Source organism: Winogradskyella psychrotolerans (assembly GCF_018860545.1).
Lineage (GTDB): Bacteria > Bacteroidota > Bacteroidia > Flavobacteriales > Flavobacteriaceae > Winogradskyella > Winogradskyella psychrotolerans_A.
In genome coordinates, this window is the sequence record NZ_JAHKPN010000052.1 from 230,686 (window position 1) to 288,356 (window position 57,671).

Below are 57,671 nucleotides of genomic sequence, written 5' to 3' on the forward strand. Positions count from 1 at the left end.
AAAAGCCATACGAAACGTATACGCAACATCAGATATACAATTTGAAACTTATGTTTCTAAAATTAATGTTGAAGGGATTCGGGTTTTGTAATAAAAAATGACAGAAGACTTAAGCATAAAATTATAACACAAAGCTTCACAGAGAAGGCACGAAGATTCACAAAGAATTTTCGCTAAACAGTCAACTTAATAGAAGCGTACAATAATTTAGAATAAAAATATCATGAACTACTATTCTCTAAATAGAAAAGCACCAAACACAACCTTCGCTGACGCGGTAGTCAGAGGACTCGCGCCTGATAAAGGTTTATATTTTCCAGAATCTATAACACCATTAGATCCTTCATTTTTTGAAATCATTGAAGATAAATCAAATGCTGAAATTGCGTTTGAAGCTATTAAACAATTCATCCTTCCTGAAATTCCAGAAGACGTTTTAAAAACGATTGTTGAAGATACACTAAACTTCGATTTTCCCGTAGTTGAAATCAATGAAAATATTTCTACCTTAGAGTTATTTCATGGTCCAACCATGGCATTTAAAGATGTTGGTGCGCGCTTTATGGCAAGATGTTTAGGCTATTTCAACAAAACAAATACCAACGACGTTACTGTTTTAGTAGCTACATCAGGAGATACCGGTGGAGCCGTTGCGAACGGTTTCTTAGGTGTTAAAGGTGTTAATGTCGTCATCCTTTATCCTAGTGGAAAAGTGAGCGATATTCAAGAAAAGCAGCTAACCACGCTTGGTCAAAACATTACAGCATTAGAAGTCGATGGTGTATTTGACGATTGTCAAGATATGGTAAAACAAGCCTTTATGGATAGAGAATTGACAGATCACATGCAACTCACTTCTGCCAATTCTATAAACATAGCACGTTGGTTGCCACAACTCTTCTACTTTATGTTTACGTATAAGCAATTAAAATCTAAACATAAAGATATAGCATTCTCAGTACCAAGTGGAAATTTTGGTAATATCTGTGCAGGTATGGTTGCTCAAAAATTAGGCTTACCTATTAAGCATTTTATTGCAGCAAACAATGCGAATGATACGGTTGTGAATTATATGATGTCTCAAACATATAATCCGAAACCATCTGTTCAGACGATTAGTAATGCCATGGATGTTGGTAATCCGAGTAATTTTATAAGAATTCAAGAATTACACAATAATGATTTTGATACTTTAAAAGCTAATTTATCGTCTTACAGTTATGCTGATGACGCTACTAAAACTGCACTTTTAGAATTATATAATGACTTTAATTACATTGCAGATCCTCATGGAGCAGTTGGGTATTTAGGTGCTAAAGATTATCTAAAAAACAACGATGCACACGTGGTGTTTTTAGAAACTGCGCATCCTACAAAGTTTTTAGATGTAGTTGAGGAGGTTATTAAACAAAATGTAGACTTACCTCCTCAAATTGAATCTGTAATGGATAAGGAAAAAGTGTCTATTAAAGTTAGTTCTTATGAGGATTTAAAATCGTTTTTGTTGAAGTAACAGTAGAAAAATGTAAACCATGACAGAAGAACAACTTGAAGATTGTGAAAAATGCCTTAATAGAAAAAGAGGTCGCATTGACCTTGAAGCTATTTGTAACATTAAAGGAAAAACTTTAGACTTCGAAGGCAACTGTCGCGATTTTCAACATGATAATTCTGTCGTTTCAGGAAAAGAGAATAAAATTAATGCCATAAAACCCAACTTAAAAAGAGCAAAGCTTGCCAAAATATTTATTTGGGCCGTAATGGCATTAGATATACTTTCTATTGTCTCGTCTTATTTACAGTACAATTTACTATTAGACTTTCAAAATAACGAATTTATATCAGACGAAATGCTCGAATCAAATGACTTGAGAGAACAGTTAGTCGCTTATTTATATCTCGTTGTTTTTATTATATCTGCAGTCACTTTTATACAATGGTTTAGAAGAGCTTATTATAATTTAAACATAAGAGCCAACTGTGACCACTCAGAAGGATGGGCCGCTGGTAGTTGGTTTGTTCCTATAATTTCATTGTACCGTCCATATCAAATCATGAAAGAAATGGCGACCAAATCAACACAGCTAATTAATTTAAAAACCTCTCAGCAAAACATCGTTAAAACTTCTACAATTGGAATATGGTGGACACTATGGATTATATCAAACTATATTGGGAGCTTTCTTTTTAAAAGTGCCTTTAAACAAGAGACCATTGAAAACTATATTAACGCTACTCTAGGTGATATTGTTTTATCTCTAATAGGTATACCTTTAGCAATTGTTACCGTTTCAATGATAACATCTTATTCTAAAAAAGAAGAAGAACTTACGAAATTAGAAAAACTAAAAAATTAGTCATATTGAATAGAGATTCTTTAATTTTCGAACTGTACTTTTTTAGAAATTAGTTCAGTATTTTTATGGAAATTAGAATAAAACAATGCCTAAAACCTTATACACCATATACGTTATAGAACTATCTAAACGCGTCTATACCGAAAACGCTAAGTTTAGAAATGCCAATCCGCAATTTAATGGTGTTTTAGAATGCTTATATGTCGGCATGACGACCAAAACTCCCAAAGAACGTTTTCTTCAGCATAAAACAGGACATCAGAACAAAAGAGGTCATAAAATCTCATCCAATATCGTTGAGAAATATGGTACCTACTTACGCCCTAGCCTATTCAATCATATTGATCCATTTTTCACTAGAGCTGAAGCTTTAAAGGCGGAAGAACAGATTGCTTTAGAATTACGCCGTGAAGGGTATGCCGTTTGGTTTAATTAGAAAAAAATTAAAGTCTAATTAAACCTTTAGTGCAGCCTTAAGTCTAACCATAACTAACACAACCCATTATTTTGAACACTAACACACTAAATCACCTAAAATCAACAGTGTACATCATTCTTGCGCTCATAACTTTTACCAGCTGCAATGATACAAACACAGAGAAAACCACTACCTCAGAGGTAAAGGAGAATGTGAATCAAGACATTCCTGTGTACGATTTTAATGAATTTGAACCTCTTATTTATACGGACTCAGATACAACCTATCTCATTAATTTTTGGGCAATGTGGTGCGCACCTTGCGTAAAAGAGTTGCCATACATTGAAGCATTCGCAGAAAAACACCCAAATGTTGAAGTTATTTTGGTGAGCTTAGATTTCCCAAAAGATATGGAGACAAAACTTAAACCTTTCTTAAAGAAAAAAAACATCAACCAAAAAGTTGTATTATTGGATGATCCAGATTCTAATTCATGGATAGATAAAATAGATCCTAATTGGTCTGGTGCAATTCCATTTACCATTATGTTCAACAAAAATGAGCGTTTATTTTACGAGCGATCTTTTGAAAGCTTAGAAGACTTAGAAAACCAAATAAAAAAACTTAATTAAAAAACCATGAAAAAAATCAGTATCCTAATAGCCATTATTGGCTTATCGGCAAGTGTACTTGTATCTTGTAAAAACGAATCTAAAACTTCAGAAGAACCTACTGCGGAAAACCAAAAGCATAAAGGAGAACGTCCTCCTCATGAAGGAGATAGAAAAGGACCACCACATGGAGGTGAACGCAAAGGGCCACCAAGAGGAGGTCTACCTGAACAAACCAAAACATTGGAAGAAATTGGTGGTTACGCGATTGGTGATGTTGCAACTGATTTTAATTTAAAAAATGTTGATGGTTCTATGGTGTCTCTAGACAGTTTTGAAAATGCAAAGGGTTATATCGTAACGTTCACGTGTAATGAGTGTCCATTTTCAGTATTGTATGAAGACCGTTTAATTGCATTAAATAATGAATATGCACCTAAAGGTTATCCTGTCATCGCTATTAATCCTAACAGTCCTGCGAATGAAAAAGAAGGTTATGCAGCAATGCAAAAACGTTCAGAAGAGAAAGGATTTACATTTCCGTATTTAGTTGATGAAGGACAAAAAATATATCCACAATATGGTGCAGTAAGAACACCACATGTCTTTTTATTGGATGCTGAGCGTAAAGTACAGTACATTGGTACTATTGATGACAATTCGAAATCTCCAGAAGATGTTAAAGTAAACTACGTTAAAGACGCTATTGAGGCTTTAGAAAAAGGTGAAAAACCAAGCCCTAATTTCACAAAAGCGATAGGCTGCCCTGTAAAAGCAGATAAGGCTTAAAATTCCTTATATAACATTTATAAAAAACAGCATCTTTTCGATGCTGTTTTTGTTTTTCAAATAGTTTTAAATGTATCCTTATATTAAGACTAAAAAGAAAATTAACTCATTTCAATTCTCAATGCTTTCAATAGTAATTGTTATTTTTATTCAAAACCTAAAATTAATTCATCATTGAATCATATCCCGAACATATCTTTTAAAAGTAGCGATGGATTTAATGACATTGAATGCATTCAATTATCAGAATTATTCTCTCGCATTGAAAACGATCTGAATCACAACCCACATTTGCCTCACCGCATTTCATTTTTTGCCTTATTAATTGTAACTGAAGGACACGGTGAACATCAAGTTGATTTAAAGACTTATAAAATTCAGAAAGATTCTATACTTAAAATTGCGAAAGGTCAGGTTCACGCCTTTCAAAATGATCCGCAATATAAGGGGTACCTCGTGTTATTTACAGAAGATTTTGTTTTAAAATATTTCTCAAAATCTTCTATTGAGTATATATCGCATTTGTACAACTATCATATTTCAGATCCTTTAGTTAAAAACAGCGCATTAAATGCCTTTTTTTTAGAACGAATAACAGAAGAGATTCAAAGTACAAACACCTATGTACAGAATGAAATTATAGCAAAAATATTAGAACTATTTTTATTAAAATTGGAACGTGAAGCTTATAAAACACCACTTGAAACGTTCAATAAAAAACACCAAAGTCTTTTTATTAATTTTAAAAATTTAGTAGAGAAAAATTATACAAACACGCGAAATGTCAAAGATTACGCGGAGCTATTAAACATTTCTACGAAGCATCTTAACACCATAGTTAGAGCAACCACATTAAATACAGCGAAGCATTTTATTGATAACTACGTCATCTTAGAAATTAAGCGTGACATCTTTAGTAGCACTTTAAGTCTTAAAGAAGTCGCTTATGAAAATGGATTCGATGAAGTTACTAATTTTACCAAGTTTTTTAAAAAACATACAGGTCTCTCTCCCAAGGCATTTAAATCTACACTTTAAATTTAGGTCTCATATTTACCATTTTTAACAGATTATTTACCTTTTGCAACTTTAGTCCTATTCAGAACTTTGTAATAAATAAATATTATGAGCGACATTGCAAAATGCCCTACCTGTGGCAGTTATTCTAAAATAAAAGAAAAAGAAGGAGAAACCATCTATCAAGCAGTACAAGATGAAGAGGCTTTAAAAAAAGTTAGCCAAATGAAGAAAGCGCTTGAAAAGTTTAAAACAAAAGCAGAACAACTTGAAAAAGAGTTAGAGGCTTTAAAATCTAAACATTCATAAACCATTATATATTATGAAAATTGCAGTAACATCAGCAAGCGGACATTTAGGAAGCGCCATTGTAAAAGCACTTTTAAAAGATACTGAACAAGGAAATGTCATTGCCATTGCAAGAACTCCTGAAAACGCGACACATTTAGGTGTTGAAGTCAGAAAGGGAGATTACAATAATCGTAAAGATTTCAATGCCGCTTTAAAAGGAGTAGACACTGTATTGTTAGTTTCTGGTATGGATCATCCACAGAAAAGAATACAACAACACCGAAATGTCATTGAGGCAGCCAAACAAAACGGTGTTCAAAAAATAGTCTATACGAGTATTGTTGGCGCTGAAGAAAACAATGCTTTTAGTCCAGTTGTGCAAAGCAATCGCCAGACGGAAGAAGACATTCGTAATTCCGGTTTAAATTGGGTTATTGGTAGAAACGGTATTTATATTGAACCCGATTTAGACTATTTAGATACCTATATAAAAGATGGTGAGATAAGAAATTCCGCAGACCGAGGAAAGTGCACGTATACAAGTCGTGAAGAATTGAGTTATGCCTACGTTAAAATGTTATTAGAAGTCAAACACAATAGTAACACCTATAATTTAGTAGGTGAAGCGATCTCGCAAAAGGAACTCGCCGATTTTATTAATCAGGTTTTCGGCACAAAATTAGTTTACAATACGCTTTCTGTAGAAGCTTATAAAAAAGACAGAATTGCTGAACTTGGTGAGTTTCTAGGTACTATCATCGCTGGAATTTACGAAGGCATAAAAAATGGGGCCAATGATGTGCCTTCTGATTATGAAAAAGCAGCGGGTAGAGCACATAAATCGACCTTGCAAATGATAGAACAATACCATCAAAATCACCTTCAAAACTAATCTCAATTCCCGTAAAATAACTATTAGCTAAAAAAAAACAGCAGCTTTTTCAAGCTGCTGTTTTTTAATTTTATATTGATTCCTGCTTTCGTAGGAATTTAGTTATCTCGAATAATTAGGAGATTCATTAGTAATGGTCACATCATGCGGATGACTTTCATTAATCCCTGAACTTGTGATTTTTACAAAACGTCCGGTTTCTTTTAAAGTCTCGATGTCTTTAGCTCCACAATAGCCCATTCCTGCTCTAAGGCCACCAACAAATTGATGAATACTTTCAACCAATTCACCTTTATATGGCACACGCCCAACAATACCTTCTGGTACTAATTTTTTAATATCGTCTTCCACATCTTGAAAATAACGATCCTTACTACCTTGCTTCATGGCTTCAACAGACCCCATACCTCTGTAAGATTTGAATTTTCGTCCTTCGTAAATTATCGTTTCTCCTGGACTCTCTTTTGTACCAGCCAAAAGTGACCCTAACATTACGGTATCTGCACCTGCCGCTATCGCTTTAGGAATATCTCCTGTATAACGAATACCTCCATCAGCAATTACCGGAACTCCTGTACCTTTAATCGCTGCTGCAACTTCTAGCACTGCAGAAAACTGCGGAAAACCTACACCTGCTACAACTCTCGTTGTACAAATTGAACCTGGTCCAATACCTACTTTTACAGCATCTGCACCAGCTTCGACTAAATACTTTGCGGCTGCTCCTGTTGCTATATTCCCAACAATCACCTCTAGTTTTGGGAATTTCTTTTTAATCTCTTTTAATACCGATACCACACCTTTCGTATGTCCATGAGCTGTATCTATAATTACAGCATCTACACTTGCAGCTACCAAAGCTGAAGCACGGTCTACAGCATCTGCTGTAACACCAATAGCTGCAGCAACTCTTAATCTACCAAAGGAATCTTTATTCGCATTTGGTTTTTGAGTGACTTTAGTAATATCTCTAAAAGTAATCAATCCTTTTAGATTAAAATTATCATCAACAATCAATAATTTTTCAATCTTGTTTTGTTGTAGAATTTGTTCTGCGTCTTTTAAAGACGTACCAACTGCAGCAGTCACCAGATTCTCTTTGGTCATTACTTCAATAATTGGCTTTGTCCCTTCGTGTTCAAAACGTAAATCTCTATTAGTAACAATGCCTTTTAATTTTCCATCATCATCTACAATAGGAATCCCTCCAATACTGTGTTCCGCCATATTTGACTTGGCATCAAAAACCGTAGCCGTTAAGGGTAAAGTAACCGGATCGATAATCATGCCGCTTTCAGCACGTTTTACACGACGTACCTTATCGGCTTGCTGCGCAATCGTCATATTTTTGTGTAACACTCCTATTCCACCTTCTTGGGCCATGGCAATTGCCATTTTACTTTCGGTAACCGTATCCATTGCTGCGGAAATCACAGGAATGTTAATGGTGATGTTTCTTGTAAATTTTGTTTGAATATTGACTTCCCGAGGAAGAATTTCAGAGAATGCTGGAACTAAGAGTACGTCATCGTAAGTAAGACCTTCTCCAACAATTTTATTTTCGTGTGCTGTCATGGCAATTAAGATATAATTGCGCACAAAGGTACGGATTTAATATCAACCAAGTATGCATATATAAGGTTTTAAGATTATTTTATTGTTAAGTACAAATTCTCTTGTGGTTAACCCTAAAAATGACACCTTATTAGTTCAAAATAAACGTATAATCAATATCAATTAAAGTTATTTCGTGTTCATAAACACTACCTCTATGACAAAAGAGGGCTTTAAGTTCAAGTATTTCTTGTTTATTAAACATTAAAACTAAATTCTCTTGAATAGAGGGAATAGGAATTTTTCGTTTCACTTTGGCATCAGCATACATCTCTTCCCAATACTCTTCTTCTATCGCTATTAAATAAGTTTTAAATCGATGGTATTGGTCTTGTGTGAATTCGAAGTAGATATTATTAAATTCTAAATGATAGACCTTACACCCTTTACATATAGATAATTCGCCATGACTAGTTTTTGATAAGACTTTTATATTATGACACATAAGTTCTCTTTTTTTTAATAACAGTCCATTTTAATTTGCCCATTACTTTCAAACGTGCTTAATGGTTTGTTGAGTTGTTCTGTGGTAATATTATTTAAGACTTCTAGCACTCTATTTTGCATGGCAATAGAACCACAAATCATTATAATTCCGTTGTTAAGCAACACGTTACTTAATAATTCTTGATGGTCTAAAATTATATCTTGAACATAAATTTTGTCTTTCTGTTCTTGTGAATAAGCAATATGAAAACTAGATAATGTGTTTTTTGAGAAAGCAGTCTCAATAATATTTTCATAAATATTTAAAGAATCTTGTGTGCGTCCTCCCCAAAACAAATGTGTTTCAATTTGCTTTTGGTTATCATTAATCATACCTAAAAAAGGTGCTATTCCTGTGCCGTTAGCAATCATTACAACATCCTTTACAGCCGTTGGAAAGTGAAAATCAGCATTACGTTTTACTTGGGCTTTAACGATATCGTTTACTTTTAAATTATTAAAATAATTAGAGCACACACCAAATTCGTGCTTTTTAATACTTAAAATAATATCGTTTTCAATCTTTCCTATAGAATATTGTCGTTCTATAAAATCTACTTCGGGATATAATGATAACAAATCCCCTGAGTCGTATTTCAATTTTTGATTTGGTCGCAATTGGACTAAAAACGAATCATCCGAATTAGGTTCCGTTTTATTAATGACTTTAAATTCCTTTAAAGTTTTTAATTTGATATGAGGTTTTTGAAATTTAATTTTTAAATCTTGATTCGTGCTTTCATTCCATTGGTTTATCCACGTTTTAAACGTTTCAAACGATTGATTATTAATTTTGAAAAGTGGAAGGTGTGCTTCAAATCCTTCTTTCTTTTGTAGCATGTCATTGACTTCAATGGCATATTTACAATAATCAGGGTAACTTAATGAACCAAAACCAATTACAGAATACTGAATGGTTTGATGCTGTTTCACATTTTTAAATAATTTTTCAAAATTTGAAGCACTTATAGGCGCCTCACCTTCTCCATAAGTGGAAGCAAAAATTATGAGATGTTTCGCGCTGTCATAGGTTGAATACTGGTTTAAAGCTGCAATAAAAACCGAATGTCCTGCTCCCAACAACGCTTCAAAATATTGCTTAGCTGAATTGAATGTTTGTCCTGTTTCTGAACCTACCAAAATGATGTACTCAGCATCTTCTTTATTAAATTTATTCTTAATTTTTGAAGTCTCTTTTCGACGCTTTAAGGTCATTGCAAAACCCGAATACATAAAAAACAGAATAGCCAAACTCGCCAATAATAAAACAATAGACCAAACTATAGTGCCTTGACCTGTGTGTAAAATTAAACTCCAATTAGAAAGTAAGGCCGTCCAAGTTGTGTTTTGACGACTGACAATGGCTCCTGAAAATTGATTGACTAGTAACTCTTTATCATGCAACTTTACGATAAAGTAATCTTCAATATCATCTGAGAATGGGAACTCAACACTTTTTACATCACTTAGTTTTATATTTTGAAAGGTTTCAAAATTATTTAATGCCAACTTTTCATCAACTTCAATGGGCTCCGGATAGTTATGTGAGATTTTAGTATCTGGAAGTACATCGAATTTTTCGAGAGAAAGATAAACACCGGTCAGCGTAATGATAACAATAGGAATTAAGGTATATCGACCAATAATTACATGGTAATACTGATTAAAGTTTTCCTTGACTACTTTTGAAAAAAAACGTTTAAATCCTCCTTGACGTTTCAAGATGAGTTTAACTCCTGTAATAGATATTAGAAATAATAGGAAAGAAACGATTCCAATTAAAACTCGTCCTGTCGTTTTTAAAAATAGAGAACGATGTAAGTTAGTTGCAAATTCAAAAACTGGTGCCTTCTTTATTATGTCCCCTAATTTCTCACCTGTAATTGGGTTGATATAGAATGTTTCACTGTTTCCGTCTTTAGTTATAACCGATGCACTGACGAAATCGTTTTTATCAACTTCAAGTGTAAAAACTTCGTCATACTGATTTTTTAAAACACTGAAAGTTTCAGCAAGTGAAATCTCATTAGTACCAGAAACAGCATACCGTTGTAATTGATTTGAAATCGGTTCAAACGCCAAAATAGCACCTGTTACCGATGCTATTAAAATGAATAAAGAAGAAACAACAGCCAAAATTAAATGACTGTATCTCCATATGGAAATGGTCATATATTCAGTTTTATTGCGGCATCATGCGGATATAACGAATAAACCCTTGGCCTTCTACTTTAGATTTTACGCTTTCAGACGTTAATTCTATTTCCACATCACTTTCGTAATATTCCTGATCTTCTACAGCAGATTCAAAACGAAGTTTATAACCTTTATCAATTTTATCGTTATCAATTTCGATAACATTGATGGTGCGTTCTCCGCCACTCACGGTGGCTCCTGTTATAGCATCAATATCAGTTCTTCTTTTGCCATAAAAATTCCACCAAGACTCTACTGTATTATACCATTCATCATCATCGCCAATAACGTTTAGTGTTTCGACATATTCACCTTCAGGATTTAATAAGGAGATGACAATGTAAGCACCTTCACCTGTATAATTTGTCATTTGAATCATACATTTATATTTAGTAGACTCAACCGGCTTAGAGAAAGACACTAGTCCAAATATGATAACGCATAATAATGCTAAAGAACGTATATTTTTCATATTCAAAATTCTATTATTTTAAAAATTCTATGGCAATGTTATTCTTTTTTAGCAACTCATTTTCTTTTGCTAAATCGTATGCTGATTCTTCAAAATCAGTTACAAGATCTTTTTTCGCTCCGTGTTTTATAAGAAACTTAAGAATAGCATCGTCGGTTGCTTTTAATGCTGCTAAATGTAAGGCCGTATTTCCTTCTTTATTTTTTGCATTAATATCTTGATTCATTTTTAAGGCTAATTCTAAGACATCCAAACTATTTTTTTCTACCGCTAAATGAAACCACGTATTTCCGTTTTTCTGTACTTTGGAGAGGTCTACATTGTTAGCTTGAAGTAATTCAAGTTTTTCATAAAACGTTTTTTTGCGTCTTGGAGAATATGAATCAATTAAATAATATGCTAAGTTATTACCTTTCGCGTCTAAAATATCTGTCTTATAACCATTCTTAATTAAAAACCCTACGACATCTGCAGCGTTTCCAACAATCGCTAAAGTTAAAGCGGATTGTCCTTTTTTATTAATAGTACTCGTGGATTTTAAATTTCTAGATAAATGCTTCACCACCTCCAAACTATTTCCAGAAGCTGCATTCATTACCGCATTATTACCATTATCATCCAGGGCATTTACATCTAAACCATTTTTAAATAAATAATTGATTACTTCAAAATCTGTGTTTCTTTTTGCAACGATATGTAATGGAGACACACCTTCGTTGTTGACCACAATTGGACTTAAACCAACTTTTTTCAAAAATTTGTAAACTTCTATGCCATTAGTTGTACCTCTTGCTCCATTTGCAGCAAATATAAATGCTTGATCAGTGCCTTTGATGCCTTTGTCTAAAAGAGCAGTCATCATTTCAATATTTCCAGTCTTAGCCGCATAATTAAAAATACCATTACCATTGGTATCCTTACTATTAATATCTAAACCTTTCGACTGAAAGTAATCTGTTAGCTTAAAATCGTTATCGCTTGGCGCCGCTAATAATATAGCATTTGCCCCATTAGGATTTGCTCTAGTAATCAACTTTGAGTTAGATTTAATCAGTAAATCATAGACTGCTGTATTTTTTTGACCAGCACCTGCCGCAAAATTGATAATCGTATTTCCTTTATCGTCTGTGATATCAGTTTTAGCACCTTTTTTTAATAAATATTTTACTAACTTTTCATTGCCTTTGTATGCTGCCCAAAAAATGTAAGTTCGTCCATCATGTGTTAACTTATTCACATCATTGCCTTTCTGAGACAACAGGTAGGTAATCGTTTTTAATGGAGCCTCTTGCAACGTAGCATAAACAACACCATCAAAATTATTGCCGTTAGCTTCTGCCGGATTATGACCTTCTTCCATTTTTGTTTTAACCGTTTTAACGTCTGGTTTTGTATCCCAAAACTTACGATCTAAGAATACATTATCTTGCCCAAATCCTTGAAATACGAATGCTAATAATATAGCTAAAAAACCTAATTTTAAATTCTTCATGTGTTTTACTTTTTTACAAATGATTCAATTGTAGTATTTATCTCTTCTTCCTTTACAACGTTATCATCAAATAAAAATTTGTAAAGTGGTTTGTTATCTACTTTAGTTTCTAAGACTAAATCTCTATCTCTGCTGTAAACTTCATCCCATTTTGCTCTAACTAAAGCCCATTTATCTTGATTGGCTTTCCACCAATCAATTGTTGCTTGGCATCTGCTATCATCAACCTTTACATAGGTGTTATAGCCTTTTTCTTTAGCTAAAACTACATCTTCTTTTCCATTTTCTCTTATAATTTTAGCATTGTCTTGATCATGTAACCAACCATACTTAGTAATTTCTTGTCTGTTGCCTCTGAGAGTCACATTATAATCACTTCGCTTTGTATATTCTCGTCTTGGTAATGGAGCCGTTGTTGTATTTTCCCAATAATCCTTACCATCTACGTGAACCCATGTTCCCGACCCTTCATAACGTGGACTATCATCTACTTGATATACTTTTTGTGTCCATTGTCCTTTAACAGCATCGCTAGTTTTATTTTCAAAAAGCCACTCATTATCTCCATTATACATATAGAAGTCTGTATTTTCAAATAACCAATCTTGCCTCCAGTGTTTAACGATGTGAGGACTATCCGGACGCCCTACCTGTAATAAATGCTGAATTGAAATTTTATCAGCTTCATCTACAATCGCAACGGCATATTCTAAACCTTTATCCACTTTAGTTTCTGATGGTCTGTAAAGAGAATCATTACTGTAGTTAAACGTTTCACTAAAATTAAACGTGACTTCAAAACAACCACACATGTTCTTTATAGCTGCTTGATCTTGTGATTTTTTATCCTGTGCATTACTATTAAAAGTAAATGCTAAAATAATTGCTAAAACTACGATTTTTCTCATTTTATAATATTTGCTAAGGGTTAAAATAAAAATCAAAAATAATTATTCTTATTTAGAATGAATTAAAATAAGATTCTATATTTGCAGCAAATTTATATAGAATGAGTCTAATTAAAAATAAAAAACTAATTTATTTTTATCTTTTTTTAAGTTGCTTTTTAAATGCACAAGAAAAAGAAAGAGACAGTACTAAAACGGAAGAATTAAAAGAAGTCGTTGTCGTTGGGGAAAGTAATGTCATGTCTGTTAGTAAGAAACTATTTACAGTAAGCACGATAAAAAGGGCCGATATTGATAACTTGGCAGGCTCTAATTTGACAGACATCTTATCTAACAACTTAAATATTACCGTTAGTCCGGATGCTTCATCAGGGCGCTCAACGGTTAGCCTATTTGGTCTTGATGGACAATATGTAAAAATTCTAATCGATGGCATTCCTATAGTAAGCGATAATGGACTTGGAAATAACATTGATATTTCACAACTCAATATAGATGATGTAGAACGTGTAGAAATCGTAGAAGGTTCCATGGGAGTATTATATGGAGATAATGCTGTTGCTGGTGTCATAAATATTATAACCAAGCGCAGTTTAAAAGAAAAAGGTTGGCAGTTACAATTGTCTTTGCAAGAAGAAACGGTAGGCAATGAATTTGAGTTTTTTGATGAAGGCAGACATATTCAAAATTTTAGAGCTACGCATCAAGCCAATGAAAAATTATCATATGCTTTTGGTGTATCTCGAAATGATTTTGCTGGGTATTATAATGGATATAAAGGTCAAAATTATGTCAATATAGAGGATAACTTAGTTGTAAATGACAGTTTACGTGGCACCGAATGGAATCCAAAAGAACAAATTACAGCGTCTGCCAATGTAGATTTAGACTTAGGTAAACATAATATATTTTATAAACTACAATACTATAATGAAGATTTAGATATCTATAACCACATTGTGAACGGGCGGTATGAAAACGGACAACTAAACCCAACGGCATTAGATGAAAATTATAAAACAGACAGATGGGTCAATAATATAAACGTTTCTGGCCCATTGAAAGGTGCCACCAAATATAATTTTTCGTTTTCGTATCAAAATCAGAAGCGCAACTACAAAGAATTCGTTTACAACATCTTTGAACAACAAACACAATCCGTAGAAACTGATGCGTTGAGCCAATCTAGTGAAGTTTGGTACTCTAAAGCCTTTGTAAATAACATTGTATCACAATCCCGTTTCTTTGATTTACAATTGGGTTATGAGTTTACCAATCAATCTGGTTTTGATGCTAACGCCTCTGGAGCTTATTCAAATGCTGTTGTAGAAAATACCATTACTAACTACGAATTATTTGGAATAACAGAGTTTCAACCCACAGCTAAATTATCGATAAATCCAGGAGCTAGATTCACGCATAGTTCTCAATTTGATAATCATTTAATATGGTCCTTATCTTCTAATTATAACTTTACAGAGACATTAAAATTAAAAGCTGTTGTAGGTTCAGCCTATAGAGCACCAAATTTTGAAGAACTATTCTTCTATTTTGTAGATGCAAATCACAATGTGCAAGGAAATCCAGATCTTCAACCAGAAGATGGAGTATCTGTTTTTGTGAATTTAAAAGACAATTTTAAAATTGCTAAAGAAGGGTATCTAAATACCAACTTCAACTTTTTTCATATCTATTTAAAAGATGCTATTTCTAGCATTACTACAGAAGATAATGATGGAAGAACCTTATTTACACAAGATAATATTGACTATAGTTCCCGTTTAGGGTTTACCTTAGATAATAGTTTTATCTACAAAAACTGGAATATTGGACTTGGCGGTACTTATCTCGGAGTTAAAAATGACATCCTAGAACCTGAATCTAATGACACTGATTATTTATGGAGTTTTAATCTTCAAACGTCATTGGCTTATCAACTACCAAACTGGAATACTACCGTTTCTGCGCAATTAAAATACACAGGTGAAACCAAAGGTCTTTTCAGTGATAGTGATGGTAATACGTTTACAGGTGTTACAGAATCTTTTACATGGTTAAACGCTTCCATCCGAACTAAAATCACACCTCATATTGAGGCCACACTTGGCGCAAGAAATATTTTTGATGTTGTAAATATTAACTCAGTAGCTTCTGCTGGAAGTCATACAAGTACAACCTCTACATCTCAACTTATCGGTAACGGCCGATCATATTTTTTAAAATTATTATATAACTTAAATTTTTAACACTAACTATTATGACAAACAGATTTTTAACTTTAATATTATTTATAGGAGCTGCCCTATTTACAAGTTGCAGCAGTGATGATGATGGTACAACAACGACAACTACTCCACCGTCTACAGGTGGCATTATAGATCCTGAAGTTGGCGGATTTAATCAGGCTAATCGCGTGTACGTCGATTTAAGTACTGGAATACAAATCTCATCGCGTCGTGATTCATGGGAAATTGCCGTTTATAATGGTTCTCAAAATAGAGTATACTTAAATAATGCCTTGTTAGTTTCAGCTGTAGAATTAGAGGGTATTACAGATATCACTTCAGTTACAGAAACAACAACGTTAACATCTCCCGTAACTTTAAATGCCTTAGACCAAACTTTTTCGCCAACTACAGTAACAGTTTCTACAGTAGCTGAGTTAATGGAAGGACTTCCTGTAGGATATTACCAATATGGAGATTTAGATGCTGGTATTTCTTTCACTGATAGTAAAGAAGGAGAATTAGCAGGCACTGCATTTGATGAAATCTCTAGTACAGATAGTGATAATAACGTTTACATTGTAAATTTAGGAAACGAAATACCGACAACCAACAATGGAACTTTAAATACTACTGGAGACGCAAGAGGTTATATGAAAGTTAGAGTATTAACCAATGGAAGTAGTTACACTATTCAATACGCTACTTTAGACAATACTGCCGATTACAATGAAATTACAGTTACTAAAGACAGTAGTTACAATCTTACTGCAGTGAGTTTAACCGATGGACAAGTGGTAAGTGTAGAACCAGAAGCTGATAATTGGGATATCGATTTTGGAGGTGTATTTTCGTATTACGGTTTGCAAGGTACTATCGCTGCAGGATTAACATACTCTGATTATACATTGCACAACACACTTGGTGGCGTTGGCTTATATCAAATAACAGTTGAAGATGATACGACTCCAAGCTATACTGATTTCACTATAACAGATGTTAATGAGGCTAGTTTAATTTATAACGATCGTGCCGTAGTTGGTAGTGGTTGGAGAAGTGTAGATTATATGACAGGTGAAACTTCGGTAACAGAAGGTCGCTACTATATTGCAAAAGATACTAATGGCAACTACTATAAATTAAGATTTACTGCTGTAGAAAGTGAAACAGGAGAAAGAGGTTATCCTCAATTTCAATATGAATTACTAGAGGATTAATCCTTAATGATAGACTGAAAATATTTTAGTCGCTTCATTATAAGCACTCTCAAAGCTCATGGCATTTAAGTCATGGGCTTTTTTTTGTGTAAAATATGAAAACATTTTTTCAGTAGGCATATTACCTGTTAAATCATCTTTAGCCATTGGGCAACCACCAAATCCTTGTATAGCTCCATCAAAACGTCTGCAACCTGCTTTATAAGCAGCATCTATTTTTTCGAACCATGTGGTTGGTGTAGTATGCAAATGTGCCCCAAACTCTATATTTGGATACGCAGGAATTAAATTAGAAAATAAATATGAAATATTCTCAGCATCGGAACTGCCAATAGTATCACTTAAAGAGAGAATCTTAACACCCATTTTTGCTAAACGCTCCGTCCATTCACCTACGATATCTACATTCCAAGGATCGCCATACGGATTTCCAAAACCCATAGAAATGTATACCACAACTTCTTTATGGCTTTTATCCGCTATTTCTAAAATTTCAGACAGTGTAACCACAGATTGTGCTATCGTTTTATGCGTATTTCGCATTTGAAAGTTTTCGGAAATTGAAAACGGAAAGCCTAAATAATCAATGTCTTTATGAACTGAAGCATCCGTTGCCCCTCTCGTATTAGCAATAATAGCCAATAATTTACTTTCGGTTTTGCTTAAATCTAATTGCGCTAACACTTCAGCAGTATCTACCATTTGCGGAATGGCTTTTGGTGACACAAAACTACCAAAATCAATAGTATCAAAACCTACACGAAGTAACGATTGAATATATTGTACCTTCTTTTCTGTTGGTATAAAATCCTTAATGCCTTGCATAGCATCTCTTGGACATTCTATTATTTTAACGGCTTTATTCATTGATTCAAATATACATTAATTGAAATTGAAATTAAACTCGAAACTGAATTTGAAGTGAAAACTTTAAGGCTCTGATTATAATATAGATTGTTTATATTATATTGTTAGGAGCTTTAATTTCTGTCTGTTTTTTTTATGCACCGAATAGCAATTCCCCTAAAAAACCAAACCATATTGCAAAACCTGAAATTCCTCCAACCAAACCTGATACTATAAATGAAAATCGATATTTGATAGGAATGATTTTAAAAATAACATAAATTGAAATTGTTAACCCTACTATTAAACTTATTACTGGAATAATCCATTCATTAAATCCTAAATATCTAGATATTTTGAATTCATCTGCATTAAAATTTGACTCAGAATTAAATAATGCACTATAAGAAACTTGTACAAAATTAAACACTTCACGAAGAGCAAATAACGACATAAAAACAGCTAACCAATCTACAACTCTAAATTGATCTTTCCATTTTTTTCGTCTGAAAAATAAAATTAACAAGCCTATAAAACTTGTAAGTAATGTTTGAGCAGGACCTCCAATAGTTATTAATAACTCATGTAACTTATAGGTTTCATTATAAGGATATCGTTCCATCACTATTTTGTCTAAAGCTTCTAACTTTAGTTTTACGTCTTCTGGCCATTCTTCATAATCAATAGTCATGTAGGGCTCTGAAATTTTCTTAATTTCTTTTACATCTTCATCTTCTGAAAAATCTTGAGAATAACTCATGCTTCCATAACTTATTGTGGTGTCATAGCCAAAATATTTTGCAATTGCAATATGACCAAACTCATGTGTAATGGTCCCAATTATTGTAAACAGGATAAAGGATAAGACAATTATAATAGAAAACTTGGGTAGAAAATTGACTTTTAGCATTCTACTAAATTAGAATAAAAATCGCAATCCCAACAAAAACGATAATTTGAAGCCATTTTAAAAACAATCCAGAATTTTTATGTTTTAACGTGTAGGTTTTAATTTGTCCGGCTAACAAGGCAATTGATGAAAAAATAATAAACGACACCAACATAAAAATGCCCCCTAAAATATAAAACTGAATTACTGTACTCATCGTTTCACTAAACAAGAACCCAGGAAAAAAAGCTAAAAAGAAAATCGTGACTTTTGGATTAAGGACATTCATAAAAAAGCCTTGGATAAATAATTGTTTCAGACTTTTTTTAGGTGCAACATTAGAATCCAAATTTAGTTGACTATCAGATTTAAACACTTTATAAGCCAAATACAACAGGTAAATTGCTCCTAAAAGTTTAATACCAAAGAATATGTTTTCATTGGCTGCTATTATCGCAGAAACACCAAACGCAAGTAACGAGGTGTGAATTATACAACCTGTAATTAATCCGCAAACTGTTGCTAAGCCATAAGATTTACCTTGACTAATACTTTGTATTAAAACATAGATATTATCTGGCCCTGGTGAAATAGCTAATGCAGATGTCGCTAAAGCGAATGATATAAGGATGTCGTAATTCAAATTAAGAATATAAAGTTTTCAAATTACGTAAAAACTAATCATTAATTTACTTCAATAAAGCCTTATTAATCTTCTTAATTAAAGAAGGGCCTTCATAAATAAAACCTGTATACACCTGAACCAAATCTGCTCCTGCTTCTAATTTCTCTAATGCATCCTCTGCAGTATGAATACCTCCTACTCCAATGATCGGGAATGCTTTATGGCTTTTATCTGCTAAATATTTAATGACTTTGGTCGATTTTGATTTAATCGGTTGGCCACTTAAGCCTCCATTTCCAATTTCCGTTAATCTGGCATCAGTTGCTTTTAAGCCCGTTCTGTCGATAGAGGTATTACTAGCAATAACACCATCAAGATTAGTTTCAGCAATTAATTCTACTATTTCATCTAGTTGAATATCATTTAAATCTGGCGCAATTTTAAGCAAAATTGGTTTCTGCTTTTCAAAAGAATTATTCGCTTTTTGAACCGTAGAAATCAATTCTAATAAGTAATCTTTATCGTTCAATTTAGCATGACTTCCTACATTCGGACAGCTCACATTAAGCACAAAATAATCGACATACGGATGTAAGGCATTGAAACATTCAAGATAATCCTTGGTATAATTTTCAGGACGTGTTTGGGTATTTTTACCAATATTCCCGCCAATAATGAGTTGTCCTTTATTTTTCTTAAGTTGTGAAATAGCGGCTTGTAACCCTTCATTATTAAAACCCATGCGGTTAATAATCCCTTTGTCATCTTTCAACCTAAATAATCGTTTCTTAGGATTTCCTTCTTGGGCTATTGGTGTTACCGTTCCTATTTCAATAAAGCCAAATCCAAAGTTGGCCAATTCGTTATATAACACGGCATTTTTATCAAAACCTGCTGCTAAACCCACTGGGTTTTTAAACGTTAACCCAAACAACTCACGTTCTAAACCTTTATCTTCAATCACATAAAGCGATTTAAATAGGCTTTTAACTCCGGGAAATTTAGATAAATTCCGAATTAAAGAAAAGGTGAAATAATGTACTTTTTCTGGATCAAAAAGAAATAAAATGGGTCTGACTAAAGCTTTGTACATGAAAACGGTTTTGCATTGCAAAAATAAGGAACTCTAATTTAAATTAAACCATGCTATAAGCCATTAATTTTAGTAGAAACTGTTATATATCATTATTTATGCTTAAGAATTTTACTAACTTTGAATCACTAATCAAAAATAAAATATCATGAAAAAAATTATAGTCCCTGTCGATTTTTCTAAACATTCTGAATATGCTTTAGAAACTGCCGCTGCATTAGCAAAACAACATGACGCAGAGTTAATTGTTATGCATATGTTAGAGATGTCTGAATCTATTTTTTCGGCGTCTAGTAGTGAAAGAGGTGAAGAGAATGCCTTCATGCTTATGGTCGCTAACAAAAAATTTGAAACATTTTTAGATCAGCCGTATCTTGAAGGGTTGGAAGTAAATCCAATGGTTAAGTATCATAAAGTTTTAAAGGAAGTTGCTGAAGTTGCTGATGATGTTAAAGCAGATTTAATTGTTATGGGATCAAGAGGACACAGCGATCACGATGGTGTTTTTACAGGTTCTAATACTGAGAAAGTGGTACGTTATAGTAACACACCTGTGTTAGTGGTGAAATCTCAGCCAAAATCTACTAGTTTTAAACATATTGTATTAGCTACAGATTTTTCTGATAACAGTGTGTCATCTGTAAAAAAAGCTTTAAAATTACTAGCTAAATTAAGTGAAAAAACAACCTTGTTACATATTAATTCTCCAAACTTATCATTTTTAAGTACGGATGAAATTGACGAAAGAATTGCAACCTTCTTAGAGCTTGCAAAGCTTAACGAAAGTGATGTTAATATTGCCCGTATTTCTGACCATAATGTTGAAGATGGTATATTAAGTTTCGCAAAAAGAAATGAAACAGATGCGTTATCTATGATTACTCATGGAAGAAAAGGCTTAAACCATTACTTCTCTGGTAGTATTTCTGAAGATGTTGTAAACCACTCTAAACTTCCAGTGATTACTTTTAAACTTTAAATTTTCAAAACAAATCCTTTTATGCAGCATATCATTGATCGTTTTATAGGTTACGTTACAATAGATACGGAATCAGATCCAGAATCGCAAACCACACCAAGTACCAAAAAACAATGGGACTTGGCCAATAAATTAGTTGAAGAGCTAAAGGCGATAGGTCTAAGTGATGTCACTATAGATGAAAACGCTTATATCATGGCAACGTTACCAAGTAATGTATCACACCATGTGCCTACTATTGGTTTTGTATCACATTTTGATACGTCTCCAGATTTTACAGGTGCCCATGTGAAACCTCAAATTGTGAGTGATTACGATGGAAAAGATATCGTTTTAAATGCTGAAGAGAATATTATTCTGTCACCAGATTATTTTGAAGATTTATTACTCTATAAAGGACAGACCTTAATCACAACGGATGGTACAACACTTTTAGGTGCTGATGATAAAGCTGGGATTACAGAAATTGTAACTGCGATGGAATACCTTATTAATCATCCTGAAATTAAACACGGAAAAATAAGGATTGGGTTCACCCCAGATGAAGAAATTGGTAGAGGTGCACATAAATTTGATGTTGAAAAATTTGGTGCTGATTGGGCTTATACCATGGATGGTAGCCAAGTTGGAGAGTTAGAATATGAAAATTTTAATGCTGCTGGAGCTAAGATTACTGTAAAAGGTAAAATTGTACATCCTGGTTATGCCAAAGGAAAGATGATAAATTCGATGTATTATGCTTCTGAGTTTATTAATATATTACCACGATTAGAAACACCTGAATGCACCGAAGGCTACGAAGGTTTTTTCCATATGCATAATATAGAAGGTAATGTTGAAGAAACCACACTGCAATATATTATTAGAGATCACGACAAGGATAAGTTTGAAGCTCGAAAGGCCCTACTAGAAAAAATCGTTTTCGATTTAAATACAAAATACGAAAGTGAAGTGTTTAAAATTGAAATGAACGACCAATACTATAACATGAAAGAAAAAGTGGAACCTGTAATGCATATTGTTGACATTGCAGAAGAAGCTATGAAAGCAGTTGGGGTAACTCCACTTATTAAAGCCATACGTGGAGGAACAGATGGTTCTCAACTTTCTTATATGGGATTACCATGTCCTAATATATTTGCTGGTGGTCATAATTTTCATGGTCGCTATGAATATGTTCCAGTCGAAAGTATTCAAAAAGCAATTGAAGTAATTTGTAAAATTGCTGAGCTTACGGCTATAGAAAAATAGAATTTATTCTCAATTTACAATTTTGTAAGCAGTAGACGATATCAATTAGTTTACTGCTTATTTTTTTATGCTTAAATTTAAAATCAAAAGGATTTAGTGTTTAACTAAAATACATGTATTATGACCACCACACCAGAACATGACGAACGCATAGCCAAGATGACATTTGCATCAGTTTATCCTCATTATATAACTAAAGTAGAAAAGAAAGGCAGAACAAAAGCCGAATTGCACCAAGTTATCGCATGGTTAACCGGTTTTGATGACACTAAACTACAAGAACTTATCCTTGATAAAGTCACTTTTAAAGCCTTCTTTGAGAAAGCAGAACTCAACCCAAATACACATCTCATTAAAGGTGTAATCTGTGGGTACCGCATTGAAGATATCGAAACACAGTTAACACGACAAGTCAGGTACTTAGACAAGTTGGTGGATGAATTAGCAAAAGGTCGAAAGATGGAAAAGATTTTACGTGGCACTTGAATTGCCTTAATTTTTTAAACTATTTTGTTTAACATCTTATTAATGTCATTAAATTGGACTCATATAGTTTAAGTTATACAAACCCTAACAAAATGAAAAAAGTAATCTCTGTTGAAGGCTATATTGAAAGTAATTCTCACTTCTCAGAAGCCCTTATCTTTTTGCGAGATATCATAAATTCCACCGAATTAGAAGAAACCATAAAGTGGAACATGCCAACATATTGCCTTAATGGTAAGAATGTTTTGGGTATCGGAGCGTTTAAAAATCATTTTTGTATTTGGTTTCATCAAGGTGTATTTTTAAAAGATGAGCAACACTTACTTTACAATGCGCAAGAGGAGAAAACAAAAGCGATGCGACAAATGCGTTTTAATAGTAAAGATGCTATTAATAAAGCTGCTGTTTTATTATACGTAAAGGAAGCGATAGACAATCAACGATTAGGACGAGAACTCAAACCACAGCGCAATACAAAAGCTGTCATAATTCCTGACCAATTAAAAGAAGTTTTACATAGTGATGACCACCTAAAAGCATCTTTTGAAGCCCTTACGTTATCTAAACAACGTGACTATTGTGAGCATATTTCTAATGCTAAACGTGAAGCAACAAAACAAACACGCTTAGATAAAATAGTCCCAATGATTAGTAAAGGCATTGGTTTACATGATAAGTATAAGAGTTGTTAGTTTTTGGTTTTTGTCAAAAAAAAAAAGACTGTTCAAATACATGAACAGTCTTTTAAAATTTATATACTAGTCAGCTTATTTAACCGTAGCTGGTGCATTTAATTTATTACTCATTTCCATGGAAATTGCAGAGCGATCAAATTTTATTTTGCCTGCTAATGTTTCAATAACACAACTGTTATCTTTATCATTTAATTCTACAACTTTTCCGTGCATACCACTTTTAGTAATAACACGAGTGCCTTTAGTTAACTCACTGGCAAACTTTTTCTCTTGTTTAGAGCGTTTCATTTGTGGTGCAATCATAAAGAAATACATCACTGCAAAAATGGCTATAAACGGTAAAAATGATCCTAATCCTTCCATTTAGAAATTATCAATAATTATTAATTAATCGTGGTTGTGTCCTTCGTGACCTGGTTGCGTAGAATATTTTCTTGGAGCAGCAGCATCTGTAGATAAAGGATTAATTGTAGCAGTTCCTGCTGGCTTTGCAGCTTGCTTAGTCGCAGCATTTGGATCAGCCTCAATAAAAGCAGTAATCTTTACTGGTAATTGTCCTTTTTCAGTATTAGTGATCATTGTTAAAGATTTCGTAGTCTTACCGTTACCTTTACCATTAAATTTCACTGTAAATTGACCTGTTTCGCCTGGCTGAACTTCTTTTGTATAATTTGTAGGAACAGTACACCCACAAGTACTTTTAATATCACTAACCACTAACATTGAATTTCCTGTGTTTGTATACTTAAAAATTGTTTCAACAGGTGTTCCATTAGCGATGGTACCAAAATCATGTTCTGTCTTATCTAAAGTTAAAACTGCAAAATCACCAGCGTTAGCATCTCTATCAGCTGCTGCTGCAATATTTTCAGTTTTAATTTTACTTGCAGCATCGTCTTTACATGATGTAAAAGCCACTAAGCATAATGCACTAAGTCCTAAAATTACTTTTTTCATTATTCTATTTTTTTGTTAAAATTTATAATCGATTCGCGAAGTTAATAATTATTTCAACGAATTAAAATTTTTACGTACTTCTTAACAAATATTTGTAAGAAATAGCTTTCAAAACAATTTTGGTTTAAATAATTAACTTTAAATAAGAAACAATTTTAACATCTACCAAGCGTAATACCCAATTAAAATTGCTCTTTTATTGAAGTCTACATTAAACCTCTTCCCGTTTTAAGGTGGATATTTTCAGATTGATATTCCTTTACTATTTTATCTAATATACCATTGATAAATAAACTACTTTTTGGAGTAGAGTATTCTTTGGCAATTTCAAGATATTCGTTAATAGTGACTTTATGAGGTATAGAAGGAAATTTTTGAAATTCGCAAAGTGCCATTTTTAATAATACACCGTCTAAACTCGCTAAACGTTCAGCATCCCAATTCGTCGTTTTTTTGCTAATTTCCTCAGCAAACTTAGAGCTATTTAAAAAGGTTTTTTTAAATAATTCTATTGCAAATTCTTTATCGTCATCATCTTTGTATAAATCCGGTAACAATGCCGTTTCAGGAGATGTCAATTTCAACTTTCGCAGTACTTTTAACATGGCTGTATTTACTACAGGTAAATCATCAACCCACGTTAATTTTTTATCTTCAAAGAAGTCGTAAAGCTTTTCATTTGGTGCTATAATCTCAGTGAACACATCTATTATGAAACTTTTATCTTTCTTAAAACTAGTTTCAGAATCCGCAGTATAAGCCTCGTAGATATCACTTTTTAAAATGGCTTTAAAAAGAATGTCTACATATTCGAAATCTAAATCCCAATAATTCAACTTACGATATTCAATCGTTTCTTGTAACATCTTATTACTGCTAATAAGATGTAATAATTGATTCTCTTGAAACTTCAAATTCAGATTTTTATCCGCATCTGACTTTACAAGTTTATTTTGTCTCTTTTCGTTATGATCCTTGCTCTTTTTGTGTAGTTCAGTAAGCAAGGCTAAAAGCGCTAAGTATAAATCATACATGCTATCTAAACTGTGTAACAAAAACTTTTGTTCTTTTATTAAATCATCACTTTCTGTCCCTTTAAAAGCATACATAGATTGCATAGCTTTAATTCTGATGTGTCTTCTGTTTAGCATGTGTAAGAACTCACTTTTAGTATTGGATTATTTAAAAAGGCGAACCTCTAAAGATTCACCTTGCAAAAATACTATTATTTAATTTTTATAATAGAAAATAATTGAGACTATTTTAAGTTTTCTCGTTTACGTGTTTCAATACGCTCTCTAGCAATATTTAGAGCTGCATTGTGCGTCGTAAGATTATTGACCTTGGCATTATCTAAAATTTCGAGTGTAGTATTATAGATATTCTCAGTCTTACGCATTATTTCTTGTCTGTCGTAATTTTCTAACTCTGCATATACATTGATGATTCCTCCTGCATTAATTAAAAAATCTGGTGCATAAACAATACCACGTTCTTGTAAAATTAAACCATGGTTTTTCTCTTCTGCTAATTGATTATTGGCAGCTCCAGCAATTATTTTTGCCTTCAATTTATAGATAGTGTCGTCGTTTATGGTGGCTCCTAATGCACATGGTGCATAAATATCCATATCTTCACTATAAATATCATTACCTCCGTAAATCGTAACACCATATTTAGAGCGTACTTCTTCTAAACGATCTTGACTGATATCTGAAATAGTTACCTTAGCACCTTCGTTTACCAAATGTTCTACAAGCGCTTCACCAACATTACCAATACCTTGTACGTATACATTTTTGTCTTCCAAAATATCAGAACCAAATTTAAATTTAGCCGCTGCTTTCATTCCCATAAATACACCATAAGCTGTAATTGGAGACGGATTACCTGCTCCACCTTTGCTTTCTGAAATTCCAGTAACATAAGGAGTAACTTCTCTCACAGTATCCATATCTTCAGTTGTCATTCCAACATCTTCCGCCGTAATATAGCGTCCGCTTAATGAATGTACAAACTCACCAAAACGTCGCATTAGTTCTGGTGTTTTTTGTGTTTTGGCATCACCAATAATTACCGCTTTACCTCCACCAAGGTTTAAACCAGTGATGGCAGATTTGAATGTCATACCACGAGATAAACGCAATACATCATTAAGTGCTTCCCACTCGTTAGCGTAATTCCACATTCTTGTACCACCTAAAGCTGGTCCTAAAACTGTGTTGTGAATACCAATTATAGCTTTTAAACCAGTATCTTTGTCGTTGCAAAAAACAATTTGCTCATGATCGTCAAAAGACTGTTGTCCGAAAACCGGATCCATTTTTTTCAGTTCCTTTGAAGATAGTATTTCTGAAGTCATGTTCGTTAAATTTTAGGGTGTTTTAAGATTTTCTAAAAACAACTCGCAAAAGTAAATCATAATTAAAGGATTAGCAAAATATTAACTATTAAATACGATTGTCACAATACCTTTGACCTACTAAAGTACACAATGAAAGCACTAAAACACCTCAATAAATATTTTTATAAATACCGATATCGCATCATTATAGGCATCTTTATTACTATAATCTCCAAGATATTTGCGCTTTTTACACCGCGTTTAGTTGGTGCCTCTATAAATGTTGTTTCTAACCGATTAGATGGAAAAATATCGGAAACCATGTTTAGAAGTGAGTTAATGATTAACATTCTATATCTCGTGGGAGCCGCCGTAGTTGCAGGCATCTTTACCTTTTTAATGCGTCAAACCATTATTAATGTATCGAGATATGTGGAATTTGATCTTAAAAATGAAATCTATCAGCATTATCAAATTCTGTCTTTAAAATTTTATAAAGCCAACCGAACGGGTGATTTAATGAACCGTATTAGTGAAGATGTTGGTAAAGTAAGAATGTACGTTGGTCCTGCCATCATGTACACTATTAATACCATCACCTTATTTGCAGTTGCTATAATTTATATGGTCGATAGATCTCCGTCCTTAACCTTATATACCTTATTACCGCTGCCCTTTTTGTCCGTTGCGATTTATAAATTAAGTCGTTTAATTAATAAACGCAGTACTATTGTTCAGCAATCTTTATCTACACTTTCTGCGTATTCACAAGAAACATTCAGTGGGATTTCCGTCATTAAATCTTATGGCATAGAATCAAGAACCAATGCTGAATTTGAAAATCTATCTGCAGAAAATCGTCAGAAACAAATCAATCTAACTAAAGTACAGGCTTTGTTTTTTCCAATGATGGTATTACTAATTGGAGTCAGTAACCTGATTGTAATTTATGTTGGAGGTATGCAATACATGAATGGCGAAATAGAACAAATAGGAACCATTGCAGAATTCATTATTTATGTTAACATGCTAACTTGGCCGGTAGCCACTGTAGGTTGGGTAACCTCTTTAATACAACAAGCCGAAGCATCGCAAGAGCGGATTAACGAATTTTTAAATACGGAACCTGATATTAAAAATACCAAGGCCCAACCCACTCCAATTAAAGGAGATATAGAGTTTAAAAATGTATCCTTTGTATATCCTGATACTAATATTGAAGCGTTAAAAGATGTCAGTTTCAAATTAAAATCGGGAGAAACTTTAGTGATTCTAGGTAAAACAGGCTCAGGGAAATCGACTATATTAGATTTAATCGGTCGCTTATATGATATTAATCAAGGCTCAATTTTAATTGATAACACCGTTATAACTGAGTTAAATCTTTTCAGCCTAAGGCAAAGTATTGGTTACGTACCACAGGATGCCTTCTTATTTTCAGATACTATAAAAAACAATATAAAATTTGGAAAGGAAGATGCCACGGACGATGAAGTCATAGAAGCTGCACAAAATGCTAAAGTTCATAAAAATATCATCGGTTTTAGCAAAGGCTATGATACCGTTTTAGGTGAACGTGGGTTAACCCTTTCTGGTGGACAAAAGCAGCGTGTATCTATTGCTAGAGCTATTATTAAAAAACCCGATATTCTTTTATTTGATGATTGTTTATCTGCTGTAGATACTGAAACGGAAGAAAAAATACTCAAGAATTTAGTAAAGCTCACTAAAGATAAAACGACGATTATTGTGAGTCATCGCGTGTCTTCAGCCAAAAATGCAGATCACATTATTGTTTTAGATGATGGAAAAGTCATAGAGTCTGGAAATCATGAAAGCCTTATAAATACAGACAGTTACTACAACGAATTATACAAGAAACAACTCTCCGAAAAAGAAATGTAATTATTTGTTGTTTAGGTTACTTTTTTTTTAGATTTTTGGATTGAAATTAAAAAAATAGATTGAGTTATGAGTGATTATGAAATGATGGATAAGGAAGAAATATATTCCAAAGTATTGCGTGCAGGTAGAAGAACCTATTTCTTTGATGTGAGAGCTACAAAAGCTGGTGATTATTATTTAACGATTACGGAAAGTAAAAAATTCACTAACGATGATGGATCTTTTCATTATAAAAAACATAAAATTTATCTTTATAAAGAAGATTTTACTGAGTTTAAAGAAATTTTAGCTGAAATGACCGATTACATTATTAATGAAAAAGGCCAGGAAGTCATTAGCGAACGTCACCAAAAAGACTTTAAGCGTGAAGATGATTTTGTAGTGCAAGAAGCAAAAACACCTGAAGATACTAAAACTACAGATAGCTTTACTGATATTAGTTTCGACGATATTTAAAAAAGTACATCTGTTAAATTATAACAAACCTTGGCAATAATTGTCAGGGTTTTTCTATTTTTAAGCACTAACCAAGCTTATTCCTATGCAACGCATTCTTCTACTCCTTATTCTTACAACCACCACTTTTTTTTCACAATCGCAAACAGAATTATCCTACTACTTACCGCAGAATGCACAATTAAATCCAACCATACCAACACCACAGAGTGTTATTGGACATAACGTTGGTGAATGGCATGTTACGCACGATAAATTAGTAGAATACATGAAGGCTTTAGCCAATGCGTCGGATAGAATTACACTAGAAGATAGAGGCAAAACTTTTGAAAACAGACCACTTCTTTTGCTTACCATAACGTCATCAGCAAATCATAAAAATTTAGAGGCCATTCAATCTGCTCATATTGAAGCTACCGAAACCAATTCGGCAAACTTAGAAAACAGACCTATCGTCGTTTACCAAGGGTTTTCAATCCACGGTAATGAACCTAGTGGATCTAATGCCGCTTTATTAATCGCCTATTATTTAGCCGCAGCCGAAGGTTCAGAAATTGATGATTTATTAAACAACACGGTAATTTTGTTTGACCCTTCTTTAAATCCAGATGGTTTACAACGTTTCGCCTATTGGGCAAATACAAACAAAAACATTAATCTAAATCCAGATCCTAACGATAGAGAATACAGTGAAATTTGGCCTGGCGGACGTACCAACCATTATTGGTTTGATATGAATAGAGATTGGTTACCTGTACAACTTCCAGAATCGAGAGCACGCATAGAAACCTATCATAATTGGTTGCCAAATATTCTAACCGATCATCATGAAATGGGAACCAATGCCAGTTTCTTTTTTCAACCTGGTATTCCGTCGCGCACACACCCATTAACTCCACAATTAAATCAAGATTTAACTAAAGGAATAGCGACCTATCACGCCAAGGCTTTAGATAAAATAGGCTCATTATATTATTCCGAAGAAAGTTTTGATGATTTCTACTACGGAAAAGGTTCAACCTTTCCAGATATTAATGGAGGTATTGGTATTTTGTTTGAACAAGGGAGTTCTCGTGGTCATATACAAGAAAGTGAGAATGGCCTATTAACCTTTCCTTTCACCATTAAAAATCAATATACAGCTGCTTTTTCTACGCTTGAAGCTGCTAATAATATGCGAAAAGACCTATTAGAATATCAACACAATTTCTACAAGAACGCAAGAAACGAAGCCTCTAAAGAAGGTAAAAACGCTATTGTCTTTGGAGATGAAAAAGATGCTGCAAAAACCTATCATTTAGCTGAAACCTTAAAACGTCATCGTATTTCGTTTCACAATTTGAAATCAGATTTTTCTAAAGATGGCAAAAATTATAAAAAAGGCTACAGTTACGTGGTTCCAAAGAATCAAAAGAACACCCGTTTAATCAATGCCATGTTTGAAAAACGAACCACATTTGAAGACAGCTTATTTTATGACATTTCTGCTTGGACATTCCCATTAGCGTTTAACTTAGATTATACAGAAACCACGACTACCAATGCCGGAGATGAAGTCATCGATTTAAAACAACACCAAGGTGGTGTCAGTTCAAAAAGTAACTATGCGTATTTATTTGAATGGCACGAGTATTACTCTCCAAAATTATTAAATACTATTTTAAAGAAAGGTTTAAGAGCCAAGGTTGCCATGAAGCAGTTTAAAGCCAACGGTAAATCTTACGACTATGGAACGATTATGATTCCAGCTAAAAATCAAGATTTAAGCACCACTGAAATTTATAATTTTTTAAATGAAGCAGCACAAGAAACTCATATTTCAATCACGTCAGTTTCCACAGGATTAAATGATGGTATTGATTTAGGAAGCCGGAATTTTAGAAATTTAGAATTACCAAAAATCGCACTTTTAGTTGGTGACGGTATAACCTCTTATGATGCTGGTGAAATTTGGCATTTGTTTGATACACGCTACGATATTGTGGCAACCAAACTCGATACTAAAAGTATGGGTAGAGCAGATTTGAGTCGTTACAATTCGATTATTATGGTGAACTCTTCAGGATTAAGTGAAAACAATACAAAGAAGCTACAATCTTGGATCGCAAATGGAGGAACTTTAATAGCTTATAAAAATGCTTTAAAATGGTTGAACACCAAAAAAATAATGAATATCGATTTTAAAAAGTCCAAATTAATCGCAAAAAATATTAACTACGAATCACGAAGTGATTTTAGAGGTGCACAAGTTATTGGAGGTGCCATTTTTGAAACCGAATTAGACCGCTCCCACCCTATTAATTTTGGTTATAAAAATGATAGATTGGCTGTGTTTAGAAATTCGACCTTATTCATTAATCCGGATAAGAATAGCTATAACAACCCCATTCAGTATAGCAAAAATCCATTGTTAAGTGGTTATATTTCAGAAGAAAATTTAGATAGTATTAGTCAAACAGTGCCTTTCAAAATTCAAAAAATCGGTAGAGGAAAAATAATCGGTTTTACAGACAATACGAATTTTAGAGCCTTTTGGTATGGTACAAATAAGTTATTAATGAATGCTGTTTTCTTTAGAGAAGAGATGTAGATTTTAGTTGCTGGTTGTTGAAAATTATATTGTCCTGATCTCGTATATTTCCATTGATAAACTCTGAATTTTCAAGTCTTTAAACCAATGAACCTTCGCAACTTTGAAACTCTGAAACTCTGCAATTTTTACACTTTTCAAGACACCTGAGAACCATTTTTAACCTTAGTTTCTGGATGTAGAAGAAACACGTCATTTTCTTTTACAGCTCCTACAACTAAACATTCGCTCATAAAATTAGCTATTTGCTTTTTAGGAAAATTAACCACAGCTATAATTTGACGATTCAACAAATCTTCTTTTTGATACTGTGTTGTTATTTGTGCAGACGACTTTTTGACTCCTAAGGCACCAAAATCTATTAATAATTGATAGGCAGGACGACGTGCCTTTGGAAAATCACTCACCTCTATAATTGTCCCAATTCGTAAATCGACCTTTGTAAAGTCTTCAAATGTTATTATCTTTTCCATATCTATAATTTACAATGATAAAAGTAACTAAATACAACAATAAATAATAATGGCACGCACAGAATCTAAAATGATACCACTAGGCACAACAGCTCCTCAATTTGAGCTTATAGACACCGTAGATCATACAAAAAAATCGTTACAAGAATTAAAAGGCACTACCGGTACATTGGTGATGTTTATATGTAACCACTGCCCTTTTGTTATTCATGTGAGTTCAGAGTTATCACAATTGGCAAAAGACTATATTTCAAAAGGCATTAATTGTATCGCTATTTCGAGTAATGATGCTGAAAATTACCCACAAGATCGTCCTGAGTTAATGGCTAAAAACGCCATAGATAACGATTATATTTTTCCGTATTTGTACGACCAAACTCAAGATATTGCTAAAGCGTATGGTGCTGCATGCACACCAGATTTCTTTTTATTTGACTCCGATTTAAAATTAGTGTACACAGGTCAATTAGATGATTCTAGACCAGGAAATGGAAAACCTGTAACTGGCGAAGACCTCAGAGCTGCGATGACGGCTTTAGTTAATAAAGAACCTGTAAACCCAAACCAAAAGCCTAGCATGGGTTGTGGTATTAAGTGGATATAGGTTGTATAAAAATCTACACTTATCCTGAAAATAGTATGGGATAAGGTGTATATTTATTGTTATATAACGAGTTGTGGGTAATTCCTGCTACGTTGAAAACAAAATATAAAATTTTAAAATAATGAATAAAATATTTATTATAATATTCCTAGTAGTCCCAATTGGCTTATCAGCTCAAACGTATTACAATTTAACGGATAAAGTTATTCCATACAGAAAGGGTAATTTATGGGGTTATGCTGATAGAAAATCTAAAGAAATATTAGTTAAACCAATATATGATTCTGTCAACCATGACTTTTTAAAAAAACTTCGTTGGATTCCAAAAGTTTCTAAGAATGGAAAATGGGGATTGTTTGCATATAATGCAGATAAAAAAAATTATGAACTAGTAGTTCCTATTGAGTACGATTCTATAACGAATCTTGGTTTTGTTAATAAAAATACTGCTTTATGGAAAAATGGGAGTTTCAGATTTTTAAATAACAAATTCAAAAATGCTTTTGATAAAAAAGATTATTTTATAGATTATTTTATTGAAGAAAAGTACGACTTTACTGTTATACTAAAAAGGCAAAACAAAAATGATGTTTGGTATAGGCAAATTGTTGGAGGAAGACCAAAAGCCATTGTATTAGATAGTATTTTTGAGATTAATAAAATTGTTAATGAAAAGCAATATTTCAATCTAAAAAAAGAAACGTCTGCTTTATTTTATAAAATCATTAATCAAAAGAAAGAAATTATTAAAAGCGAAAAAGATAATAATGTAACTTATGTAACAACAGAACCTGAACGTCCTAAAATGTATCCTCTATTATTTACAAATCCAAATTCGCACCAACAATATGTTTTCTACGAATATGGATATGGAAAAAATAAACTTGAGAGGTTTATTAAGGTTCCTACTACTGAAATATTGGAAATCGAAGATAAGGTAGTTCATCGTATAAGCTCAAAAAAGAACCAAAAACTCTCAACAAACACTAAATTTAGTATTGACAGTACCAACGATAGTAAAAAATATAAAACTAAAAAGAAAAACAAATACATTTTAACAGATAAATATTATAGCGACATTAGACTCATTCAGTCTTCTAAAGCAAAAAAGTTTGGTATAGCAAAAAAGGATGAAGCATTTTTACCAGATAACGTTTTGGTTGAACCTATATACAAAAATGTGTTACTATATAAATTAAGTAAGTACCGTGAAACATTTTTCTTAGTTTTAGAAAAGTCAAATGGGAAAAAAAGTATCTTCTATTTAAACAAAATTCAGGATTTTGAGTTCGAAGAATTACATGTATTTCAATCTGAATTAAGATATTCAAATAATGGGTTGAAAGGTGTAGCTTTTAGAAATCGGGAATTGACTTTTTTACCACCAAAATTTAGTGAAATCCCAGAACCAATTTATAAATATGGTTCTACTGATTTCTTAAAAGTATTTATCCCTAATAATGTTTACTATTATTTATCAACAGATGGTTTGGAATTCTATGAGAAATAAAACTACCCACAACACCGTGTATAATTAATTGCTTGGTCACTGCCGACTTACGAACATTCCTGCGGAATATTCTATCTGTGATTTATTTGCTAAATTAGTTGCTTAACCACGCCACTAACCATACACAACAACGTTGTAATTAATTTGAAAAATGAAAAACCTACTACTCATATTTATCTTATTTCCTATAATAATCATTGCGCAGGAACAAAACGAAAACGTAAAATATGAGAAAGATAATTACTCAATAGAATATCCATCAAATTGGATTTTAAATGATTCTGGCGACAACGGAACTAAAATTTTTCTATATCCTACAAATACTGAGAGTTCGGACATTTTTACGGAAAACATAAATTTAATCGTACAAAATCTGAGTGACACTACAATACCTCTTGAAAAGTACAAAGAGTTAGTGGAAAAACAGATTGGTGGAATGCTGACTGAACCTAAAATTGCTTCGAGCGAAATAAAAAACAAAAATGGATTAAAATCTCATCAATTAATCGCAGAAGGAAAATCAGGCAATTATAAGTTTAAAACCATTATCTACACTTATCTAACAGAAAAACAAATTTATACTTTGACTTTTGTAACGCTTTATGATAATTATAAAAACAACCATGTCGAATCATTGAGAATAATGGATAGTTTTAAGCTGACAAAAAAATAATTACAACTCCGTGTAAAATTAATTGCCTAGCACTAACCTACTCACGTAAATCCCATTGGATTTTCTATGTTATTATAATTTTTTAACTTAGTCGCTTAACCACACCACTAAATCAACAGAAACATATTACCCTACATTTGAAAAAACATTGAAAAATGATACGAAATTATTGGAATGAAGAATGGAAAGAGATTGTTTTTGACGACAAAATTTCCGAAAAAGAAAAATTTAAAATATCAAATTACGGTAGAATCATAAACTGTAAAACTGATGAAGAAGTTCTAGTTAAAGAATACTTTATAAACGGCTACCAGAATCTACCTGTCAAACAAAAAAAGAACGGAAAACAAACAAGTAGATACGTTCATAAACTTGTAGCGGAACATTTTTTAGAAAAAAATGACGGCATATGTGTGATTCATTTAAACTATGACAAAACCGATAATAGAATAGAAAATCTAAAATGGGCTACCAAAAGAGAAAAAGAACTGCATCAATTTAATCATCCAAATTGGGACGAAATTGTTAAAAAACGAAGTAAGAATATTGGAAAATTAAGCGAAGGAAAAGTGAAAATTATAAAACGACAATTAAAAAACGATAATAATAGAGTAAATATGATTGCAAAACGTTTTGGCGTATCTGAAACACAAATTCATAGGATAAAAACAGGAGAAAACTGGAGTTCTATAGCGGAATGAAAACTCACAGTAAAAAACTCATAGTTTTACTCACTTTTTTAGGTGTTTTCTGTTGTAAAGAATCTTCTAAAAACATAACAGAAATGACCTCTAGTGATATTGAAAAACTAGACAAGCTATTAAATTTCGAAAAATTCCGACCAACAAAAGTTAAGTTTAAGTATGTTTTTATCGATAATTCAGGTCAAAACGAAAGATTGTCTGTTCCTGGACCTTCCGACTATTATTTAGAAGCCCTTTTAGAATTTGATTCTATAACCTTTACGAAGATGAAGGCAATTGAAAAAGACATGGAATGGATAGAACAAAACCATCAAAAAGAAGCTTTTAACTTTGAATGGCTACCACAACACATACAACAAGAATTAGATACTAGTAATCCCAATTATAAAGGACATCCTGATTTGTTCTTTAACACAGGTAGTAATGGAAAAATATGGTATTTAAATAATAAAATATTGATTAAAAAATATTCAAACTAAACATGGTAACTAAATTATATTCAGAGCCAAACCATTAAAATTAGGCGTCACTTTTTGCCTAAATAAACCGAATCCTTCACAAGTCAGGCATTTTCAAATTATTATCTTTGTCATAAGACCCAATTAATTCAATCCTATGATTTTTATAGATAACGAAGGCCACACTAACCCTAAATTAAACTTAGCCTTAGAAGAATATGCCTTAAGACATTTTGATGCCTCTAAAGATTATTTACTCTTTTACATTAATGAACCTAGCATTATTATTGGACGCAATCAAAACACCTTAGAAGAAATTAACCAAGACTATATTGACGCAAACAATATCCATGTGGTGAGACGTGTTTCTGGTGGTGGCGCTGTGTATCACGATTTAGGAAATCTAAACTTTAGTTTTATCACTAATCACGATGGTAAAAGCATTAGCAATTTCAAAAAATTCACGGCACCTGTAATTAAGGTATTAAATGACATGGGAGTTACTGCAGAACTAAAAGGACGAAATGATATTTTAGTTGAAGAGAAGAAAATCTCTGGTACGGCTCAATTTTCAACTGGAAAACGTATGATTAGCCACGGAACTTTACTCTTCGATACCGATATGAGTGAAGTAGCTAAAGCGCTGCAAGTAAAAATGAGTAAAATACAATCTAAAGGTCATAAATCGGTACGAAGTCGTGTGGCAAATATTAGCGACTTTTTAGAGACCTCTATTTCAATGGCAGACTTTAAGAAGGAATTACTCATTGGTTTATATGAGGCCAGCGAACCTTTTGAAACCTATAAATTAACGGAGGCAGAATGGAAAGCTGTTCATGATTTAAAAGCTGAAAAATATGATTTATGGAAGTGGAATTTTGGACGTTCCCCTAAATTCAATATTCAACGCAACAAACGTTTTCCTATAGGTGAAATTGACCTTCGAATTTTCGTTGAAAAAGGCCATATTTCAGATTTTAAAGTTTTCGGTGATTTCTTCGGAAGACAACCCATTTCTGATCTTGAAACTTTACTTATTAATGTTCCTTATGATAAAAATGAAATTAATAAAATCCTAGAAGACGTTTCCATTGAAGATTATTTTGGTACTTTAGAAAAGTCCGATTTTATTAATCTTGTTTATGGAAATGACGAATAAAGACGTGCATAACTCTGCTTTAAAAAATCATCATACTATTACATCGAATTATGAAAAAAATTCTATTCACCTTAACCATTTGCCTTTTTCACTTCAGTAATTATGCTCAAGATCAATTAGCGACCGAATTAGAAGCCGCTTTAAATGAAGAACAATACGATAAAATCATTGGCGAACACGCTGATAAAGCAAATGACTACTCAGCCAAAGCCATATATTACATTGGAATGGCGTATTATATGAAAGCTGATGATGATAATGTGCTTAAATTAATGGATTTATCCATCCAAAAAGACAGCACTGATCCAGATGCTTATTTTATAAAAGGAATGACCTATAATTATATGGGACAGTTCGATAACGCTATCTCATCCTTTAATAAAGCTATTGCGTTAAATTCTAATGACTCTAATTATTATAGCGGTTTAGGTGATGCATTTATTAGTCAAGATAAGTTAGACCAAGCACTTTCAGCTTATACTACTGCAACCGAAAAGCACAAACCTATTGAAAGACCGTTTACAATGATTCCTCAAATCTATGCAGAACTGAATCAGCCCGATAAAGCATTAGACGCTTTTTACAAATCGAAAGACATGATTTCTAATGAATCTGATTCGTACATCATTGCACTTTATAACATTGGACTCTATGAATTTTTAAAAAAAGAGTATACAAAGTCTGAAATTGCCTATAAAGAATTGCTTGAAAGGGTTCCGAACGATTATGGATCTTATGCTAAATTAATTCAAGTTTACTACGGCCAAAAGGAGTACGAAAAAGCAGTACCACTTAAAGAAAAATTATATCTAGCCTATAACGAAGGGAAGTTAAAAGATTCATTAAAAACCAAGTTTTGTTTTGACCAGTTTGAATGGAATGGAAAGTTAATCTTTGTTTACGAACGATTTGAAGAGAACGAAGGAGAATTATATTATAAACATATATTCTACGTTACAAATGATAAAGGTGAAACTGAATTTACCATTCAAACTGAAAATTCGCCCATCTCTATAGAACTTGGAGGCTCAAAATACGTCCTTGGTATGGATAAAAATGGAACACATTCTACATTCAGATATGGGTTTGAAGAAGATTTTGATTATGATGATTTAAAAAAGACGGTTATTCTTGTACTTGAAGAAAAAATAAAAGCAGGAGCTAGTTCAAGAAAAAGCAAGAATTAACAGCAGCCCACACAATTTTATAAATTCATACTAACCAAATCACTACTGTAAAAAATGCCAACCTCAAAACAACTCGCCACACAAGTGCATCAGGTTTATTTTGGTGGTAATTGGACAGAGGTTAATTTAAAAACTACAGTTTCTAACATTAATTGGAACACAGCGATTAGAAAGATAGAAGGTTTCAATACTATTTTGGCGCTCACCTATCATATTCACTATTTCATTAAAGTGCAACTTAGAGTTTTAGAAGATGGTCCACTTATTGGAAACGATAGCGAAAGTTATAAGCACCCAAATATTTCATCACAAAACGAATGGGAAACACTTCAAAAAACCATGTGGAATGAGGCTGAACGCTTTACTAAAATACTATCAAAATTACCAGACACTACTTTAGACACTCCTTTTACAGATAAAAAATATGGTACTTACACATCTAATATTTTAGGTCTCATTGAACATACCCATTACCATCTTGGACAAATAATAATTCTAAATAAGTTACTTTTAAAGCCTTAAACCAAAAAAATGACTGAATCAAACAATACGACCAAAGACTTAAAATTTTATTCACAAAAATCTATAGGAATCGCTACGTTTATTGGCGGCCCAATGGCAGCAGGTTATTTAATTAAAGAAAACTACAAAGCTTTAAATGAAAATGACAAAGGAAAAACAGCATTAATCATTTCAATTATAGCAACAGTAGCACTCTTTGGTACCCTTTTTCTTATTCCAGAAGCTATAATGGATAAAGTTCCTAACATGGTAATTCCAGCAGTTTACACAGGAATTATCTACCTTATCGTAAATAAAATTCATGGCACAATACTCGATACACATGAAGCACATAATAACGCGTTTTACTCAGGATGGAAAGCAGCAGGTATTGGTCTAATTTCACTAATTGTCTTAGCAGCAATTATTGTTGCTTCTATCTTCTTAATTCCTGATGAAGCATATGATGCCTATGATGCTGAACTAGAGCAATTCGCAAAAAATGAAGAAGAATCATTAGTGTTTTACGAGCATTTTAGTACCGAAGATGACCTCACCCTTTTAAATGAACTTAATGATTTAGCCATTCCTAAATGGAAAGATAATATAGCCATCATTAAAAGAACTAATGCCATTGAAGATTTACCACTAGAACTCTTAGAGCAGAATAAAAAACTACTTAAATATTCAGAATTAAGATTAGAAGCTTTTGAGCTCTTTAAAAAATTAATTACTTATGATTCTGACAATTACAACGAAGAGTTAGATAGAATTCACAACGAAATCGATGCTGTTATTGAATCGTTATACTAACAAAAATGGTTTTAAATCACATAAAGGTAAACCATAAAAAAATGACAAATTGCACCAGCTAAAACAAAAATATGCCAAATGACATGATTGTAAGGAATTCTATGAATGGCATAGAAAATAATACCAACGGTATAAAATAAACCACCTGCAAACAGCCACAAAATTCCATTGGATCCAAGAGCTTCAGACGCGTTGGTAAAATCGAAAACAATCAACCAACCCATTACCAAATACAAAAGGGTTGAAAACACTTCAAAACGTCCTGTAAAAAAGAGTTTTAGAATCACGCCAAAAGCAGCAATCCCCCAAACAGTCCAAAACAATGGCCACCCTAAACTATCAGTGAGTAGAATTAATAAAACAGGAGTGTATGTGCCAGCAATAAGCAGATAGATGCTCACATGATCCACAATTCTAAAATAATGTTTGCGCTTCTCCCCTTCTACCGCATGGTAAAATGTTGAGGCTAAAAATAAGGTTATGATGGAAGCTCCATAAACAATTACACTAAATAAACTCCAAGGCTTTGTGTCATCTGTATGTATAATAAGTAAAACTAAAGCGACGATACCCAAAAGTGCTCCAAAACCATGTGTCCAAGCATTTAGTTGTTCCTCTAATTTTGTTTGAACGCGCATAATTTAACTTTTAGAATTACTAGGTTCTTTAGCTTTTTTTGTCCATTTATTTAGGCTGTCATAAAAATCAATTTCAAACGCTGGCTCTTGTCGTTTTAACCGCTCACTTTGAAATGCACGCTGTAGAATATCTTCTATTAAATAATCTTCCTCTTCATCTATAGGACTAAACTCCTTTTTTAAAGAAATATCAAACAAACTTGCCGTACTGTTAAACCAAAAGGCACGCCAGCCACTGCGTAATTCTTTAATAAGATCAAAGGTTGTTTTTCCGGTTTGCCTGTGAATGAGTTTTACCAAAATCTGACCTTCCGTTTTTGTGAGTTTCTTCAGTTCTGCCGAAAATTCATCTTCAATATAACTCTGAATAATCTTAGCATAGCGCTTCTTATCGCGTTTATGTTCTAAGCCATCTAAGCGGTCTTGTAAAGCCTCTAAACGTTCTGCAGCCAATTTAGCATACGGATACACTTTTAACGTTTTTCGTCTTAAAATAATATAACGGATCCGAGCTTCCCTGTCTTTAAATTTTAAATTGGGAAGTACTAAGACTTCTTTTAATTCTACTGATGTTACAGGAATAGAATCTCCTTCAATATACATGTAGTGCACTTCTGTAGAATCTTGTTTTACAGGATCTTCTTGCGCAGGCAACATTACTGAAAATAACAATACTATGTAAACGATATACCTCATGAAATTCTTTAGTGCCAAAACCATTCCAAAATCTTGATTTTAACCAAATTCAAAATTAATAATATTTAAAGTCTATAACCATAATTTCTTATTAATATTATTAAAATCATCTCAAAAAGTAACACCTATAAAAAAGACCTTTCAAATACATTGTATCCGAAAGGTCTTCAATATTAAAACTTAATTCTAATTATAGTTTTTGACGATTATCACCAGAATTTCTATCAATTAATTTATTGTAAGGGTCTACACCAACTTCAGTCGGCTTCTCATCAACAATAATGGTTATTTTATTATCAATAGCGGTAACTTTATGTTTCTTAAGATAGAGTTGCTCTTCTTTCATTGTTCCATCTACATCTTTCTCTGTAAAAATTCCGATATAAATATAATCTTTAAGTTGAAGCGATAAAATCGGTTTTGTTTTTCCTTCTGGTAAATATGAAATAGAATCTCTTCCAACTTCCGAAAATAATTGTTTTCCTTTGTCGTCATTTCTGTATTTACTGACTTCAAATTCTATATCTACTTTATATTTACCGTTATCAAGTTCTGTAGATTTAGCATTCTTAATTCTATTGTCGTAAACGGTTATAGTTTCAAACATATCCTTAATTACATATTGTAAACTATCTGGTGTAACCGCTTTAATGTGATTTACCATATCTATAGATGTAGTATAAGGTGGTTCTTGAAACTTTACCTTTTCTACATACGTTTTTAAGGCTCCATTTAAGACATCCTCACCTATATAATCACTAAGTGCATAAAATACTAACGAGCCTTTTTGGTAACGAATATATCCTTGTCCATCGTTATACATTAGTGGTTTTTCGCGCTTACGCTCAAAAGTTCTACTCAATAAATAATCGTCTAAGGACTTTCGTAAAAACTTACGCATCTGTTGTTTTCCAAGTTCTTTTTCAAGCACCTTTAAAGCCACATATTCTGATAAACTTTCAGATAACATGGTGGCTCCTAAAACATCAGCACCAATAACTTGATGTGCCCACCATTGATGTGCTACTTCATGTACTGTAATCGCATAGGTATAATCTATGCCGCCGTCTTCGCTATCATCGACTTCTGCAATAAAACCTGTATCTCCACCAAATGGAATAGTGTTTGGAAAAGATTGTGCAAAACCACCACTTGGGAATTCTACAATTCGCAATTGTCTGTGTTGATATGGACTAAAATTCTCGCTATTATATGCTAACGAAGCTTTCATGCCATCCATCATGCGTTCAAGATTATATTCATGGCCTTTATGATAGTAAATTTCTAGACTCACATCGTTCCATGTATCTTTTTTTACTTCATACTTTGCGGAATTGAAGGCGTAAAAATTCAAGATTTTACTATCCATTTTATAATGAAAATAGCGTCTTCCATCTTCCACCCATTCCTTTTGAAGATAGCCTGGAGCAATCGCAATTTGATCTTCACTAGTACTCACTGTGGCTTCAAAATCTATCCAATCGCTATCCTTTGAAATATAAGTGTTTCCTAACGCCGTAGAATCTGAAGGATGTGGTTTTAGCTTATTGGGAGGTAAATCATATTTTTCACGTGTTTTATCATCGGTAAGCTCTCCTCCATTATAACCCAAAGAAGGAAATAATTGAAAGTTATTGATAAAGGTTCCGTTTTCTATTATAGGTGAATTAGAAACCAAAAACGTATTTGGTTTGTTTTTAACCGTGAAATTTAAAGTCATCGAATCTCCTGGCATCAAGGGTTCTTTCAACTTATAAATATCAAAGTTGTAAAGTGTATCTTCTGAAACTAACGTGTTTTCACGACTGAATTTAAACGTACTTGGATAGTCATTATGATTTAAGAAAATACTATCAATTGCCGTATCTGTTTTATTAATCATAGCGTACTCACCAGACGATTCAAAATTACGATTGTCAATAAAGAGGTCCATATTTACTTTTACACCAACAATCCGAGGTTGGGCATAGTTTTCGTATTTCTTATAGGTTTTTTCCCAATCCACAGTCATTTCTTCAACTTCTTTAGAAGAATAACGATCGTTATTAATATTTGTAGCGTTATAGATGGTGTAACCCATAGTTAAAAAACCTCCTAAAATCAGAACAAACGTAATGGCCATTGGTGTTGTAAATCTTGCTTTAGCAATCATTAAGCGTTCTATAAACGAATGCGGTAAACCACGTACCCAAAACAATGCAGCAATAAGCATTAATACTAGGCCTCCAAGTACCCAATAGAATTTATAAGTTAAATAATTAGCTAATGAATCTCCGTATCCATTCATATCATTGAACCTAAATCCAGGACCTTCATTGTATTTGAATACGGCTTGTTCTACACCTGCCAAACTTAAAAATGGGATGGCTATAGAAATCACTAAAAGCACAAATAAACCTAAATACGGATTTCTAATTAATGTTTGAATCGATAATGCTAAGAAGGCCCAAACCACATAATTAATTAGTTTTAAACCGTATAGTTCTTTAATATATAAACCCAGTTCAATATCAAAATACCCTTTATACAATTGAAACAAAATACCCGAAACCATAATAACGGTAAGCAACAATATTTGCATTTTAACTATCGCAATAAACTTAGATAAGAATAAGGACCAATTTGGTATTGGAGTCACATCTTCTAAGCCATTAACATTAGCAATTTTGCTTCTATTCACCAACATACCTGCATATAAAAATGTACAAATATTAATAGCAAACACAAATGCACTACCACCTCGTAACATGAGCCAAGTTCTAGGATACGTTGTTGTTCCGTATGGGTTACCCACGTCTGCTAAAGCAATAAAGACAATTATTAATCCAACTAAAACAATACTTATAAACGGCCAACTTTTAACGATGTATTTAAATTCTACATTAGAAATTTTCCAGGTTGCTTTTAAGTTCTGAATTATAGAATAATCATAAGATACTTTTGGCAGGTTTATTTTAGTAATACCACCAAAATTACGTTTTATAGAACGCTCTCCCTTTACTTTTTTGAAAAGAGAAAATGACATCGCATTTTGGCTGAACGTAAAAAACTTATAGACCAAACCAAACACTAAACTTGCAACACCTAACCATAATAAACGATTGTACAGAATTAATTCCTTAATAGGAATATGCATTTCGTTTTGCTCAAAGACCGTCCAATAACTTGTGTAATAAGCAGAAGCAGACTCGCCAAAAGGATCTAATAATCCTGCCAAATAGCGACTGTCTGGATCGGATAATAAACTCTCAGTAACGCCTTGAACAAACAGCAATAAAATAACTGTTATAAAGCCTGCGGCAATATTTCTTGTGAAAGTGACTACCGCAAAAACAATAGCACCAAAAAGCAAAATATTAGGCAGAATAAAAAGCCAGTACGCATTAAAATACGATTTAATATCAAAGGCAATAATCAAATCAGAATTGGTGCCAGGTAATCTGAAACCAATGAACATTCCGACTCCAATAGTCATTACAATTAATGTTACAACGACAATGGCACTAAAAAACTTAGCAAATAAATAATTGGCCTTTGTAAACGGATACGAATATAAAATGGAATGCATTTCACTTTTAAAATCCCTATTAATAGAAGCTCCTATGATAGATGGAAATAAAAAGAAAATTAAAATAGCCAATCCATTAAATAAGCCCTTTACTCCCATTGGAGAATTCACAATACGAGAAGAACCTGTTGTGGCTGTTATACTATCAAATATGCCTGCTGTTGTTGCTGCCATAAATAATGATAACATAAAGAAAATCGCCATATAAATGTAAGTCGCAGGTCGTTTTGCCCAGTACTTTAATTCATAAAAAAAAATTGTAGAAAACATAGATGTACTTTTTTAGGTTAAAAAATTAAACGGCACTTACGGGTTCGTCTTGTTTTAGTGCTATAAAGTACACATCGTCTAATTGTGGTTCAACAGATTTAAAATCTTCATTGGGCTGATTATCACTAAATACTCTTATATTTAATGAATTGTCTTCGTTATAATTAGATGATAATAAATTGTATTGTGCTTCATGCGCTTCTAAATCATCTCTATCAATAACCTTCGTCCAAATACGACCTTGTAATTCTGCTCTTGCCTGAGATGGAGTGGCTTGTTTTAAAATACGTCCACCATTTAGAATCGCCATGTCATTACAAAGTTCTTTTACGTCTTCAACAATATGTGTTGAAAAAATGACGGTACAATTGGTACCTACTTCTCTTAGAACATTAAGAAAACGATGACGTTCCGCGGGATCTAATCCTGCTGTTGGTTCATCGACAATAATAAGTTTTGGATTGTTTAATAACAACTGTGCAATACCAAAACGTTGCTTCATTCCTCCAGAATAACCTGCCACATGTTTTTTACGCACATCATATAAATTGGTAATATCTAAAACTTCTTTTACTATGGCCTTTCGGTCCGTTTTAGAACCAATCCCTTTTAAAGTGGCAAAATAATCTAACAACGCTTCGGCCGACATTTTAGGATACACACCAAAAGATTGTGGCAAATAACCCAATACTTTTCGCAATGCCATTTTATCTTCTAAAACATTGATATCTCCAAACATTATAGACCCAGAATCCGGACTTTGCAATGTAGAAATGGTTCGCATTAAAGAGGATTTACCAGCTCCGTTTGGTCCTAAAAGTCCGAACATTCCTGTTCCGATTTCAAGGTTTAGATTATCAATAGCCTTTACGCCATTTTTGTATGTTTTAGTAAGGTTGGTTATGACTAGTTTCATGAATTTATATTTATTTGTTTTTTATGGTCACATAGAACATCCTAATTAATCATTTGATTGAATATCAAATTTTTTGGATGGATGTTTCATTGTATTGAGTTTAAGTTTAAGGTTAATGACGTATAAGTGTAAAAATAGTTGAATTTGTTACAAAAAATTTTCAAAAGCTATTAAAAGCTTAGGAAATCCTTTTATTTTTACAGAAATTCAAAATAATTCTTATGGCTTCAAAAAGCATTCTCAATAAAAAATCAATCGATTTCCTCGAAAAATATTTAAATAACGCCTCTCCTACAGGTTATGAATGGGAAGGTCAAAAAATCTGGATGGATTACTTAAAACCCTATGCTGATGAATTCATCACTGATACCTATGGTTCAGCAGTTGCGGTAATTAATCCAAATGCTAAATTTAAAGTGGTCATTGAAGGCCATGCTGATGAAATTTCTTGGTATGTGAACTATATTTCAGATAACGGATTAATCTACGTGATTAGAAACGGAGGAAGTGATCACCAAATTGCTCCGAGTAAAATTGTAAATATCCATACTAAAAATGGTATTGTAAAGGGTGTTTTTGGATGGCCAGCAATTCATACTAGAAGTAAAGCCAAAGAGCAAGCTCCAAAACCAGACAATATTACCATTGATATCGGAGCAAAAGACAAAGACGAAGTTGAAAAAATGGGAGTTCATGTCGGTTGTGTAATTACGTATCCAGATGAGTTTCATATTCTAAACAAAGACAAATTTGTTTGCAGAGCTTTAGACAATAGAATGGGAGGCTTTATGATTGCTGAAGTTGCGCGTTTATTGAAAGAGAATAAAAAAACGTTACCGTTCGGACTTTATATTACCAATTCCGTACAAGAAGAAATTGGTTTGCGTGGTGCTGAAATGATTACACAAACTATTAAGCCTAACGTTGCCATTGTTACAGATGTAACGCACGATACAACGACTCCAATGATTGAGCAAAAAACACAAGGTTATGCTGAAATCGGAAAAGGCCCAGTAATCGCTTACGCTCCAGCTGTGCAACAAAAATTAAGAGATTTAATTACAGATACTGCTGAAGAAAAGAAAATTCCTTTCCAACGTGCTGCACTTTCTAGAGCCACAGGAACAGACACGGATGCCTTTGCTTATAGTAATGGAGGTGTCGCTTCTGCTCTAATATCATTACCGCTTCGTTACATGCATACCACAGTAGAAATGGTACATAGAGACGATGTGGAAAATGTGATTAAGTTAATTTATGAAACATTATTGAAAATAGAAGACGGAGAAACGTTTAGTTATTTTAAATAACTAGCTAAGCTAGATTTATCAAAATAATAATTTTAAAGACCTCAAAGATTTCTAAAACCTCTGAGGTCTTCTTACAACTATGGACGAACTACTAGATATTGTTACAAAACAAGGTCAACCGACAGGGAAAACCGCTTTAAAGTCAGAAGCACATGCTAAAGGGTTGTACCATAACACCATTCATTTATGGTTGTACACCTCTAAAGGTGAAATTCTTTTACAACAACGTTCTCATAAAAAAATTATTTACCCTTTACTTTGGGATGTTTCCGTTGCTGGACACATTGATGCTGGTGAAACTTTTATTGAAGCGGCTTTACGAGAAACTGAAGAGGAAATTGGACTGAAGCTTGACGCAACTAACTTAAAACATATTGGTGTATTTCTTCATGAAACGTCCTATAACAATGGTAAAATTCAGGACAACGAATTTCATCAGGTTTTTATAACCGAATTAAAAATGCCTTTAGATCAACTTACTATTCAAGAAGCGGAAGTTGAAGCTGTAAAATTAGTAACGCTCAAAAACTTTGAAGAACTTTTAAAAAACAGTAGTATCAATAACCATTTTGTGACTAGTAATTCTGATTATTATAAATTCATAATCGAGTCTATCAAAAAAGAACATTAATTATGAATTTACTCCTACTAGCCCTCGCTCCCATCTGTGCCGTTCTCCTTTATATTTACGTTCAAGATAAACACGAAAAAGAACCAAGAGGCTTATTAATTAAAAGCTTTTTATTAGGTGCCATAGTCAGTATTCTTATTGTCTTTGTATTATATTTCTTTACAGGACGCTTCATTCCTATTACAGATCAATTCAGTGTTGGACAACAATTTATTCAAGCCTTTATAGTGGTTGCGTTGTCGGAAGAATTCAGTAAATACGTCATTGTAAAATACTATGCACAACCTAAAAAAGCATTCAACGAACCTTACGACGGTATTATTTATGCCGTTATGGTTTCCATGGGATTCGCGTGTACTGAAAACGTTATGTATGTGATTGAAGGCGGCTATCAAACCGCTATTTTAAGAGCATTTACAGCAGTTCCAGCGCATGCTACATTTGGAATACTCATGGGTTATTTTATGGGGAAAGCTAAATTCTCAAAAAATAGATTTGCACTTAATATGGCCGGATTATTCTTAGCCGTTTTATTCCATGGAGCTTATGACTTTTTCTTATTCATCAATTTCATTCCCGGAATATCTATTGGTGCTTTTGTGTCTTTAATTATTGGTATTGTATTATCAAAAAAGGCAATAAAACGCCATCAAGACGATTCTCACTTCAAATCTTTGTAAGATTCTTAAAAAAACCCTGATAAATTTCATATTTTGCAGTTCATTTAATGATTTCATACAAATCACATAATAAACTCCATTTTATGTACAAGATAAAAGTGAACACGTCATATGTTTTCAATGTCTCAAAAGAAGATAGTGAATTATTAGACACTGTAGAAACTGCCCATAATCAATACCACATTCTTCAAGATCATAAGCCTATAACCGCAGAGATCTTAAGCGCTGATTTTAATAATAAATTGTATACTGTTAAAGTAAACAATAGCACCTATGAGGTTGATATTTATGACGCATTAGATCTACAAATTGAAGAATTAGGTTTTGAAATCGGAGCCTCAAAACAGGTCAGTGATATAAAAGCACCAATGCCAGGTTTAATATTAGAAATCAGTGTTAAAGCAGGCCAAGAGGTGAACGAAAATGATGATTTATTAATATTAGAAGCCATGAAAATGGAAAATGTTCTAAAATCACCACGCCATGGAATTATAAAATCTATCGAGGTAAAACAAGGACAAACGGTTGATAAAAATTCCCTTTTAATAGAGTTTGAATAGACCTATCGTCAGTTCGAGTATTTTGTGAATTATAAGCGCAACGTATCGAAAACATGAATAAAAAATAAGTACAAATTAAAAGATAACTGCTTTGGCAGGCCTTAAGATGAAAAAACTACTAGTTGCAAACAGAGGAGAAATCGCCATCCGAGTGATGCGAACCGCAAAAAAAATGGGCATTAAAACCGTTGCCGTATTTTCTGAAGCTGACCGAAATTCACCGCACGTTCAACATGCAGATCAAGCGGTTTGTATTGGTCCTGCACCTTCAAATGAATCTTATTTACGAGGTGATAAAATTATTGAAGTTTCAAAAGAGCTCAATGTTGATGCCATTCATCCTGGCTATGGCTTCTTAAGTGAGAATGCTGATTTTGCGGAATTATGCGAAGCTAACAATATCTTATTTATTGGGCCACGTTCAAAAGCAATTCGCGTAATGGGAAGTAAGTTAGCCGCAAAAGAAACTGTAAAAGGCTATAATATTCCGATGGTTCCTGGTACTGATGAAGCTATTACTGATATTCCAGAAGCTAAAAAGATAGCTAAAGGTATTGGCTTTCCAATTCTTATAAAAGCTTCTGCAGGAGGAGGCGGAAAAGGCATGCGTATTGTTGAAAACGAAGCGGAATTTGAATCTCAAATGGATAGAGCTATTAGTGAAGCTAAAAATGCATTTGGTGATGGTTCTGTATTTATTGAGAAATATGTGGCGTCGCCAAGACATATCGAAATTCAAATTATGGCCGATATGCATGGCAACGTTATTCATTTGTTTGAGCGTGAATGTTCGGTACAACGTCGTCATCAAAAAGTAGTTGAAGAAGCTCCTTCTGCTGTGTTAACACCAGAATTAAGAAATCAAATGGGACAAGCAGCCATTAATGTGGCGCGTTCTTGTGATTATATTGGTGCCGGAACCGTTGAATTCCTTTTAGACGAAAACCTTAATTTCTACTTCCTTGAAATGAATACGAGACTTCAAGTTGAGCATCCTGTATCGGAATGGATTGCTGGAGTAGATTTAGTAGAACTTCAAATAAAAGTAGCCAGAGGAGAACATTTAAACATTATTCAAGAGGATTTAAAAATCAATGGTCATGCTTTAGAACTACGTGTTTATGCTGAGGACCCTATGAATGATTTTCTACCAAGCGTTGGAAATCTTGAAGTATACAAACTCCCCGAAGGAGAAAACATACGCGTTGATAATGGGTTTGAACAAGGTATGGATATCCCGATTTATTATGACCCAATGATTTCAAAATTAATCACTTATGGTAAAACACGTGAAGAAGCCATTGAAGTTATGATAAAAGCTATTGATAACTATCATATAAAAGGTGTGGAAACCACTTTACCATTTGGACGCTTTGTTTTTGAGCATGAAGCCTTTAGAAGTGGAAATTTTGACACGCATTTTGTAAAAAAACATTTTTCTCATAGTCTCTTAGAAGACCAGGAAATGTTAGAAGCTGAAATAGCTGCAAAAATTGCATTAAAGCATTTTTTAATGGAACAGAAACTTTTAAAAGTACCAAACTAAGTAGTTAGTAGTAGTCTCTATTCAGTGCATTTTTCAACTATAAAGTTAACTGACGACAAACAACATAAACAACATCAAATACAGCTTTGCGCTTTCGCAAGAAAAAATTATAAGCATGGAAGACAAAATAAAAATTCTTAACGACAAATTAGCTTTAGCTAAATTGGGAGGAGGACAACCCAGAATATACAAGCAACATGAAAATAAAAAATTAACAGCAAGAGAACGTGTTGCCTATTTACTCGATGAAGGGTCTTTTGAAGAAATTGGAGCTTTAGTTACCCATAGAACTAAAGATTTTGGTATGGCTGATCTGCAGTTTTATGGAGATGGTGTTGTAACTGGTTATGGTACTGTTAATGGAAAATTAATTTATGTTTTTGCTCAAGATTTTACGGTTTTCGGTGGGTCATTATCTGAAACACATGCTGAAAAGATTTGTAAAATAATGGATATGGCCGTCAATGTTGGAGCACCACTGATAGGTCTTAACGATTCTGGTGGAGCTCGAATTCAAGAAGGAGTCCGTTCATTAGGTGGTTATGCAGATATTTTTTATAGAAATGTACAAGCATCTGGAGTAATTCCTCAGATTTCTGCTATTATGGGACCTTGTGCTGGTGGAGCTGTTTATTCGCCTGCGATGACAGATTTCACGTTAATGGTTCAAGATACAAGCTATATGTTTGTTACTGGCCCAAATGTTGTAAAAACAGTAACTAACGAAGAAGTCACAAGTGAAGAATTAGGAGGAGCGAGTGTGCATTCGTCTAAATCTGGTGTAGCTCATAAAACAGCGACTAATGATGTGGAATGTTTAGAAGATATCAAACAACTGTTGAGCTATTTACCACAAAGCAATAAGGAAAAAGCAGACGATATCCCTTTTGAACTAAAAGATGAAGTTAGAGATGTGTTATCTTCAATTGTTCCAGAGAATCCAAATAAACCTTATGACATGCATGATGTTATAAAAGGCATTATTGATGAAGACTCTTTTTATGAAATTCATAAAGATTATGCCGAAAATATTATCGTTGGTTTTGCCCGATTAGGTGGAAAAAGTGTAGGTATTGTCGCTAATCAGCCGATGTTTTTAGCAGGAGTTTTAGATGTAAATAGTTCTAAGAAAGGAGCGCGTTTTGTTCGTTTCTGCGATTGTTTTAATGTTCCATTATTAGTATTAGAAGATGTTCCAGGATTTTTACCAGGTACTGACCAAGAGTGGAATGGAATCATTGTAAATGGGGCAAAATTATTATATGCTTTTAGTGAAGCTACAGTACCAAGAATTACAGTTATTACGAGAAAAGCATATGGTGGAGCTTACGATGTAATGAATTCTAAACACATTGGAGCAGATATGAATTTTGCTTGGCCTAATGCCGAAATCGCGGTTATGGGAGCTAAAGGTGCCGCAGAAATTATTTTTAAGCGTGAAATTGCTAAAGCAGACAATAAAGACGCTACACTCAAAGAAAAAGAGGCCGAATACGCCAAATTATTTGCCAATCCTTATAGTGCTGCGGAACGTGGTTTTGTTGATGATGTTATTCTCCCGAAAAACACAAGACGCAAACTCATTAAAGCATTTAGTATGTTAGAAAATAAGGATGTAGCGAAACCGGATCGTAAGCACGGGAATATTCCTTTGTAATTGAGTGTCTAAATTCTATTTATCCAACAATCGTCTGTGATAATTTATTTGTCCCAAATGATAGGCCAAGTGCGAGTTTAAATGAACTAAGAAATACTCAGTAGTCATAGGTTCTCCAAAAACATGGAGTTTATATTCACTTTGTAAATCATTTAGTGACAAACTTTTTATAGTCCGCTCTACACTAATTAATGTGTTTTCAAGTTGTTTGATTAATTCAGATTTGGGTACATCCTTTAATGAAAATTCTAATTCGCGCTGTCTTACATATCCAGAATCACCTAAAATAGCACCTATAAAATGATTCAGATTGGCAATAAGATGCAGACATAAATTTCCCGTAGAATTGGTAACTATACCATCTACCTTCCAAATATTAGGTTCATGCTTATATAGGTTAATTTCGTCAATCAATTTATTGATATCTCTTTTAAATAACTTTAGCAATGTATCTGTAAGCATAGGGTGTAATTCTTAAATATTAGTAATACTTCAAATCAAAAATAGGTAATAAATCACTTACTTTTGCCCAATGCAAAATCAAAAAAGATCTCAGTTAGAATTTGTAGTGCTAATGGCAGCCTTGATGTCTATTGTAGCACTTTCAATTGATGCCGTTTTACCTGCTTTACCCAAAATTGGAGATTATTTAAATAGCGTCAACGCAACCGAAAATCAAAAATTAATCACTACTATATTTCTAGGTTTAGGATTTGGACAACTTATTTTTGGACCATTATCGGATAGTTTTGGACGCAAACCTATGGTGTTTTTTGGTTTTGGTGTATTCATTATTGCTTCAATTATTTGTATCACGACACGGAATTTTGAAATGATGCTTTTTGGTCGTGTATTACAAGGTATTGGACTGTCTTCGCCCAGAACTATGAGTACAGCTATTGTCAGAGATTCATATAGTGGAGACCATATGGCGAAGATTTTATCTATTGTCACCATGACCTTTATTTTAGTTCCGGTTATTGCGCCAATGTTGGGGCAGTTTTTAATGAGTCATTTTGGATGGCATTCTATTTTCACGGTAACCTTAGCTTTTGGATCATTAGTAATGTTATGGTTTTGGAAACGACAACCAGAAACACTTCATGAGAAATACAAAAAAACGTTTCGGCTCGCAAATTTTAAATCTGGAGCTAATACTTTTTTCAGAATAAAATCTGCTGTTATTTATACGTTACTTTCAGGACTTGTTACTGGCTCTTTTATGGTGTATTTAAGTACATCGCAACAAATATTTCAAGTGCAATATGAATTAGGAGATTTATTCCCTTACATTTTTGCCAGTTTAGCTGTTACTATCGGACTATCAACGTTTTTAAATAGCGCGATTGTGATTCGGTTTGGTATGTGGAATTTAGTCCATATAGCCTTAATTGTATTTGTCGTTAATTCACTAATTTTTGTCATTACGTTTTGGTCAGGTATCAATCCACCAATAGAAATTTTGATGGTGTTTCTAATGCTACAATTTGCAAGTGTAGCCTTCTTATTTGGAAATTATAGAGCTTTGGCCATGGAACCCATGGGACATATTGCTGGTGTTGGAGCTGCGCTAAATGGTTTTATTTCTACCGTTATGGCGGTACCCATAGCAAACTTTATTGGTAGTTTTATTAAAACGTCTGTTTTACCGCTTTTTATAGGCTTTTTTGTCACTGGAATTATTGCCTTAGTTTTATTTTATAGTATAAAAAAACCAGTGAGAGTGAAAGAATAATTATTAAAATGATTGCTTTCACTCTACTGGCTACAGTAATTTCATAATGTTATCAAGCCTATTTCAATATGACTTTTTGTGTTTTATTTTGAGTATTATTATTCAACTCTACAACATACACACCTGTACTTAATCCACTCACATCAATAGCTTGAGATCTACTAGAAGTAATTAAGTTTTTCGAAATAACGATACGCCCTTGTAAATCATAAATCGTAGCCTTTGTAGCGTCTGCTAACTGACCTGCAACAACAATTGTTTTATCGGCTGTATTTGTGTATATAGTTAATGCATCTAAAGTATTTATAGTTGTAGATAACGTACTATTACTTAAACGTAGATAGAAACGACCAATACCATCTAAGTTTGCATTTGGCGTTAATACATAATCTCCAGAATTTAACAAGGTTGTGGTGTTATTAACCGTATCCTCTAAATATACCTCTACAGTATTTGGCAATGTAGATTGTGAAATAGTAAACGAAATTTGCTCACCTTGATTAGCATTCACACCAAGTGGAATAGTAACATCACTTATATTTGAAGTATTTAAAGATTGAAGTGCAAAATTAACGTTCTCATTACTTTCTACTAACTGAGAATAAAGTGCAAATGTAGGTGCTGCACCAAACACTTTAGCATCATAACCAGGATCTAACCCTAAGCTAGAACCCTCATTAAAGTAGAAACTTGTTCTGTAAGTATTAGAACCTACAAGATCTAATTTAAGATTATAACTTATAGATGGTGATCTTCCTACAATGTAATCATCAGAACCAATTAATGTTCTCATATCTGTAGTACTAGACGATCCGTTATTAAAAACAACATTACCAGTAGCGTTTTTAGCGGCAACCAAAAATCCTTGACCAGGTGCAATATTTAATGTTTCAGTAGTCGCTGCATTTATAATAGTAAAATTTCCAGTTGTAGCTTCACTTCCTGTATATGTCCCGCTATTATAAGCATAAATGGCTTCAGCATCATCATCTAAAGCGGCCGTATTGGCAGTTAAAAACTCAGAAGCACTAAGATAGCTTGGGTAAGGATTCCCAACCAAATTCCATTGACTTCCACCAACAGGGCTACTAATAGGAGCACTAACATTACCTGTAACGACATTTCCTGTAAAAGTTAAGACTTGGTCGCTAGTTGTAGTTGCAGCTCTATACCCTTTTCCTGATTCTAAAGCTGTGGTAGCAGCTACTTCAAAAATTTCATAAGCGGTAGTACCTGAAGCGTTATTATAAGGACCAAAAGCATAATGCGTTCCGTTAGTTGCTAGTTTAGATGCGTTTGTCGGAGAACCTAAAGCGATAAAAGTATCAAAGCTAAGTCCACTTAATGGTGCCGCAATTAAATCATTTCCAGCACCTGAAGCTGTACCTAACATATTTACATGACGTTCGTAATTTATCGTACCAGAAATAGTACCATTTAAAATTAAGCTTGAATAACTATCAGAAACAGATGTTAAATTCACTGCCTCAGTAACCGTTAAAGTAACTCCAGAATCAATAGTTAAGCTTCCTCCGGCTTCTACCATTACTGATTCCACAGTTGCATTTGCACTAAGAACTGCATCCGTACCTGATTTCACCAAAAATCGATAACAAGCATCTCCTGTATCTGGAGCGTCGCTAACAGCTAAACCTTTTAAGTAATCCGTACCATCCCAAACGATATCTGAAATGAAACTTAATGTAAAATAATCACCGTCTGTAAAAGAAACACCTGTTACTGTTGCTGTAGTTCCTACGACTGTTAAATCATAAGCTGTTGCTGAACCAAAAGTATTATTATCATCCACAACCAATTGCAGCCCTTCACAGCCATCTGCGGCTGCAGTAATAGTTGAAAGATCAAATTCTAATGTTACTGTCCCTAAATCTCCGGTTTTACTAACACGCCACTTTGACGTTAACTCTTGAGAATTGTTGTTTGAATTAAATGCAAAATCATATGCTGGGTCTTTAGTATCTTCTCCCCAAAATAAAAAATCTCCATTTGATAAAGCAGAAGGTGTATGCATACTCAAAATTCCAGTTCCTCTAGAAGCTAAATGATTAGAACCATCTGATGCTTGACCAATACCTGCTACATTATGGTCAAAATCTCCATTGACAGCATCATCTTGTGTATAAAAATCTTTAGAGCCGTCTAAAGCTGTACCATATTTTGCAGATAAATAATTTTCAACAATTGTTGTTTCCGATAGATTAAGTGATTTTGTATATAAAATAACTTCTGCTATGTTTCCGTTGAAACTTGACGTTGACTGCCTACCAATACCGAAATCAACAAAACTATTTAGAGTTCCATCATATGATATTGTTTGAGAAGCTTCTGCATTAATATATTGAGTTATAGACGTACCTTTAAAATCTTGTGTAAGAACATAAGGAGTATCAGCATATAATTTTATTCCAGCTCCGTTAGGGAAGCTTTTTTTTACCCCATCAGACTGTACACCTCTTCCCCACAAATAGCCATTAGTAGCCCACATTCCGATAGTTTTTTGGTTCGCATCTGTTGAAAATGCAGTTCCAGATGGACCTGCTTGAATAATTCCTCTAGTGTTACTATCAAAAGATGGTGCCTGCAGCACAACGAATAAACTTACTTCATTGCTATGGCCAACACCAGTTGAAAAGATTCCATCGTTATTTCCATCAAAATTTAAAGCGGAATAGCCATTTATAGCGTCAGTTTTTAATTTAGGTTGTAAACCTCCATTACCTTGTGAGGCATTGTTACCTTCACCTGAAGCATCATTCCATTGTTGTATCGATGAGTTATTAGAAGCTGGAGTTACACCTGCATCTGTAAAAGTACTATTTTCGGCCTTTAGCCATATTTCGTTATCTGTTGTGACTCCTCCTGGTCCTGTCTGAGAGAAACCATAAGTTGATAATAATAACGAAAGGACTGTGTAAATTTTTGCTTTTGTATTCAAAATCTTAAGGGGTATAAATTAATTTGTCGGTAAAAGTACATAAAAACTCTACAAAAAGCAAATAATATCGTTTAAATGCATTTTTATGTGAGAAAGAAATAAAAGAAATGTACAATTATATTATCCCTCTTTTTCATAAAGAATACTAGTATCACGCTAATTATTGGGGTAGTCCTATTCTATCCAATGAAGGCATTTATCTGCAGAAAGATCTAAAAAATCTCTAATCCACCTTTACCTTCCCTAATAATTTCTGGTGGATCTTCTGATAAATCGATAATAGTGGAGGCTTCATTGTCTCCATAACCACCATCGATTACTAAAT

At 33.2% G+C, this 57,671-nt stretch carries 56 protein-coding genes (2 of these 56 only partly in view); 34 read left to right on the top strand and 22 right to left on the bottom strand.

Features of this window, described 5'->3' with window-relative positions; translation table 11 throughout:
* The 9 genes from KO515_RS16920 to KO515_RS16960 all read left to right on the top strand — a co-directional run.
* Positions 1-91 carry the final stretch of a homoserine kinase gene (locus tag KO515_RS16920; protein ID WP_215937516.1) on the top strand. It extends 833 nt beyond the left edge of the window, so the window shows 91 of its 924 coding nt (coding positions 834-924); its start codon lies off the left edge, out of view; the stop codon is at positions 89-91.
* Between the two features lie 132 nt (positions 92-223).
* Positions 224-1,513, top strand: coding sequence for a threonine synthase (gene thrC / locus KO515_RS16925; RefSeq protein ID WP_215937517.1), 1,290 nt, complete (start codon positions 224-226; stop codon positions 1,511-1,513).
* Between the two features lie 19 nt (positions 1,514-1,532).
* Positions 1,533-2,357 carry a DUF4328 domain-containing protein gene (locus KO515_RS16930; RefSeq protein WP_215937518.1) on the top strand — a complete coding sequence of 275 codons (825 nt, stop codon included), beginning with the start codon at positions 1,533-1,535 and terminating at the stop codon, positions 2,355-2,357.
* An 85-nt stretch (positions 2,358-2,442) separates the two neighbouring features.
* A complete protein-coding gene (locus KO515_RS16935; RefSeq protein WP_215937519.1) occupies positions 2,443-2,793 on the top strand; it encodes a ribose-5-phosphate isomerase in 351 nt (116 codons plus the stop codon).
* Between the two features lie 71 nt (positions 2,794-2,864).
* Positions 2,865-3,407, top strand: a complete 543-nt coding sequence (locus KO515_RS16940; protein WP_252723895.1) for a TlpA family protein disulfide reductase — start codon at positions 2,865-2,867, stop codon at positions 3,405-3,407.
* Between the two features lie 6 nt (positions 3,408-3,413).
* The gene (locus KO515_RS16945; protein WP_215937520.1) at positions 3,414-4,175 is read left to right on the top strand and encodes a thioredoxin family protein; all 762 of its coding nucleotides are present in this window, start codon (positions 3,414-3,416) and stop codon (positions 4,173-4,175) included.
* Positions 4,176-4,349: 174 nt separating this feature from the next.
* Entirely contained in the window at positions 4,350-5,213 is an 864-nt protein-coding gene (locus tag KO515_RS16950) for an AraC family transcriptional regulator (protein WP_215937521.1), read from the top strand.
* Between the two features lie 87 nt (positions 5,214-5,300).
* The gene (locus KO515_RS16955; RefSeq protein WP_215937522.1) at positions 5,301-5,501 is read left to right on the top strand and encodes a hypothetical protein; all 201 of its coding nucleotides are present in this window, start codon (positions 5,301-5,303) and stop codon (positions 5,499-5,501) included.
* 13 nt (positions 5,502-5,514) lie between these two features.
* Entirely contained in the window at positions 5,515-6,375 is an 861-nt protein-coding gene (locus KO515_RS16960) for an SDR family oxidoreductase (RefSeq protein ID WP_215937523.1), read from the top strand.
* A gap of 102 nt (positions 6,376-6,477) precedes the next feature.
* Here the strand turns inward: KO515_RS16960 and guaB are convergent, their stop codons facing one another.
* The 6 genes from guaB to KO515_RS16990 form a co-directional block, all read right to left on the bottom strand.
* Entirely contained in the window at positions 6,478-7,950 is a 1,473-nt protein-coding gene (gene guaB, locus KO515_RS16965; protein ID WP_215937678.1) for an IMP dehydrogenase, read from the bottom strand.
* Positions 7,951-8,080: 130 nt separating this feature from the next.
* Positions 8,081-8,434 carry a DUF6686 family protein gene (locus KO515_RS16970; RefSeq protein ID WP_215937524.1) on the bottom strand — a complete coding sequence of 118 codons (354 nt, stop codon included), beginning with the start codon at positions 8,432-8,434 and terminating at the stop codon, positions 8,081-8,083.
* Between the two features lie 14 nt (positions 8,435-8,448).
* Positions 8,449-10,647 carry a PepSY domain-containing protein gene (locus KO515_RS16975; protein ID WP_215937525.1) on the bottom strand — a complete coding sequence of 733 codons (2,199 nt, stop codon included), beginning with the start codon at positions 10,645-10,647 and terminating at the stop codon, positions 8,449-8,451.
* A gap of 10 nt (positions 10,648-10,657) precedes the next feature.
* The gene (locus tag KO515_RS16980) at positions 10,658-11,143 is read right to left on the bottom strand and encodes a DUF2271 domain-containing protein (protein ID WP_215937526.1); all 486 of its coding nucleotides are present in this window, start codon (positions 11,141-11,143) and stop codon (positions 10,658-10,660) included.
* Between the two features lie 13 nt (positions 11,144-11,156).
* On the bottom strand, positions 11,157-12,635 hold the full coding sequence (locus KO515_RS16985) for an ankyrin repeat domain-containing protein (RefSeq protein WP_215937527.1): 1,479 nt from the start codon (positions 12,633-12,635) through the stop codon (positions 11,157-11,159).
* A 5-nt stretch (positions 12,636-12,640) separates the two neighbouring features.
* The gene (locus KO515_RS16990; protein ID WP_215937528.1) at positions 12,641-13,543 is read right to left on the bottom strand and encodes a DUF6607 family protein; all 903 of its coding nucleotides are present in this window, start codon (positions 13,541-13,543) and stop codon (positions 12,641-12,643) included.
* Between the two features lie 101 nt (positions 13,544-13,644).
* Here KO515_RS16990 and KO515_RS16995 point away from each other — a divergent pair, with 101 nt between their 5' ends.
* The gene (locus KO515_RS16995; RefSeq protein ID WP_215937529.1) at positions 13,645-15,789 is read left to right on the top strand and encodes a TonB-dependent receptor plug domain-containing protein; all 2,145 of its coding nucleotides are present in this window, start codon (positions 13,645-13,647) and stop codon (positions 15,787-15,789) included.
* Between the two features lie 11 nt (positions 15,790-15,800).
* Positions 15,801-16,985 (top strand): HmuY family protein, encoded by a 1,185-nt coding sequence (locus KO515_RS17000; RefSeq protein ID WP_215937530.1) that lies wholly within the window; start codon positions 15,801-15,803, stop codon positions 16,983-16,985.
* Positions 16,986-16,988: 3 nt separating this feature from the next.
* On the opposite strand, the gene KO515_RS17005 is transcribed toward KO515_RS17000, so the two are convergent.
* From KO515_RS17005 to KO515_RS17020, 4 genes are all read right to left on the bottom strand, one after another.
* On the bottom strand, positions 16,989-17,852 hold the full coding sequence (locus KO515_RS17005; RefSeq protein WP_215937531.1) for a hydroxymethylglutaryl-CoA lyase: 864 nt from the start codon (positions 17,850-17,852) through the stop codon (positions 16,989-16,991).
* Between the two features lie 133 nt (positions 17,853-17,985).
* Complete coding sequence (locus tag KO515_RS17010; RefSeq protein ID WP_215937532.1) at positions 17,986-18,741, bottom strand: hypothetical protein; 756 nt, start codon at positions 18,739-18,741, stop codon at positions 17,986-17,988.
* A 4-nt stretch (positions 18,742-18,745) separates the two neighbouring features.
* The gene (locus KO515_RS17015; protein ID WP_215937533.1) at positions 18,746-19,363 is read right to left on the bottom strand and encodes a LysE family translocator; all 618 of its coding nucleotides are present in this window, start codon (positions 19,361-19,363) and stop codon (positions 18,746-18,748) included.
* A gap of 46 nt (positions 19,364-19,409) precedes the next feature.
* Complete coding sequence (locus KO515_RS17020; RefSeq protein ID WP_215937534.1) at positions 19,410-20,438, bottom strand: quinone-dependent dihydroorotate dehydrogenase; 1,029 nt, start codon at positions 20,436-20,438, stop codon at positions 19,410-19,412.
* Between the two features lie 148 nt (positions 20,439-20,586).
* Here KO515_RS17020 and KO515_RS17025 point away from each other — a divergent pair, with 148 nt between their 5' ends.
* The 4 genes from KO515_RS17025 (at position 20,587) to KO515_RS17040 (ending at position 23,846) form a co-directional block, all read left to right on the top strand.
* Complete coding sequence (locus tag KO515_RS17025; protein ID WP_215937535.1) at positions 20,587-21,417, top strand: universal stress protein; 831 nt, start codon at positions 20,587-20,589, stop codon at positions 21,415-21,417.
* Positions 21,418-21,438: 21 nt separating this feature from the next.
* Positions 21,439-22,668, top strand: a complete 1,230-nt coding sequence (pepT, locus tag KO515_RS17030) for a peptidase T (protein WP_215937536.1) — start codon at positions 21,439-21,441, stop codon at positions 22,666-22,668.
* A gap of 120 nt (positions 22,669-22,788) precedes the next feature.
* On the top strand, positions 22,789-23,154 hold the full coding sequence (locus KO515_RS17035; RefSeq protein ID WP_215937537.1) for a DUF2200 domain-containing protein: 366 nt from the start codon (positions 22,789-22,791) through the stop codon (positions 23,152-23,154).
* A 92-nt stretch (positions 23,155-23,246) separates the two neighbouring features.
* Positions 23,247-23,846, top strand: a complete 600-nt coding sequence (locus KO515_RS17040; protein ID WP_215937538.1) for a YdeI/OmpD-associated family protein — start codon at positions 23,247-23,249, stop codon at positions 23,844-23,846.
* Positions 23,847-23,921: 75 nt separating this feature from the next.
* Here the strand turns inward: KO515_RS17040 and yajC are convergent, their stop codons facing one another.
* The 4 genes from yajC to KO515_RS17060 all read right to left on the bottom strand — a co-directional run bounded on the left by yajC (position 23,922) and on the right by KO515_RS17060 (position 27,168).
* The gene (gene yajC, locus KO515_RS17045) at positions 23,922-24,212 is read right to left on the bottom strand and encodes a preprotein translocase subunit YajC (protein WP_215937539.1); all 291 of its coding nucleotides are present in this window, start codon (positions 24,210-24,212) and stop codon (positions 23,922-23,924) included.
* Between the two features lie 24 nt (positions 24,213-24,236).
* A complete protein-coding gene (locus tag KO515_RS17050) occupies positions 24,237-24,806 on the bottom strand; it encodes a DUF1573 domain-containing protein (protein ID WP_215937540.1) in 570 nt (189 codons plus the stop codon).
* A gap of 206 nt (positions 24,807-25,012) precedes the next feature.
* Entirely contained in the window at positions 25,013-25,957 is a 945-nt protein-coding gene (gene nusB, locus KO515_RS17055) for a transcription antitermination factor NusB (RefSeq protein WP_252723896.1), read from the bottom strand.
* Positions 25,958-26,064: 107 nt separating this feature from the next.
* The gene (locus KO515_RS17060; RefSeq protein ID WP_215937541.1) at positions 26,065-27,168 is read right to left on the bottom strand and encodes a Glu/Leu/Phe/Val family dehydrogenase; all 1,104 of its coding nucleotides are present in this window, start codon (positions 27,166-27,168) and stop codon (positions 26,065-26,067) included.
* Between the two features lie 132 nt (positions 27,169-27,300).
* On the opposite strand from KO515_RS17060, the gene KO515_RS17065 reads away from it, so the two are divergent.
* From KO515_RS17065 to KO515_RS17075, 3 genes are all read left to right on the top strand, one after another.
* Positions 27,301-29,055 (top strand): ABC transporter ATP-binding protein, encoded by a 1,755-nt coding sequence (locus tag KO515_RS17065; RefSeq protein WP_215937542.1) that lies wholly within the window; start codon positions 27,301-27,303, stop codon positions 29,053-29,055.
* A 66-nt stretch (positions 29,056-29,121) separates the two neighbouring features.
* Positions 29,122-29,511, top strand: coding sequence for a PUR family DNA/RNA-binding protein (locus tag KO515_RS17070; RefSeq protein WP_215937543.1), 390 nt, complete (start codon positions 29,122-29,124; stop codon positions 29,509-29,511).
* An 85-nt stretch (positions 29,512-29,596) separates the two neighbouring features.
* Positions 29,597-32,101, top strand: a complete 2,505-nt coding sequence (locus tag KO515_RS17075) for a M14 metallopeptidase family protein (RefSeq protein WP_215937544.1) — start codon at positions 29,597-29,599, stop codon at positions 32,099-32,101.
* A gap of 137 nt (positions 32,102-32,238) precedes the next feature.
* Here KO515_RS17075 and KO515_RS17080 read toward each other — a convergent pair whose 3' ends face one another.
* Complete coding sequence (locus KO515_RS17080) at positions 32,239-32,574, bottom strand: tRNA-binding protein (protein ID WP_215937545.1); 336 nt, start codon at positions 32,572-32,574, stop codon at positions 32,239-32,241.
* A gap of 49 nt (positions 32,575-32,623) precedes the next feature.
* Between KO515_RS17080 and KO515_RS17085 the strand changes: the two genes are divergently transcribed.
* The 9 genes from KO515_RS17085 to KO515_RS17125 all read left to right on the top strand — a co-directional run bounded on the left by KO515_RS17085 (position 32,624) and on the right by KO515_RS17125 (position 40,183).
* Positions 32,624-33,178 carry a thioredoxin family protein gene (locus KO515_RS17085; RefSeq protein ID WP_215937546.1) on the top strand — a complete coding sequence of 185 codons (555 nt, stop codon included), beginning with the start codon at positions 32,624-32,626 and terminating at the stop codon, positions 33,176-33,178.
* A 121-nt stretch (positions 33,179-33,299) separates the two neighbouring features.
* Positions 33,300-34,688, top strand: a complete 1,389-nt coding sequence (locus KO515_RS17090; protein WP_215937547.1) for a hypothetical protein — start codon at positions 33,300-33,302, stop codon at positions 34,686-34,688.
* Between the two features lie 151 nt (positions 34,689-34,839).
* Complete coding sequence (locus KO515_RS17095) at positions 34,840-35,361, top strand: PsbP-related protein (RefSeq protein ID WP_215937548.1); 522 nt, start codon at positions 34,840-34,842, stop codon at positions 35,359-35,361.
* A 155-nt stretch (positions 35,362-35,516) separates the two neighbouring features.
* A complete protein-coding gene (locus KO515_RS17100; RefSeq protein WP_215937549.1) occupies positions 35,517-36,062 on the top strand; it encodes an HNH endonuclease in 546 nt (181 codons plus the stop codon).
* A complete protein-coding gene (locus KO515_RS17105; RefSeq protein ID WP_215937550.1) occupies positions 36,059-36,544 on the top strand; it encodes a hypothetical protein in 486 nt (161 codons plus the stop codon). The genes KO515_RS17100 and KO515_RS17105 overlap by 4 nt, the downstream gene beginning before the upstream one ends.
* Positions 36,545-36,680: 136 nt before the next feature.
* Positions 36,681-37,682 (top strand): lipoate--protein ligase, encoded by a 1,002-nt coding sequence (locus tag KO515_RS17110; protein WP_215937551.1) that lies wholly within the window; start codon positions 36,681-36,683, stop codon positions 37,680-37,682.
* A 50-nt stretch (positions 37,683-37,732) separates the two neighbouring features.
* On the top strand, positions 37,733-38,869 hold the full coding sequence (locus KO515_RS17115) for a tetratricopeptide repeat protein (RefSeq protein WP_215937552.1): 1,137 nt from the start codon (positions 37,733-37,735) through the stop codon (positions 38,867-38,869).
* 54 nt (positions 38,870-38,923) lie between these two features.
* Positions 38,924-39,391 (top strand): DinB family protein, encoded by a 468-nt coding sequence (locus KO515_RS17120; protein ID WP_215937553.1) that lies wholly within the window; start codon positions 38,924-38,926, stop codon positions 39,389-39,391.
* Positions 39,392-39,400: 9 nt separating this feature from the next.
* Positions 39,401-40,183: a hypothetical protein gene (locus tag KO515_RS17125; protein WP_215937554.1), complete on the top strand. Its 783-nt coding sequence runs from the start codon at positions 39,401-39,403 to the stop codon at positions 40,181-40,183.
* An 11-nt stretch (positions 40,184-40,194) separates the two neighbouring features.
* Here the strand turns inward: KO515_RS17125 and trhA are convergent, their stop codons facing one another.
* The 4 genes from trhA to KO515_RS17145 all read right to left on the bottom strand — a co-directional run bounded on the left by trhA (position 40,195) and on the right by KO515_RS17145 (position 46,271).
* Complete coding sequence (gene trhA / locus KO515_RS17130; protein WP_215937555.1) at positions 40,195-40,821, bottom strand: PAQR family membrane homeostasis protein TrhA; 627 nt, start codon at positions 40,819-40,821, stop codon at positions 40,195-40,197.
* Positions 40,822-40,824: 3 nt separating this feature from the next.
* Entirely contained in the window at positions 40,825-41,517 is a 693-nt protein-coding gene (locus KO515_RS17135; protein ID WP_215937556.1) for a DUF4294 domain-containing protein, read from the bottom strand.
* A gap of 190 nt (positions 41,518-41,707) precedes the next feature.
* Positions 41,708-45,355, bottom strand: coding sequence for an ABC transporter permease/M1 family aminopeptidase (locus KO515_RS17140; protein WP_215937557.1), 3,648 nt, complete (start codon positions 45,353-45,355; stop codon positions 41,708-41,710).
* Positions 45,356-45,380: 25 nt separating this feature from the next.
* Positions 45,381-46,271 carry an ABC transporter ATP-binding protein gene (locus KO515_RS17145; protein ID WP_215937558.1) on the bottom strand — a complete coding sequence of 297 codons (891 nt, stop codon included), beginning with the start codon at positions 46,269-46,271 and terminating at the stop codon, positions 45,381-45,383.
* A 221-nt stretch (positions 46,272-46,492) separates the two neighbouring features.
* On the opposite strand from KO515_RS17145, the gene KO515_RS17150 reads away from it, so the two are divergent.
* The 6 genes from KO515_RS17150 (at position 46,493) to KO515_RS17175 (ending at position 52,655) form a co-directional block, all read left to right on the top strand.
* Positions 46,493-47,581, top strand: a complete 1,089-nt coding sequence (locus KO515_RS17150; RefSeq protein ID WP_215937559.1) for a M42 family metallopeptidase — start codon at positions 46,493-46,495, stop codon at positions 47,579-47,581.
* 79 nt (positions 47,582-47,660) lie between these two features.
* A complete protein-coding gene (locus KO515_RS17155; protein ID WP_215937560.1) occupies positions 47,661-48,212 on the top strand; it encodes an NUDIX hydrolase in 552 nt (183 codons plus the stop codon).
* Positions 48,213-48,214: 2 nt separating this feature from the next.
* A complete protein-coding gene (locus KO515_RS17160) occupies positions 48,215-48,892 on the top strand; it encodes a PrsW family intramembrane metalloprotease (protein ID WP_215937561.1) in 678 nt (225 codons plus the stop codon).
* A gap of 83 nt (positions 48,893-48,975) precedes the next feature.
* On the top strand, positions 48,976-49,452 hold the full coding sequence (locus KO515_RS17165) for an acetyl-CoA carboxylase biotin carboxyl carrier protein subunit (RefSeq protein ID WP_215937562.1): 477 nt from the start codon (positions 48,976-48,978) through the stop codon (positions 49,450-49,452).
* A gap of 106 nt (positions 49,453-49,558) precedes the next feature.
* Positions 49,559-50,998 carry an acetyl-CoA carboxylase biotin carboxylase subunit gene (accC, locus tag KO515_RS17170; protein WP_215937563.1) on the top strand — a complete coding sequence of 480 codons (1,440 nt, stop codon included), beginning with the start codon at positions 49,559-49,561 and terminating at the stop codon, positions 50,996-50,998.
* Positions 50,999-51,113: 115 nt separating this feature from the next.
* The gene (locus KO515_RS17175) at positions 51,114-52,655 is read left to right on the top strand and encodes an acyl-CoA carboxylase subunit beta (RefSeq protein WP_215937564.1); all 1,542 of its coding nucleotides are present in this window, start codon (positions 51,114-51,116) and stop codon (positions 52,653-52,655) included.
* 15 nt (positions 52,656-52,670) lie between these two features.
* On the opposite strand, the gene KO515_RS17180 is transcribed toward KO515_RS17175, so the two are convergent.
* Positions 52,671-53,117 carry a DinB family protein gene (locus KO515_RS17180; protein WP_215937565.1) on the bottom strand — a complete coding sequence of 149 codons (447 nt, stop codon included), beginning with the start codon at positions 53,115-53,117 and terminating at the stop codon, positions 52,671-52,673.
* A 70-nt stretch (positions 53,118-53,187) separates the two neighbouring features.
* Between KO515_RS17180 and KO515_RS17185 the strand changes: the two genes are divergently transcribed.
* Positions 53,188-54,390 (top strand): multidrug effflux MFS transporter, encoded by a 1,203-nt coding sequence (locus KO515_RS17185; RefSeq protein ID WP_215937566.1) that lies wholly within the window; start codon positions 53,188-53,190, stop codon positions 54,388-54,390.
* A 58-nt stretch (positions 54,391-54,448) separates the two neighbouring features.
* On the opposite strand, the gene KO515_RS17190 is transcribed toward KO515_RS17185, so the two are convergent.
* Both KO515_RS17190 and KO515_RS17195 read right to left on the bottom strand, forming a co-directional pair.
* A complete protein-coding gene (locus tag KO515_RS17190) occupies positions 54,449-57,346 on the bottom strand; it encodes a T9SS type A sorting domain-containing protein (RefSeq protein WP_215937567.1) in 2,898 nt (965 codons plus the stop codon).
* A gap of 212 nt (positions 57,347-57,558) precedes the next feature.
* Positions 57,559-57,671 carry the 3' portion of an L-threonylcarbamoyladenylate synthase gene (locus KO515_RS17195; protein WP_215937568.1) on the bottom strand. It continues 508 nt past the right edge of the window, so only the last 113 of its 621 coding nucleotides appear in the window; its start codon lies beyond the right edge, outside the window — the gene reads right to left on this strand; its stop codon occupies positions 57,559-57,561.

Bases quoted from the DNA above. Each gene is read 5' to 3' on its own strand.
- accC (WP_215937563.1), top strand. From the start codon at position 49,559: ATGAAAAAACTACTAGTTGCAAACAGAGGAGAAATCGCCATCCGAGTG.
- KO515_RS16960 (WP_215937523.1), top strand. From the start codon at position 5,515: ATGAAAATTGCAGTAACATCAGCAAGCGGACATTTAGGAAGCGCCATT.
- KO515_RS17010 (WP_215937532.1), bottom strand. From the start codon at position 18,741: ATGCTAAAAGTCAATTTTCTACCCAAGTTTTCTATTATAATTGTCTTA.
- pepT (WP_215937536.1), top strand. From the start codon at position 21,439: ATGCAGCATATCATTGATCGTTTTATAGGTTACGTTACAATAGATACG.
- KO515_RS16980 (WP_215937526.1), bottom strand. From the start codon at position 11,143: ATGAAAAATATACGTTCTTTAGCATTATTATGCGTTATCATATTTGGA.
- KO515_RS17095 (WP_215937548.1), top strand. From the start codon at position 34,840: ATGAAAAACCTACTACTCATATTTATCTTATTTCCTATAATAATCATT.
- KO515_RS17105 (WP_215937550.1), top strand. From the start codon at position 36,059: ATGAAAACTCACAGTAAAAAACTCATAGTTTTACTCACTTTTTTAGGT.
- KO515_RS17145 (WP_215937558.1), bottom strand. From the start codon at position 46,271: ATGAAACTAGTCATAACCAACCTTACTAAAACATACAAAAATGGCGTA.
- KO515_RS16970 (WP_215937524.1), bottom strand. From the start codon at position 8,434: ATGTGTCATAATATAAAAGTCTTATCAAAAACTAGTCATGGCGAATTA.
- KO515_RS17070 (WP_215937543.1), top strand. From the start codon at position 29,122: ATGAGTGATTATGAAATGATGGATAAGGAAGAAATATATTCCAAAGTA.
- KO515_RS17040 (WP_215937538.1), top strand. From the start codon at position 23,247: ATGAAAAAAGTAATCTCTGTTGAAGGCTATATTGAAAGTAATTCTCAC.
- yajC (WP_215937539.1), bottom strand. From the start codon at position 24,212: ATGGAAGGATTAGGATCATTTTTACCGTTTATAGCCATTTTTGCAGTG.
- KO515_RS16945 (WP_215937520.1), top strand. From the start codon at position 3,414: ATGAAAAAAATCAGTATCCTAATAGCCATTATTGGCTTATCGGCAAGT.
- KO515_RS17185 (WP_215937566.1), top strand. From the start codon at position 53,188: ATGCAAAATCAAAAAAGATCTCAGTTAGAATTTGTAGTGCTAATGGCA.
- KO515_RS17075 (WP_215937544.1), top strand. From the start codon at position 29,597: ATGCAACGCATTCTTCTACTCCTTATTCTTACAACCACCACTTTTTTT.
- KO515_RS17175 (WP_215937564.1), top strand. From the start codon at position 51,114: ATGGAAGACAAAATAAAAATTCTTAACGACAAATTAGCTTTAGCTAAA.
- KO515_RS17085 (WP_215937546.1), top strand. From the start codon at position 32,624: ATGGCACGCACAGAATCTAAAATGATACCACTAGGCACAACAGCTCCT.
- KO515_RS17120 (WP_215937553.1), top strand. From the start codon at position 38,924: ATGCCAACCTCAAAACAACTCGCCACACAAGTGCATCAGGTTTATTTT.
- KO515_RS17090 (WP_215937547.1), top strand. From the start codon at position 33,300: ATGAATAAAATATTTATTATAATATTCCTAGTAGTCCCAATTGGCTTA.
- KO515_RS16930 (WP_215937518.1), top strand. From the start codon at position 1,533: ATGACAGAAGAACAACTTGAAGATTGTGAAAAATGCCTTAATAGAAAA.
- KO515_RS17165 (WP_215937562.1), top strand. From the start codon at position 48,976: ATGTACAAGATAAAAGTGAACACGTCATATGTTTTCAATGTCTCAAAA.
- KO515_RS16985 (WP_215937527.1), bottom strand. From the start codon at position 12,635: ATGAAGAATTTAAAATTAGGTTTTTTAGCTATATTATTAGCATTCGTA.
- KO515_RS17050 (WP_215937540.1), bottom strand. From the start codon at position 24,806: ATGAAAAAAGTAATTTTAGGACTTAGTGCATTATGCTTAGTGGCTTTT.
- KO515_RS16935 (WP_215937519.1), top strand. From the start codon at position 2,443: ATGCCTAAAACCTTATACACCATATACGTTATAGAACTATCTAAACGC.
- KO515_RS16955 (WP_215937522.1), top strand. From the start codon at position 5,301: ATGAGCGACATTGCAAAATGCCCTACCTGTGGCAGTTATTCTAAAATA.
- KO515_RS17135 (WP_215937556.1), bottom strand. From the start codon at position 41,517: ATGAGGTATATCGTTTACATAGTATTGTTATTTTCAGTAATGTTGCCT.
- KO515_RS17110 (WP_215937551.1), top strand. From the start codon at position 36,681: ATGATTTTTATAGATAACGAAGGCCACACTAACCCTAAATTAAACTTA.
- thrC (WP_215937517.1), top strand. From the start codon at position 224: ATGAACTACTATTCTCTAAATAGAAAAGCACCAAACACAACCTTCGCT.
- KO515_RS17115 (WP_215937552.1), top strand. From the start codon at position 37,733: ATGAAAAAAATTCTATTCACCTTAACCATTTGCCTTTTTCACTTCAGT.
- KO515_RS16975 (WP_215937525.1), bottom strand. From the start codon at position 10,647: ATGACCATTTCCATATGGAGATACAGTCATTTAATTTTGGCTGTTGTT.
- KO515_RS17005 (WP_215937531.1), bottom strand. From the start codon at position 17,852: ATGAATAAAGCCGTTAAAATAATAGAATGTCCAAGAGATGCTATGCAA.
- KO515_RS17180 (WP_215937565.1), bottom strand. From the start codon at position 53,117: ATGCTTACAGATACATTGCTAAAGTTATTTAAAAGAGATATCAATAAA.
- guaB (WP_215937678.1), bottom strand. From the start codon at position 7,950: ATGACAGCACACGAAAATAAAATTGTTGGAGAAGGTCTTACTTACGAT.
- KO515_RS17035 (WP_215937537.1), top strand. From the start codon at position 22,789: ATGACCACCACACCAGAACATGACGAACGCATAGCCAAGATGACATTT.
- KO515_RS17065 (WP_215937542.1), top strand. From the start codon at position 27,301: ATGAAAGCACTAAAACACCTCAATAAATATTTTTATAAATACCGATAT.
- trhA (WP_215937555.1), bottom strand. From the start codon at position 40,821: ATGCGCGTTCAAACAAAATTAGAGGAACAACTAAATGCTTGGACACAT.
- KO515_RS17080 (WP_215937545.1), bottom strand. From the start codon at position 32,574: ATGGAAAAGATAATAACATTTGAAGACTTTACAAAGGTCGATTTACGA.
- KO515_RS17000 (WP_215937530.1), top strand. From the start codon at position 15,801: ATGACAAACAGATTTTTAACTTTAATATTATTTATAGGAGCTGCCCTA.
- KO515_RS17020 (WP_215937534.1), bottom strand. From the start codon at position 20,438: ATGTACAAAGCTTTAGTCAGACCCATTTTATTTCTTTTTGATCCAGAA.
- KO515_RS17150 (WP_215937559.1), top strand. From the start codon at position 46,493: ATGGCTTCAAAAAGCATTCTCAATAAAAAATCAATCGATTTCCTCGAA.
- KO515_RS17160 (WP_215937561.1), top strand. From the start codon at position 48,215: ATGAATTTACTCCTACTAGCCCTCGCTCCCATCTGTGCCGTTCTCCTT.
- KO515_RS16995 (WP_215937529.1), top strand. From the start codon at position 13,645: ATGAGTCTAATTAAAAATAAAAAACTAATTTATTTTTATCTTTTTTTA.
- KO515_RS17155 (WP_215937560.1), top strand. From the start codon at position 47,661: ATGGACGAACTACTAGATATTGTTACAAAACAAGGTCAACCGACAGGG.
- KO515_RS17060 (WP_215937541.1), bottom strand. From the start codon at position 27,168: ATGACTTCAGAAATACTATCTTCAAAGGAACTGAAAAAAATGGATCCG.
- KO515_RS17025 (WP_215937535.1), top strand. From the start codon at position 20,587: ATGAAAAAAATTATAGTCCCTGTCGATTTTTCTAAACATTCTGAATAT.
- KO515_RS17140 (WP_215937557.1), bottom strand. From the start codon at position 45,355: ATGTTTTCTACAATTTTTTTTTATGAATTAAAGTACTGGGCAAAACGA.
- KO515_RS17100 (WP_215937549.1), top strand. From the start codon at position 35,517: ATGATACGAAATTATTGGAATGAAGAATGGAAAGAGATTGTTTTTGAC.
- KO515_RS17125 (WP_215937554.1), top strand. From the start codon at position 39,401: ATGACTGAATCAAACAATACGACCAAAGACTTAAAATTTTATTCACAA.
- nusB (WP_252723896.1), bottom strand. From the start codon at position 25,957: ATGCTAAACAGAAGACACATCAGAATTAAAGCTATGCAATCTATGTAT.
- KO515_RS16990 (WP_215937528.1), bottom strand. From the start codon at position 13,543: ATGAGAAAAATCGTAGTTTTAGCAATTATTTTAGCATTTACTTTTAAT.